This is a genomic window from Thermostichus sp. MS-CIW-36 (assembly GCF_054059035.1).
On sequence record NZ_JBSSBR010000023.1, the window covers coordinates 1 to 48,254 of the forward strand.

A 48,254-nucleotide genomic window follows, 5' to 3' on the forward strand; every position below is an offset into this window, starting at 1 on the left:
TCTGTTTCATGGGTTGTATTGTACACACATGAAAGCCGCCCTGTCGCGTCAGCGGGCCGTAGGCCTCAAGGGCGGGGCTTCAGACCCAGTTTTTTCGGTGACTGCGATTAGTGCGATTTGACATTCGAGTTGAGATTTGCCGGCTGGGATCCCGCAGCAGACGGCGCTTCATACGGCGCTTCATAAGGCCCAAGATCCGGCTAGCCTAGACTAGGGGATTATAAGGTTTACAAAGTTGAATATCAGCCAGCCAAATGTCGGGATCCCGGTACAGCCAAGAGGACGTGCAGCAGATCCTCCAGCGGGCCATTGCCCGCCAGCCACGCCTGGGCGAGTTCACCCGCTCCCAACTGCAGGAGATGGCTGCCGAACTGGGGATCTCCCCCCAAGAGCTGGACTTGGCCGAGCAGGAATGGAAGGCCTGGCAAGAGCTGAACAGCCAACACCGAGAATTTCAGCGCTACCGCCGTCGGCAGTTTTACCAACTGCTGGGCCGCTATGGAATTGTCAACAGCTTTTTGCTGGGCTTAGACTGGCTCTCCGGTGGAGGGCTATCTTGGTCGCTGTTTATCCTCATGGGGTGGGGCTTGACCGTTGCCCTCAAGGGCTGGAACGCCTACCAAACGGAGGGTGAACGCTACGAGAAAGAGTTTCGCCAATGGCAAAGGAAACGCCAGAAAGATCTCCAGAGCAAGTAAGCCCAGCCTACCGGAGAAGTCTGTCCCGCTGATGGAGATGGATTTTTCTCCAAACTCTGAGTGGGAAGGGGCACCGCCGAGAGATGCTACCATAGATATTCAGCATCGCTGAATGCCCGTGCGGGCGTAGTTTAATGGTAAAACCGCAGTCTTCCAAACTGCTGTTGTCGGTTCGATTCCGTCCGCCCGCTTCCTCCCACAAAATCCTAAGGGATCCCTTAAAGTGCCCTTCAGATTCTTCTTCACAGGTTGGGGCCGATCGTGGTGGTGCGGCGGATCGGTTGACCCTTTAGAGTCTTGCCTTCTACTGTTTTCACCCAGCCTTGTCCTGGCACAAATCGGTACTGCACATCGGTATCAGAGCCACCGAGCAGATCCCCTTGGGCATTGAAGACGCGAGTTTCCCGCTGCCAGTGTCCTGGCCCGGTCGGTGTGCTGCTCGACTCGGTGGTGTAGGTTTGGTCGCGGGCATTGCTGAATTGGCCGCTGCGCTGCCAGCCTTGCCCCGCTTGGCCCTCAGTAAGGCTTGAGCTGCTGCCTACCGTCTCGCCCTGGGCATTGTGCACCGTGGTGCTGCCCTGCCGTTGCCAGCCCTCATTCGTGCGGGTGGTGGTGTGCTGATGGTTCAGGTTCCAGGTCTGACCTTGTTGGGTAGTGACTTGGCCGGAATAGTCTCCTTCCACCCCCTGACCGGGAATGAATTGCCGGGATCCCTGGCCGGAATAGGTGCCACTACCCGATCTGCCACTTGGCCCGGTGCGAGTGTAGGTGCCGGAGTGAGTGAAGGTGCGCTCACCGCTCGGGGTCAGGGATCCAGCCGTTGGCGTGGTGGCTGTGCGAGTGCGTTGACGGGGGCGAGCCTGCGCAAAGGGAGCAAGCGCCATCAGGAGGGCAGTAACCAATAACAGGCAAAAGCTTGCGGTTTTCATTTTCATTCTCATTTTTCGAGACCCCTTGAGAAATTGCCAATCATGACCCAGGCTAGGTGCTCACCTCATCTGGCTCTGACTTCGGCCTGAGGGTTCACCTCCCGAGGGGATCCCGCCAGACATAACCTGCTCTTAATGTCGGTGCTGTAATCTCAGAGGTGCCTTTAGCGAATGCGACTGCATTTTTCTATGAATACCCGTCGTACTTTCCTGGCTGTTGCGGCTGGCCTGGTGGCTGCGTCTGCTGCTGCTCTTCTGGCTGCCGACAGCTTTGCTCAGTCTCCTGCCGAAGTCAAAGTTTGGATTGCCTTTACCGACAACCGCCTGGATTGGGCCCGCGAAAAAGCGGCAGAGTTCAACAAACAATTTCCTCAATACAAAGTTAAGGTCGAAGGCTACGGCAACTACGAAGAAATTCAGCAAGCCACCGACCTGGCCATTCAACAAAATGCTGCTCCTTCGGTGGTGCAGTGGTTTGAGGTGGGCACCCAGCGGGCACGGGATTTTGGTTACTTCAAGTCCATTGCCGATGCTCTGGGCAATCGCACCGAAGTGAACGGGATCCCGGTGAATTTCGACGATTTTATTGAGCCGGTGGTGAGCTACTACACCCTGGATGGCAAATTTACGTCCATGCCCTGGAACAGCTCCAGCCCCATTCTCTACTCCAACACGGCCATCTTGAAGAAGGCAGGGATCGAAAAGCCGCCGGCCACCTGGCAGGAGCTAGAGGCTGCCTGTCAGAAGATCATGGCGCTTCCCGATGCGCCGCAGGGCTGCGTCACTTGGCCCAACCACGGTTGGTTCTACGAGCAATGGATGGCCCAGCAAAATGCCCTCTTGGCCAACAACGACAATGGCCGTGCCGCCCGTGCCACCCAGGTCTTTTTGGACTCGGAGCCCTCAATTGCCATCGCCACCTGGTGGAAAGGGATGCATGACAAAGGCTACTACATCTACAGCGGCAAGCAGCGGGATTGGGCAGCCACAGAGCAGGCCATCCAGACCGGTACCGTCGCCATGGCCATCACCAGCAGCGCCGATGCCGCCAACATCACCAATGCCGCCAAGCAGAACAACATCGAGCTGGTCACCACCCGCATGCCCTACAACGCCGACAAGGGTTGGACAGGCAACTTGATCGGGGGAGCCAGCCTCTGGTTGGTGAAGGATCTGCCCAAAGAGGTGGAAGAGGGGGCGCTGACCTTCATGTTGTGGCTGAACAACACCGAAAATGCTGCCGAGTGGCACCAAGTGACCGGCTACTTGCCCATTCGGAAAAGCTCGGTAGCTTTACTGGAGTCGAAGGGCTGGTTCAAGGAAAACCCCAACTTCTTCACCGCCAGCGACCAAATTAATAATTCCAAAGTGACCCCTGCCACCCGTGGGGCGCTGCTGGGGGCCTTCCCTGAGATTCGCAACGTGGTAACCCAAACCATGGAGGATCTCATGGTGAAGGGCGGGGATCCAGCCCAGGCTATGGCCAAGGCCAACCAGGAGGCCAACCGCCTTCTAGCCGAGTACAACTCCCTCTACCAGTAACCTGGATGTCGATGGGCTGACGGTGTCATTGAGGGATGGGGGTGGGCGGCAGCCTGCCCCTTTTTGGGTTTTGACGAGGCTCTTGTGAAGAGCAAAGCCGAGGTGAGAGGCATGTTGGGATTCGTCCAAGTGTTGGTGCCGCTGTTGGCAGGGTTGCTGGGATCCCTCTGGATGGGGCTCCGTTTTCGACGCATCGAGTGGCCTGTGCCGGTGGGGGCAGTGCTGGGGGGCCTAGCAGGAGGGCTGGGATCCCTGATTTTTATGGCGCCCCTGGATTTTTGCACTTTTGAGCCGGAGCGCAAGGCCATCGACATGGCCTTTGGCGTGGGGCTGGTGCTGGCGGGCATGGCCATTCCCCTCTGGCCGCTGTTGGCGTGGACGCAGAAGGAGCAGGAGCGCCGCCTGGGGATCCCCGGCCCAGCTGTTCAGGAGAGGGGCATCTTTAAGCAGTGGTGGCTGGCGTGGCTGCTCTTGTTGCCCACCTTCACGATCTTGGTGGTGTTTCTCTACTACCCAGGGCTGGATACCTTCCGCCTTTCCACCCTGCTCACGTTTGTGGGGGCGCCGCGCAGCCGCTTCGTCTGTGTGGATAACTTTACCGCTTTGCTGACGGATTCCACCTATCTGCGCAGCCTGGGGATTACCTTTGCCATTTCGGCGGCCATTGTGGTGCTGGGGTTGAGCGGATCCCTGTTGATTGCCACGCTGGCCTATCAGCCGATTCGAGGGGCGGCGATTTATCGGGTGTTGCTGATCTGGCCCTACGCCATCTCTCCAGCGGTGGCCGGGATCATCTTCTTTATCATGTTCAACCCCTTGGGAGGGGTGGCCAACCATTTGCTGGGCCTGGTGGGGATCCCCCGTTTAAACTGGCTCAGCGATCCCAACTTGGCCCCCTGGGTGGTGATCTTTGCTAGCGTTTGGAAGCAGATGGGCTACAACATTTTGTTTTACCTTGCCGGCCTGCAAAACCTGCCCAAGGATTTGCTGGAAGCGGCTGCCATCGACGGGGCCGGGGCAGTGCGTCGCTTTTTTGCCATCACCCTACCGCTGCTTTCTCCCATCACCTTCTTTTTGGTGATTACCAACATGACCTATGCGTTTTTCGATATCTTTGGCACCATTGACTTGCTGACTGCTGGGGGCCCTTCCGGATCCACCTCGGTGTTGATCTACGAGATCTACAAAATCGGAGTGTCTTCAGGCAATTTGGGTAGGGCTGCCGCGCAATCCATCGTCCTGTTTCTCATTGTGGTGGGGCTGACGATCCTGCAATTTCGCACCACCGAGCGGAATGTAACCTACGGCGGATGAGGGCTGTCTCTGCTGCAACGCAATGATCCCAGTTCTCAGTGGGCAAGGGGAAAATCGGCTAATACAGGCTTACACCTAGCCTCACTCCACCACCTTCGCCATTCAAGGGCAGCACAATCCGTTAGTCCGCGAAAGATTCTTCCAATTCAAGGATAAACAGTTATGAATAAAGAGAAACTATGGCAGCGAAGCAAACAGCGAATCCGGTTTCGGAATGACGATATGGATTTCTATTTTGCCTGGATTCTTGCTCACCAAAACGAAGGTGGTTCGGCACTTGGCGAGTGCTTCTACACTGCTTCCCAAATTAAAGATGGTGATCCCGAAAGCTGGTACAAGGCCTGGTCAGAAATGGCCCGTCGCGTCGAATCGCAGGCGACACAGGCACTGGCAAACGGGCATCGGGTTAGTGCACGTGAAGCCTACCTGCGCGCCTTTACCTATCATCAGATGGCAGCCATCTTCGTTCGCCCGCAAGATCAACGACTGCGAGAGGGATGGCAAAAAGCACAATGGTGTTTTCGGCAAGCAGCCGCTCAATGCAAGCCGCCTATCGAACCGATCCAGATCCCGTTCGCGGGCAAAGTTCTGCCGGGTTACTTTCTGTGCGGGCATAATGAGAATCGGAAAGCACCAACGTTGATCATGATAGGCGGTGGCGAAACATGCGCAGAAGAACTCTACTTCTGGATAGGCCCGGCAGGAATACGCCGGAAGTATCACATCCTCCTGGTAGACTTGCCCGGTCAGGGAAGAACCCCCTTCGATGGTTTATTTTTCCGAACCAATACTGAAGTGCCGATCAAAACCGTCGTCGATTATACACTTACTCGACCAGAGGTCGACGCTGAACGGTTGGCTTTGTTTGGAATCAGTGGTGGGGGCTACATGGTATCACGCGCTCTTCCATTTGAGAAACGTATCAAAGCCTGCATAGCCAGTGCTCCCATCATAGATATTTACCAACTTGTCATGGCCGAAATTCCGTCGGTACTCCTCAAAACTCCCGGTTTTTTCAGGAACACCCTTACCAGGCTGGCAGGTCTTAGAAACCCCCTGCCCGGTATTGCATTAGAGAAGTTCTGCTGGCAAGCCGGAGTAAGCACAATTTCTGAAGCGTTAGAAATGGCGCGACAAGCACGAGTTGAAAGGATAGAAGAGATTACATGTCCGGTATTGTGTATGGTTGGCGAAGGAGAGTCAGAAGCACAAATGATGCAGGCTCGCGAGTTTTACAACGCTCTCCGATGCCCTAAAGCCTTTCGCGTCTTCGTTGCCGCCGACGGTGCAGATGCTCACTGCCAGATCAATAATCTGGGCCTGATGCAGCAAGTAGTCTTTGATTGGCTGGATGAGGTTTTTGGGTATCGGGCAGAGAATCTCTAAGAGCCTATCCGAAACATCCTGGTGTGGAAGATGAAGGTCAGCGAATCTCGTCTCTTCCCCGTGCGGTGATTGGAACGAAGCGATGCTGGGGGTAACGACGACCGAATAACCAACGTGGTGCCCATTGCCCCCAACGGTGATCACTGATCAAGACTATGCATGGGTGGCTTGACGACGCAACGCACCCATATCTGCCGATAGCGGAGGGGCGGTTCGCGCACTGCCCTCCCCGATGATACGACGAGCACGGGATGCATCGATGGACAATGGGGGTTGTTGATCATGCGCCCATCCCATTCACCACTCGTCGGGGTGCACCCGTCGGGGCACGACGGTGCCGTGCCTCGACTCCATCGGCTTGCATCCGGTGATGGATTTCATCCGTCGTGACGTGACGACGAGGTATTCGGATAGGCTCTCAGAAGGGCCAAGCTCACGGGAGCCATTGCCGCACGGGCGGTTTGGCAAGGAGCGCAGATTGCCGGCGCCGATTTCAGCGAAGCCTATGTGGATCGGGCGGCAAAGCGGCAGTTGTGTGAGCGAGCTGAGGGATCCCACCCGATAACCGGCGTAACCACCCGTGAGAGTTTGGGCTGCCCTTGAATCAGGGCCGGCAAAGGTGAAGAAAACAGGATCCCTGAGCCCCGTCGGTCAGATTGGCCTCTAGATTGGGTGAGGTGTCGATAGTGCCCCAACCATGAGCAAGCCCAGCTTTGCGGTGATTGGCCTAGCGGTGATGGGGGAAAACCTGGCCCTCAACGTCGAGCGCAATGGCTTCCCGGTTGCCGTCTACAACCGCACCAGCTCCAAAACCGACCAGTTCATGCGGGAGCGAGCCCAAGGCAAACGGATCACCCCCGCCTACAGCCTGCCGGAATTGGTGCAACTGATGGAGCGGCCCCGCAAATTCTTGATCATGGTCAAGGCGGGTGCGCCGGTAGACGCGGTGATTGACGAGCTTAAACCCCTGCTGGATCCGGGGGATATCATCATCGACGGCGGCAACTCCCTCTACACCGACACCGATCGCCGTGCCGAAGCCCTAGCTCCCACCGGGATCCACTTTGTCGGCATGGGGGTGAGCGGCGGGGAAGAGGGCGCCCTGAACGGCCCCAGCCTCATGCCCGGCTGTAGCCCAGAGGCCTACCAACAACTGGAGCCCATCTTGGCCAAAATTGCCGCTCAAGTGCCAGACGGCCCCTGTGTCACCTACCTGGGGCCCAAAGGGGGCGGGCACTACGTGAAGATGGTACACAACGGCATCGAATACGGCGATATGCAGCTGATCGCCGAGGTCTACGACCTAATGCGCAGGGCTTTGAAGCTGTCGGCCTCGCAGATGCAGGAGATTTTTCAGGCTTGGAATGAAACAGAGCTGGAATCTTTCCTAATTGAAATTACCGCCAAGATTTTCCAAACCCTGGATCCGGAAACCGGCAAGCCGTTGGTGGATCTCATTCTGGATAAGGCTGGGCAAAAAGGCACCGGTTTGTGGACAGTCAAGGACGCTCTAGATCTGGGGGTACCAGTGCCCACCATTGAAGCGGCGGTGCAAGCTCGCATCCTCTCGTCGATGAAAGAGGAACGGGTGGCTGCCTCTGCCCAGTTGAAGGGGCCCGACGCCACTTTTGCAGGGGATCCCGACTGCTTTATCCAAGATCTGCGCGCCGCCCTCTACTGCTCCAAAATCTGCTCCTATGCGCAGGGGATGGCCCTGCTCAAAAGAGCCACTGTTGCCCACGGCTACGTCTACACCTTCAGCGAGATTCCGCGGATTTGGAAAGGGGGCTGTATCATCCGCGCCCGCTTCCTCGGTGAGATCCAATCGGCCTACAAACGGGATCCAGAGCTGGTGAACCTGCTCTTGGATGAGGAGTTCGAGCAGGCCATTCAGGAACGGCAGGGATCCTGGCGGCGGGTGGTGGCCACAGCGGCGGCCTTGGGGATCCCGATCCCGGCCATCAGCGCTTCCTTGGCCTACTACGACAGCTACCGTACCGCCAACCTGCCCCAGAACCTCACCCAAGCCCAGCGGGACTTCTTCGGGGCCCACACCTTTGAGCGCATCGACAGGCCGGGCGTCTTTCACCATGAGTGGAGCACCTGTTCCCGTTAGCAACGGGTAGCATGAGGAGGTCTTGGGATCCCTCTCTGGCCGGGGATCCGGAGGCGGGAGAATCTGTTTGATTTGATATGGACATTAAATTGGCCGTGAATGGCACCCTGATGCGGGGGCTACCCCTCAATGAGAACCTACTGCAAATTGGGGGTCGCTTTGTGCGGGAAGCCCAAACAGCCGCTTGTTATCGGCTTTGGTCCATCGACGGTCTTTATCCAGGCATGGTACGGGTTTGCCAGGGCGGTTCTGCAATTGCTCTGGAGATTTGGGAAATCCCTGCCCATGGGTTGGGTCAACTCCTTTTGCAAGAGCCGCCAGGCTTGTCAGTGGGCCGCATTCTTTTGGCAGAAGGGGAGGAAGTGCTGGGGATCCTAGCCGAACCCTACCTGTGTGAGGGGCAATTGGACATCACCGCTTGGGGGGGGTGGCGAGCCTACATCGCTTCCAGAAATAGACAGGAATAATCGCATTTCACCAGCTTTTCCCAGTCGCAGCTTCGACATCAGTTGACCCGCTGGGGATCCCGCCACAGTACCTGGCCCTGCCGCATCGTCAGCACCACATCTGCCGGGGTAACCCGAGTGAGAATCGACGCAATTAGATGACGACTGGCCCGCAAATGAGGACGGGTGAAGTCCAGCACCACCAAATCGGCGGGCAGCCCCACATCCAAATAGCCGTACACATCGGATCCCAGTAGAGGCCGTAAATGTCGGATGTTGCTGGTCACCATCTTCAAAATCTCGACTGGATCAGGGCGCACCGCATCTCCAAACTGGCTTTTGGCCACTTTGTAGGTGAAATCCAGCTCTGCCAAAAGGTTCGGGCTATTCAAAAGTCCGTTGTCGGTGCCTAGCAAGAGATTGGCCTCACTCTCCAGCAGGCGGGCAATCGGCGGGAGAGGCAGTCCCAAGTTGGCATTGGCCCGTGGGTTCAAAACGACATTCACCCGATGCCGGGAGAGCAATTGAATTTCCGCTGCGTTGGCCACCGTTGCGTGAATCACCCAATGGGGACGGTAAAAATCAAGAGCACGCTCCAAATCTCCCCGTCCGGCGATGGCCAGACTGACCTCTCGATACCCCTCATTTTCCAGACAGTGGATGGCCCGCAGCTTGCCTATTTTCTCGGTCAGGTCGTGGATCTGCCGCCAGGCGGGTTCCGTCAAATCGTTCAGGGTGCTCTCGGAAAATCCATCTGCTACTGCCAGAATCTCTTGCAATTCTTGATAGGCTTGGGGGTTTAAGGGATCCCGATTTTGCCGCAATTGCTCCTCACTGAAAGGGAGGCTCTCAAACTGGCCCAAGATCACTGAGTGGATCCCGGTTTGGGCTGCAGCTTCCCGCAACAGTTGGCAGCCGTAGACCCCCTGCTCGCGAAAATCGATGTGTCGGATGGTGCCCGTTGCCGCCATGTAGCGCAGGTGAGCGGCGATGTGTTCCAGGTGCTGTTGCGGCGACTGTTTGGCTAACTCTCGATATTTGTAGCCGTCAGGTCGGAAGAACCCCTCTTCCAAAGTCAGGCCTGTCGCCCCATCCGGCAGACAGCTATCCCCCATGTGGGTGTGGCTGTTGGTGAAAGCCGGCAAAATCACCCAGGATCTCTGTTCCAACCCAACAATGGGATCCCCCAGTTCCATGCAGGTAACGGTGTCTTGTTCTACCCCGAAGCGGGAGCAGCGATGGGGAACCAGATCCGGGCCGGCCAGAACAACACCCTCTTGCCATTGAAAACCCATAAAACCCACTCGCAAAACTCATCAGACTTGAGAATGTTATCAGTGCCAAAAACGGGCTAACCGAACTTTGGGTGAGCGGGAAGGACTTTTGCCAGCATAAAGTGAAGCATCAAAACTTTGAATCGAGAAAACTGTAATTTAGACTACCAAAACTTCTCGATAGAGGCTATTAAATCCAGTAGTTGCTGCCAGGGGTTCAGCAGAGGTTCAGAACCTCACCGAGTCTGCTGGGTCTCGTCTTTCCAGAAAGCTTATTCACGAATAGGATTCTCAACATGAGCCGGCCATTGTTTCGTCATCTGTACACTCGTAGGCAGCTCCTTCGCTCTGGTGCTGCCGCCGCTGCCATCACCTTGACCTCACAGTTGTGGCGTGCCCAGGCCCAGAACAAGAAAGAGATCACTATCGGCTTTATTTACGTTGGCCCCAAAGATGACTTTGGCTGGAACCAGGCCCATGCAGAGGGAAAAGTTGGCTTGTCCAGCCTAACTTGGGTGAAAACCGTTGAAGAAGAAAATGTGCCGGAAACGGTGGCCGTGGAAGAAACCATGCGGGCCATGATCGAGCAAGATGGGGCAACGGTACTCTTTCCCACTTCTTTTGGCTACTACGATCCCCATATCTTGCGGGTAGCCAAGGAATATTCAGAGGTACAATTCTTTCACGCCGGTGGACTTTACATTGAGGGAGTGCATCCGAAAAACGTCGGTAGCTACTTCGGCTACTTGGATGAAGGCCACTACATCAACGGGGTGCTGGCCGGTTCCATGACCAAAAGCAACCGCCTTGGGTTTATCGCCGCCAAACCCATTCCCATTGTGTTGCGCAACATCAACAGCTTTACCTTAGGAGCCAAGAGTGTCAACCCCAACATCACTACTCAGGTGATCTTTACGGGAGATTGGGCTCTACCTGTCAAAGAGGCAGAAGCTGCCAACAGCATGGCCGACCAAGGCATCGATGTGCTCACCTGCCATGTGGACAGTCCCAAAATCGTTATCGAAACAGCAGAGCGGCGAGGTCTGATGAGCTGTGGTCACAACACCAGCCAAGCGGCGCTGGCTCCCAAGGGCTATTTGACGGGCGCTGAATACGACTGGACAAGCGTCTATACCCAGTTTGCCGAAGCCATCCAGGCGGGCAAAACCCTGATGAACGGTGGGATCCCCCACCTCATTCGGGGGGGTATCAAAGAGAAATTCATTAAAACTTCCCCCTGGGGATCGGCAGCCAGCGATGAGGCCAAAAAAGCTGGAGAAGCGGCCCTTGCCCAGTTGCAAGCTGGCTCGTTGGTCATTTACAAAGGCCCTCTCAAAGACAATACCGGCAAAGAGGTGATCCCTGCCGGAGTGGAATACGGCCAGCGGGCAATCGAGCTGGAATCCATGGACTACCTGGTGGAAGGCGTGATCGGGAGTATCTCTAGCTGATGGCTACCACCTCTTCTGCTGTTTCCCGCTCGGTTCCGCTGCGGTGGCGCTCCAGCCTTGAGCCGATCCTACTGCCCTTTGGGGCTTTGTTGGCCTCGCTGTTGATCTTCGGCTTGTTTTGTGCCATGGCCGGCGCAAATCCCTTCGCCGTCTATGGCTCCATCTACAGAGCTGCCTTCGGCAGTTGGTTCTCTTGGCAAAATACTCTGCAACGGGCGGCTCCCCTGATGCTCACCTCCCTGTGTACCATCCTGCCGGCCCGCATGGGGCTGGTGATCATCGGCAATGAAGGAGCTCTGGTGATGGGGGGGGTGGCAGCTGTGGCGATGGGGCTGTGGGCGGGATCCCTGGCTCCACCCGTGGTCGTTTTCCTGATGGCCTTGGCGGGCATGGTGGCCGGTGGCCTGTGGATCATGGTGGTGGGGGCACTGCGCCACTACCGGGGTGTGAATGAAACCATCAGCAGCCTGTTGATGAACTACATTGCCATTGCCCTGATGAACCATTGGGTGGGGGGGCCGCTGCGGGATCCCAGTTTCTTGAGCAAGCCCTCCAGCTTTGCCGTTGACGAGGCCAACATGTTGGGTCGGCTATGGGGCACCCGCATCCACTTCGGCTTGGTCTATGGCATCGTTGCCTGCCTGGTTGCCTATGTGTTGATTCAACGCACCACGTTGGGTTTTTCGGTGCGCATAATAGGGGGTAACCCAAAGGTGGCCCGAATGGTGGGGATTGCTGTCGGTAAACTCACACTGTTAATCACCTTTCTGGCCGGCTCCTGTGCCGGCTTGGCGGGCATGGTAGAAGTGGCTGCCGTACACGGGCGGGCCAATGAGTCCTTGACTGTGGGCTATGGCTACAGCGGCGTTCTGGTGGCCTTTGTCGCTCGACAAAACCCAGCCGCAGCAGTGGCGATGGCTATCCTCCTGGGAGGGATCCTGGCCAGCGGCAGCATTTTGCAGCGCTCCCACAATTTGCCGGATGCTACTGTGTTGGTGTTTCAGGGCATTGTCTTTTTGCTGATTCTCTACAGCGAATCCCTCTACGGGCGCTTCGACTTTTTTCGGGATCGAGAACCCTCAGAACCAGCCTAGATAACTGGCCCCCGAAGTAGCAATGATTTGGTCAAGTAACCAATTCAGTGGTCAGGAGAAAAACTCAGATGGAAACAGAAGCCCTAGGATGGTGGGGGATCCCCTTGGCGGTGATCGCCGGAACCTTGCGGGGAAGTGCGCCTTTTTTGTTCGTCAGCTTGGGGGAGTGTCTGACGGAAAAAAGCGGCAAAATCAACCTCGGCCTAGAGGGATCCCTGTTGATGGGGGCAATGAGCGCCTACGCCATCTCCTTCCTCACCCAAAACACGGCAGGCAGTGTGGTCGCGCCTTGGTTAGGGGTATTGGTGGCCGGGTTTGCCGGTTTAGCCTTGGGAGGGATCCACGCCTTTTTGGCCCAACAACCTCGGGTTAACGATGTTGCGGTGGGCATTGCTATGATCATCTTTGGCAGTGGAATGGCCTTTTACCTGGGCAAACCCTTCATTCAGCCCGCAGCCCCCCGGCTACCTGCCTTTGAGTTGGGAAATTGGAGCAGCAGTCCTGCCATTCAAGCTGCCCTAAAACTGAGCCCACTTCTGCTGTTGGGGATCCTCCTGGCCTTTGTCATGCACTGGTTCTTTCGCTCCACTCGTTGGGGCCTATTCGTGCGGGCTGTGGGCGACAACCCCGATGCAGCACGGGCCATGGGGATCTCGGTGCCCAAGGTAAGGGCTCTGTGCATCATGGCAGGCAGCTTCTTGGCAGCCGTGGGAGGAGCTTACCTGTCCCTATACTACCCCGGCAGTTGGACAGAACGCATTTCCAGCGGACAAGGCTTGATGGCCGTGGCCCTGGTGATCTTTGCCAAGTGGAACCCGTTGCAGTGTTTATTGGCTGCTTTTTTGTTCGGCGGAGCTCAGGCGATTGGGCCAGCCTTGCAGTCGGTGGGTGTGCAGTCCAACTACTACCTGTGGAATGCCGCTCCCTACGTGCTGACCTTGGGGATCATGATCCTGACCAGTTCTCCGCGGCGAACCCTGGCAGGCATGCCTGGGGCCTTGGGCACCGGGAAGTAGCCGACTGGCTATAGTCGAAGTGAACCCGATTTAGGGATCCCTGGTTATGACCGCTGTACAAACCCGACCTGCCAATACCCTGACTCTGAGAGAGGTTCACGAGCTCTTAGGGCTGTGTCGGGGAGATTCTTTAGAGTTCGAGGAAAAACTGGACTTACCCCCTTTGACTGAACGGGAGATTGAGGAGCTGACCCAACTCCAGGAATTGTATTTTAGCTATCTGGCCGATGACACTCTGAATGAAGGGCAAGTCAAATTTCTGTTTGTTTCTCCACTTCTCAAACTGGCAGGCTTTCTATCGAGCGACATCAAAATTAATCTAGAAGAAAATATTGCCGATATTATCGTTGAGGAGGAAGAAGGCCAAGTTGCCATCAAAGGTCGTGTAGACTTACTCGCCATTAGAAGAGGAGCAAGAGAGAGCTTTTGGATCCTCGTGATAGAAACCAAGGGAGGAACAGTAGCTACAAGCCTGGCCATCGCCCAATTATTGACCTATGCTTACAAAGGAATAAAAAATCAAGAATTTGTTTGGGGATTAGCTACAAATGGAGAAGACTACCAATTTATCTTGTTACAGCAAGGTTCACCCATTACCTACCATTATCTACCTAAGCTGGGATTGCTAGATAGCAAATCGATACATCGGCTTTTACAAGTTCTTAAATCCATTCGACTAACTCTCTAACCCATTCCATCTTCATCAGCAAAGGATTTGATCATGAGTGGACTCGGTGGCCTGAATAAAACTCCCAACGGTGTTGTATTGGGACTGGTGCAACTGCAGCTACCCAATGTGGTTACTCCCGATGATCTGGCGGCGCAAACCCAAAAGATAGTCACTATGGTGGGGAAGGCTCGCCCCAGCATGCCCAGCATGGATTTGGTGGTCTTTCCGGAGTACTCTCTGCACGGCCTGTCGATGGACACTAATCCGGAGATCATGTGCCGACTGGATGGACCAGAGGTAGCTGCCTTCAGTGCCGCCTGCCGAGAGAACGATATTTGGGGCTGCTTCTCAATCATGGAATACAACCCGCAGGGTAATCCCTATAACAGCGGCATTATTCTCGACAATCGAGGGAACCTACAACTGTACTATCGCAAGCTGCATCCTTGGGTTCCCGTCGAACCTTGGGAGCCGGGAAATTTAGGGATCCCTGTCTGTGATGGCCCGAATGGCTCAAAGATTGCCCTGATCATTTGTCATGATGGCATGTTTCCAGAAATGGCCCGCGAGTGTGCCTACAAAGGGGCCGAGATTATGTTGCGCACTGCCGGATATACTGCCCCCATTCGCCACAGTTGGCAAATTACCAATCAGGCCAATGCCTTTTGCAATTTGATGGTGACGGCCTCGGTGTGTATGTGTGGGTCGGATGGCACGTTTGATTCTATGGGGGAGGGCATGATCTGCAACTTTGATGGCACCCCCCTGGTCATGGGATCCCATCGCCCTGATGAAATCATTACTGGCGAAGTGCGCCCAGATTTGGTGCGGGAAGCTCGCATCCATTGGGGTGTGGAAAACAACATTTATCAATTCGGACACCGTGGCTATGTGGCCGTCAAAGGCGGAGCCCAAGATTGCCCCTACACCTACATGCAGGATTTGGTGAATGGGGCCTATCGCCTGCCCTGGGAAGAGAAAGTGATCCACAAAGATGGCAGCGCCTGTGGATTTCCTCCTGCCACCCGCCTTTACCAGGAATCCTCCCTCACCGAGGCAGCTTATACTGGCTCTACTTGAAGATTTCGTCGATACTAGAGACACTACACCCGCGTAGACTGGGCAGATGAGGAGTTTAAGCAGGCCCTCCAGGAACGGCAGGGATCCTGGCGGCGGGTGGTGTCCACAGCGGCTGCCTTGGGAATCCCGTTCGCGTCAGTGGTGCGGAGCACTTTCCCGGCCATCAGCGCTTCCTTGGCCTACTACGACAGCTACCGTACCGCCAACCTGCCCCAGAACCTCACCCAAGCCCAGCGGGACTTCTTCGGGGCCCACACCTTTGAGCGCATCGACAGGCCGGGCGTCTTTCACCATGAGTGGAATGCCAGTTCGCGTTAGCAATGCCTAGCATGAGGTGTTCTCCAATCGCCTTCCACTCAGGAGAAGAATGGATGGCGAGCAGCCCAGCTCCGGCCAAAACAAGCCTCTAGACCTGTAGGCGAAAGGACTCCGCTCCACTAGCGCATTTGCCGAAGCCTCATGTGGCGATATAGTTGTTTCAGTTTAGGCTGAGACAGACGGGCTACTGAGAAAAACCTTCTGGCCTTCTGTATTCAAGGTTCTGGTTGTGGGTTCAATGTCCTAGGTCGTGTTGATCTTATGTTGAGATAGAGAGAATAATTTATGGAGGAAAGAGGATGAAGTTGGTTTTTTAGATGAAAACAAATGGCAGAAGATATTGGCTTTTTTACAGACAGAAGAGAGAGTTAACATTGGGAAAGAAGCAAACTGCAAACAGTTTATTGAAGCAGTTCTTTGGATAGCCCGTTCCGGTGCTCCTTGGCGCTACCTCCCAGAAGGATATGGCAAATGGTACACCATCTATCAAAGATTCCACCGGTGGAGTCGTTTTGGAGTGTGGGAACGGATGTTCAAGTATTTTATTGACGACCCTGATTTAGAGCATCTCATTATTGATTCAACCATGGTTCGAGCGCACTCCTGTGCTGCCGGAAAAAAGGGGAGCAAGCTTTGGGGAGAAGCCGAGGCGGATACAGCACCAAGATTCATGTGAGTGTAGATGGGTTGGGAAATCCGCTGGAATTGAGGATAACTGGCGGAGAAAGGAACGATATTACTCAAGGGGAAGAATTGATAGAGGGCTGGCAGAGAGAGGATACCAAAGTAATTGGGGATAAAGGATATGATGCCGATAAGTTGATTGAGAAGATAGGGGAAGCTCAAGCGGTTATTCCGCCTAAAAGGAATAGAAAGACGCAGCGGTATTATGACAAGCATTTATATAAAGAAAGGCATTTAACCGAATGCTTTTTTTCATAAGTTGAAGCAGTACCGGCATCTATTTTCTCGTTTTGACAAGTTGGCAAGAAACTTCTTGAGTTTTCTCTATCTCGTCAGTGCTCTCTTTTGGCTCAAATAAAAGATCAACACAACCTAGTGGACGAGTGCCATCGCAAGGTAGCAGCGTTCCTGACCGATCACTACCGCTTGATATTTCTGCCCACCTTCGAGTCGGCCCAGATGGTTGCCAAGGCGGGAAGAAAGTTTGGTAGCAAGACGGCTAGGGCGATGCTGACCTGGGCGCACTATCGGTTCAAGCAGTTCCTGAAGTTCCAAGCCAGGAAGAAGAACGTGGTGGTGGATGTGTCAGAGGCGTACACCAGCAAGACCTGTACGAGGTGTGGGCATATCCACACCCAGTTAGGGGGTGCGAAGGTGTTTGTCTGTCCCGAATGCAACCACAAGCTACCACGGGATTGGCAAGGCGCTCTGGGGGTATTCCTCAGGGCTTTGCGGGATACCGCCATTCTGTTCAGTACTGAGCAGGATGCTATCGCTGCTTCTCTGGGCAGCAATGTGTGGCTACGCCACGCAAGCGAACAGGAAAGTTCAGCGTAAATGTATCAGTCCTGCTGCACTATAATGTTCTCGCTTCAAGGTCTCCGCTTTGAGGTTTGCCATTGGACTTGAGCCTTGAGCCACTTGGTTCTTCATTTTTCCCGATCTTTGCCCCCAACTCTATGACCCAACGTGCCCTAATTACCGGCATCACCGGACAGGATGGCTCTTACCTGGCCGAGCTGTTGTTGCAGAAAAACTACGAAGTTCACGGCATCATCCGCCGCGCCAGCACCTTCAACACCGACCGCATCGACCACATCTACGTGGATGCCCATGACCCCCAGGCTAGGCTATTCCTTCACTACGGGGATCTCACGGATGGCACCACCCTGCGCAGGATCCTGGAACAGGTGCAGCCGACGGAAGTGTACAACCTGGGGGCCCAATCCCACGTGCGGGTGAGCTTTGATGCGCCGGAATACACTGTTGATGCAGTGGCCATGGGTACCCTGCGTCTCCTAGAGGCCATCCGCGACTATCAGCAGCGCACCGGGATCCGGGTGAAGTTTTACCAGGCAGGCTCCTCGGAGATGTTCGGCCTGGTGCAGGAGATCCCGCAAAAGGAGACCACCCCCTTCTACCCGCGCAGCCCCTATGCCTGTGCCAAGGTGTACGGCTACTGGCAGACGGTCAACTACCGCGAAGCCTACAACCTCTTCGCCTGCAACGGTATCTTGTTTAACCACGAAAGCCCACGGCGAGGGGAAACCTTTGTAACCCGCAAGATCACCCGCGCCGTCAGCCGCATCGTTGCCGGCAAGCAAAGCAAGCTGTACCTGGGCAACCTGGATGCCAAGCGGGACTGGGGCTACGCCAAAGACTACGTCGAGGGGATGTGGATGATGCTCCAACAACCCCAGCCGGATGACTATGTGCTGGCTACTGGGGAAACCCACACCGTGCGTGAGTTTGTGGAACGGGCCTTCGCGCTGGTGGGCCTGCCGATTACCTGGAAAGGCTCCGGCCAAGCCGAACAGGGGCTGTACAAAGACCAAGTGTTGATCGAGATCGACCCCCGCTACTACCGCCCAACCGAGGTGGATCTGCTGTTGGGGGATGCTTCAAAAGCCAAGCGAGTCCTGGGGTGGGAACCCAAAGTAAGCTTCCCGCAATTGGTGGAGCTGATGGTGCTGGCCGACTTGGAAGCCATCGGCCTGGATCCGGATCCCATCTTGGGGGAACGGCGCACCCTCAACGGCCTGCTCAGCGAAGATCGCGCCTTCATCCGCACCCAAATGGGGGTTCACTACGACTGACAAGACAGTTAGAACGGTGGAGACGGGATCCCAAAAGACAGCCTTGCCCCCTTGCCCAAAGTAGGGATCAAACGCTTAATATAGTAGATCGCCGATTCTTTTGGTGGTTTGTACTCTTGCTCCCTAGCTGACCATCTCTTGCAGAGTTTGTTTGCTGATTTTGGAGAAATGCCCGCATGTCCCGCTACACAGGTCCCCGCCTAAAAATCATTCGTCGCTTCGGGGGACTTGATCTGCCCGGTTTGACGCGCAAGCGCCCCAAAAATACCAATCCACCCGGTATGCACGGGGCCGAGCGCAAGAAAAAATCCGAATATGCCATTCGCCTGGAAGAAAAGCAGAAGGTGCGCTTCAACTACGGGCTGAGCGAGCGGCAGATGATCCGCTACATGCGCAAGGCACGGCGCTCCAAGGGATCCACCGGTTTGGCCTTGCTGCAAATGCTGGAAATGCGGTTGGATTGCATCGTATTTCGTCTTGGCATGGCTCCAACCATTCCGGCAGCTCGGCAGCTCGTGAGCCACGGCCACATAGAGGTTAACGGCCAAAAGGTAACCATTCCCAGCTATGGCTGCAAAGTGGGGGATGTGATTACGGTAAAAAACAAGGAATCTTCCCGCAAGCTGGTGGCCGCCTACGCGGAGTATCCGGGATTGTTCTTGCCAGACTACCTGGAGTTTGACAAAGAAAAGCTGCGCGGACGCATCAAGGAATTGCCCCCCCGCGAGCAAATTTGCGCCCCGGTCAACGAGCTTTTGGTGGTCGAGTTCTATTCCCGCAAGCTCTAGGGATCCCCTTTTGTGGCCATTACAAATTGCAGGGGGGGCGGTTTGACGTTCTCCCCACACCCGAAGGCAGGGGATTTTTCACGGTTTGCTTTTTCATAGTCTTCACAGAGTTCCCCCTCTTTCTTGCTCGCGTTGGCAATGCGCAGCGCTGGGGTCATAGTCATTTCGATTCAAACCAGGACACTGCACCCACAACTAAAATGTCGGTCGCGTCAGCGTTGCGGAGCAATAATGCAGAGGGCCAGAAGGTTTCTCTCAATAGCCTGGCTGTCTCAGCCTAACCTGAAGCAACTATACTTCCAGCTTGGAATAGAACTGTTTCGTCGCGGTATCCATAGCACCCCTCTCCTTTTGGAAGAAGGGCTGGGAGTGAGGGAGAAAGGCTCAAGGTCAAAGGCTGCCAATGGCCCGTTTCAGTTGCACCAAGGCGCGATTGTAGGCGATTACAGCATTGGAAAGGTTGCCACGGGCAGTGGTGAGAGCAGCTTCAGCATTGATCACCTCGGTTTGGGTGCCCACCCCTGCTTGCAAACGCAGCCGGGCCAAGCGCAGGCTCTCTTCTGCCGAGGCAATTGCCACTTTGGCCGAGTCGATCTGTTCACGGCTGGAGCTGAGGGTCAGAAAGGCTTCTTCCACCCCCCGCTGGATTTCGTTGCGGGTGCCGACGAAATCGCTCACGGCCACCTGCCCGTCGATCTGAGCTTGGCGGGCTTGGGCAGCCGCTTCTCCCCCATCGAACCAAGTCAAGCTGAAATTGGCTCCGACCGAATAGCCAACATCAAAGCTATCGCGGCTGGCGTTGAAATCGTTAACGGCATCGAGGCTGGCGAATAAGCCAATTCGGGGGCCATTGCGGGCCTGTGCTAGGCGCACACGGCTTTGGGCCTGCTCCAATTCTCGGCGTCGGCGCTCCAATTCCTGTCGTTGGGCAAAGGCAGCAATGATGGTCTCTTCCAGGCTGAGATCCCACTCTCCCATCGGCTCGATGCGGTCGCTGGCCAACACGTCGGTGGGGCTGGGAAAATTCAGCAGTTCGGCCAGGCGGCGGCGATTCAGTTGCTGGGTGTTCTGGGCCACCAGCAAGGTTTGTCGATTGTTGGCCAATTCCGTCTCTGCCTGGAGAATCTCAAAGCGGGTACCCAGCCCGGCCCGTTCTCGAGCTTGAGCATCCCGCAGAGTAGCTTCAGAGCTTTCAACGGCAGCTTGGCTGATGGCGACCCTGGCGTCCGCGCTTTGCAGATCGTAGTAGGCGTTGGCCACAGCTTGTTTGACCGTCTGCAGCGTTTGCTCCAGTTGCAGTTGGGCGATGCGCAGAGCTTCCTGGGCCAGCTTCAGGTTTTGCTCCCTGAGGCCACTGTCAAAAGCGGTATACTCCACCCGCACCACACTGGCCGAGAGGGTGTGGGATTCGCGCCTTGGCCCACCACCAGGAGAGGGAGCCTCACTGTACTGGTAGTTGGCACGGCTGGAGAGGGTGGGAGCAAAGGCAGCTTGAGCCAGGGCTACCCCGGCCTCGGCCCGCTCGACGGCCAGTCTGGCCTGCTGCACAGCCGGGTTCTGGGCAACGGCGATCTCCAGAGCTTCTTCCAAAGACAGGCCCTCCCTGCGCTCAATGCGCACCTGCAAGGGGGATTGGGGCACCACCAATTCTTCAGCCTTGGAAGCCCCCTGCAAAGCCAGGTCAGCCGCAGGGGTAGGGTCAGCAGGGTTGGAGGGAATCGATAGGGTGGGGGGGGGTGGGGGGGTGAGGATTTCGCGGCTGTTGGGCAGAGCAAAGGCAGCAGAGCTGGGAGATTCCGGCTGAGCAAGAACAGGGACAACCCAGAGCAGGCTCAACAGTAGGCCACAGGGGGCAGAACAGGCAAGGTTCAACTGGGATCCCGCCGAGCCCGTCTGCTGTTGAGGAAGTTGAAGCGGATCCCTGGCTCCATTTTGCATCGCCATCGTGCTGTCATTCTCAACATCACCCCTAGCAGTATCGCAAAAGAAAGGACAAAGATAAGACGGTTTTCCGCAGGCTCGCTGGCTGCCCTGTTCGGGCCAGTGGAAGCGAGTCCTCGCATTTGCCCCTGCAACGATGAGGCCGACCTGCGTCTGCCAGGAGCTCCGAGCACGGGCGGGACTCCTCTACACTCAGCAGAGACGCTTGGATTGAGACCGAGTCGATTTAGATTTAGACTCAGTTTAGAATGGTGGGGCCATCTGTCCGTGATGGCGGGGGTGGGTGTTGTGGGCGATGAAAGGGGGCAAGGTGGCAGACTCTCAGAGCACGCCCAAGCAAGGGGAGACCTCTTCCGGTCGGGAGCGGGCCTCGCGGCCGAAAAAAAGTAAGCCAAGCCCTTCTGCCCAGTCCGGGGATTTGGGAACCTCAGAAGCAAGAGCGCGGCCAAAACAGGCCGATAGCACTCCGCGCCGTGCGGAGCAGCAGGAGATTTTACAAGATCACCCTTCTGGCTTGAACCCGCCCAAAAATCTCTCTATACTGCAGGGAACTTTATCATTTGCTCCCGCTTCTTCATCTCTCCTTCAATCTATGCGTGCTCCCTCTTCAGGTGACTCGGATCCCATCCTTCCAGAGGCCCAAGCGGGCTGGTCAGCCAAGGACTCTGTCCCACTTGCGCGAACGGAACCGGATCCCAGCACGGAGCGCCATTTGGCCCTGAGGCAGCAACAGCCCTTGGAGAGCCGTCTGCTCAAAGCCGAAGCCGAGCTCCAAGAGCGGCGAGTTCTTCAGGAACAACTGCAGGCTTTGCACCAGAAGGTGGCCGAACAAGAGAAGGCGCTGCAGGAGCGGGAGCATCTCTTGCAACAGTTGCAGCAGACTTTGGCGGCTCAGAAAGTGCAGATCTCGGAGCAGGAAGCTCAACTGGCGGCTCGGCAACGCCTAAATGAACGGCAGCGGCAAGATATCGAGGCCCTGCAGGAGCAGATTGAGCAGCTACGCTTGGCCCACGCTCAGGAGCGCCGTCAATGGGAACAGCGCCAGCAGGAGCTGCAGGCCTCTCTACTGGAAGCCCAGGATGTGGCGGAAAAGCGGGTGGAAATGCTGCAACGCTTTAAGGCAGAGCTTTCTCTGGCCCGCACTCAAATTGCCGAAACTCAAGCGGAGCTGAGCAGCCTGCGGGCTTTGTACAGCGACCAACAGGCAGCCTGGCAGGAGCAACGGGAACACCTCGAGGCCCGTTTGGCAGGCTATGCCGAGACAGAAGCCGAGGCCGAGCAGCGCTGGCGGGAACAGCGGCAGGAGTTGGAAGCAGCCCTGGCCGAAGCCCAAGCTCAATTGGCGGCTTTGCAAGCTCAGCAGGAGCATCTGCGCCAGGGATCCCGGGAGCAGCAGCAGCTTCAACAGCAGTGGCAAGCCCAGGCCGAAGCGCTGCAAGTGGCCCTCTCCCAAGCCCAAGCAGAAGTTGCCCGTTGGCAGCAAGAGCACCGCCATCTCCAGGAACAGTATGCCCAAGCCCAGCAGCATCTCTCCGCCATGGAGCGGCAGTTGCAGGCTGCCTTGGAGCAGTTGGCCGCCCAACCCGACTGGCAGCCACAGTTGCGCTCTGCGCAGGCAACCATTCTCCATCTGCAAGAAGAAATTGCAACCTTGTCCACGCAACTGGAGAAGCAAGCAGAGCAGATCAAAGCCCTGCAAGGGGAGCGTGCTGCTCTGTGGGAAGAAAACCGCTCTCTCCGAGAAAAATACGAGCAGCAGCAGATGCATGTGCTGAGCTTGAAGGCGGCTTTGGAACGCAAAGGCTTGGATGTCCCACCTCGGGCCGATACCTCCAGCGCCCTCACGCGAACAGAGTCCCTTGGCCAGGCTCTGTCTCCAACCCCTGCTGCCAAGCCTACAATTCAGCCCCTGGCCCAACCTCTACCGTCTCGGGCAAGCAAGCGGGCGGTCGATCTGCCGAGGTTTCTGCCCCGTCCGTGAGGGATCCCGTGTTGCAGCCTGTTCCTCCCCGCTGGCTGGAAGTGTGGGTGGATCATCCCCATTTGGGGGGTTGCTTTACCTATCGTGTGCCAGAGGGATCCGCGCCAGAAGCGGGCGACCTGCTCAGCGTACCCTTTGGTCAGCAAATGGCGGGGGCAGTGGCCTTGGGTTGGCGCTCCGAGCTGCCGGCAGGGGTGGATCCGCAGTCGGTGCGGGAGATCGAGGCGGTGGTGGCCAAAGGGATCCTGCCCAAAGAATTCTGGCCCCTGCTGCAGCGGGTGGCCGACTATTACCTCACCCCTCTGGCCCAGGTGGTGCGCACGGTATTGCCCCCCGGCTTGCTCAGCCGTTCTCAGCGGCGTGTCCGCTTGCTCAGGCTCCCTGCCGAAGGGGAGGAATGTTCGCCGGCTGCCCAAACCCTGCTGCAGCTGCTTCAGGCCAAAGGGGGAGAGCTGTCTTGGCGCTATGTGCAACAGCAGGTGCCCACTGCCGCCCTCGCCCTGCGGGAACTGCAGCGACGGGGTTGGGTGGAGAGCTTTTGGCAGGAGCAACAGGGGGGCAGGGTGAAAACCCAGCTGGCCGCCAGTCTGGCCGACGACTCCCCAGAGGGGCTGAGCCTCCCTCAGCAGAAGGCGCTGCAGATCCTCAAGCAGAAGGGGGGAGAGCTGCTGCTCGCCGAGTGGGAGCGCCTGGCAGGAGTGAGCCGAGCGGTTCTGCAGGGGTTGGCCCGCAAAGGCCGTGTCCACCTCTACGAGCGCCCACTGCTGCGGCTGGGAGATGCCAGCCTGCCGGGGTGGCGGGATCCGCCCAAGCCCTTGACCGCAGCCCAGGCCCAGGCGGTAGAGGCGATCCGGCAAGCTTTGGGCCGGTTCCAGCGGTTTTTGCTGCACGGGGTCACCGGTTCTGGGAAAACAGAGGTGTACCTGCAGGTAATCGCCCAGGTGCTGCAGCAAGGGCAGTCGGCGCTGGTGCTGGTGCCCGAGATCGGCCTTACCCCGCAACTGATGGATCGGTTTCGGGCGCGGCTGGGATCCCAGGTGTGGGCCTACCACAGCGGCCTCTCGGAAGGCGAGCGCTACGACACCTGGCGGCAGATGCTGTCCTCCACCCCCCAAGTGGTGATCGGCACCCGCTCGGCGGTGTTTGCCCCCTTGTCCAAGCTGGGCCTGATCGTCTTGGACGAAGAGCACGACGACAGCTTCAAGCAGGATCAGCCCCAGCCCTGCTACCACGCCCGTCAGGTGGCCGAGTGGCGGGCCGAGCTGGCCGGTTGTCCCCTGGTCCTGGGCAGTGCAACCCCAGCGGTGGAAACCTATGCCGCCCATCTGCAGGATCCGCAGCGGTGGATCCGGCTGGCCCTGCCGCAGCGCATCCCCCAAGCTGGGATCCCGGCCACCCTGCCCCAACTGGAGCTGGTGGACATGCGCCAGGAGCTCCAAGCCGGCAACCGCAGCATCCTCAGCCGCCGTCTACACCAGGCCCTGCAGCAGACGCTGGACAGAGGGGAACAGGCCATTCTCTTTGTCCCCCGCCGCGGCCACAGCACCTTCGTCTTGTGCCGGAGCTGCGGGTTCGTCCTCACCTGCGAGCACTGTGATGTTTCTCTCACCTTTCACCTGGCCCATCTTGGCGGACAAGAACTGCGCTGCCACTACTGCGGCGCCCGCCAACCCCATCCGCAGCGCTGCCCCGCCTGTGGATCCCCCTACCTGAAGCACTTCGGCACCGGCACCCAAAAAGTGGTGGAAGTGCTGCACCAGCATTGGCCCCAGCTCTCGATTTTGCGCTACGACAGCGACGCCACCCGCCGCAAGGGATCCCATCGCGATTTGCTGGAGCAGTTTCGCAGCGGCAAGGCCCAGGTGCTGGTGGGCACGCAAATGCTCACCAAAGGGCTGGACATACCCCAGGTGACCTTGGTGGGCGTGATGGCCGCCGATGGGCTGTTGCACCAAGCCGACTATCGCGCCGGCGAGCGCAGCTTTCAACTGCTCACCCAGGTGGCAGGGCGCTCGGGCCGGGGATCCCTGCCAGGACAGGCGATTATCCAGACCTATCTGCCGGAGCACCCGATTTTGAGGGCGGTGCTGGCCCAAAATTACGAGGGCTTCTTGCAGGCAGAACTGCAACAACGGCGAGAGGGGGGCTATCCTCCCCATCGAGCCTTGATTTTGATCCGCTTGAGCAGCACCCGCCTGGAAGCCCTGGAGCGCTACTGCCATCGGGTGGCCGAACGCCTACAGGGGATCCCAGCAGAGGTGTTGGGGCCGGGGCCAGCTCAGGTGGAGCGGGTTGCCGGACGCTACCGCTGGCAGATCCTGCTGAAGCAACTGCCCGACCAAGATTGGGATCGCCCGAAGCTGGCTGCCCAGATCCAGGCCGCAATTGGCCATCCCCCCCAAGGGATCCGCGTCAGCCTGGATGTGGATCCCCTGCGGATTCTCTAGGGGCGGTCGGCGAAAGCAGAGAGCCCAGAGATCTAGAGAGATCTTGAGGTAGTCTAGTTTCGGGGCCACCCGTATCCAACTCAACTCTGGCAAAGCATGGCTGAAAACCGGACTGGTGCGTTTATCGGTGGGCTGTTGCTGGGAACTGCTGTGGGCACCGCCATTGGCCTGCTCTTGGCTCCCCGCAGCGGACGGGAAACGCGGCGACTGCTGAAGAAATCGGCAGAGGCCCTGCCAGAGGTAGCAGAAGATGTGACCAGCAGTCTGCAATATCAATCGGAAAAGTTGTTCGACGCTGCCCAACGCAGTTTGGATGAGGCTCTGCTGCGGCTGCAGCAGGCAGTGGCGGTGGGCAAAGAAGCCATGTTGCAGAAGCGAAGGGAGCTGCTCCAAGCCCAGAACTCGCGTCCCTTTGGCGGGGAAGAAGCTGACCTAGAAGCTCGGGATGGGGAGGAGGCGGCGGGATGAACGACCCGGTCTTTTGGCTCGGCCTCTCGGTAGGCCTGGTAGCAGTGGGCATTTTGGCAGTGATCCTGACCCTACTACCTGCCGTCATTCAACTGGGTCGAGCTGCCCAGAGCGTGGAGCGCTTTTTCGACACGCTGCTGCGGGAATTGCCGCCCACGCTGGAGGCCCTGCGCCTGACCAGCCTGGAAGTGAGCGAGATTGCCGACAGCCTCGACGAAGGGGTGAAAGGGGCTGGGCAAGTGGTGAAGCAGGTCAACCGCTCCATCGAAGGAGCACGCACCCAAGCCCAGGGCGCCCAAGTCAATATCCGCAGCCTTTGGGCAGGGGTACGGGCAGCCTGGCAGACGCTGTCCGGCGAAGTGCCCCCCACCACTGGCACGATTCACAACCCGCGGCTGCGCCCATCCGACCCATCCAACCGTTCTTTCTCCGCTGCTTCATCAACACTTCCCCTGGGAGGTGACCGCCCTTTTGCCGGCGGAGCCACACCAGAGGGATCCCAAGCCGCTGCCCAATCTTCCCGACCGGATCCTGCCAATTCTTAGGCGCTCCTCAGGATTCTCTGAAAGACGGGCGTGGGGGGCTGGGGTTCTTGCCCAGGGGGAAGCTGACCCCAAGTCGCATCGGGATCCCAGCGCAGTTGCGTGATGTCGGTGAGGGAGAACCCCAGTTGCTGCAGGATCTTGAGGCTGAGAGCGGGAATGAGGGGCGAGAGCAGCACTGCCACCCAGCGCACGCTTTCCAGAACGGCATAGAGGATCTGGGCCACCCGTTCCCCCTGCCCTTGTTTGTGCAGCGTCCAAGGAGCCTGCTCATCAAGGTATTTGTTGCTGGCCTGGGCCAAGCTGAGGGCTTTGCGGGCAGCAGAGCTGGGATCCATCCCCTCGTAGGCCGCGGCCACCAGAGGGGCAAGGGTCTCGGCCAAGGTTTTGAGGGGGTGATCTGCAGGGATCCCAACTGCGGGAATGCGGTAGTCCGGTTGATATTTCTTGAGCATGGTGAGGGTGCGGTTGAGCAGATTGCCCAGATCGTTGGCCAGATCGGCGTTGAGCACGTCAACGAAGCGGCCCTCGCTGAAATCGCCATCCTTGCCCAGCTCGATTTCCGTCAGAAAGTAGTAGCGCACGGCATCGGCGCCGTACTGGCGCACCAGCTCAAAGGGATCCACCGTGTTCCCCAGGCTTTTGCTCATCTTGAGGCCATCCTTGGTGAGAAAGCCGTGGCCAAACACCTGCTTGGGCAGGGGCAGACCTGCGGACATGAGCATGGCCGGCCAGTAAATGGCGTGGAAGCGGACAATATCCTTGCCCACCAGGTGGACATCCGCAGGCCAGTAGCGGCGTAGGGCATTTGCCAAGGTGGGCTCGTCGTCAGGATCCAAAGCAGCACTGATGTAGTTGATGAGGGCATCAAACCAAACATAAAGGGTTTGGCCGGGATCTGCCGGGAAGGGGATCCCCCAGGAGACGCTGGGGCGAGAGATGGAAAAGTCCCGCAGGCCCTGCTTGACAAAGTTAATCACCTCATTGCGGCGGCTTTCTGGTTGGATAAACTCCGGCTGCTCGGCATAGAGGGCTTCCAGCTTTTCCTGGTAGCGGGAGAGGCGAAAAAAGTAGTTTTCTTCATCTTTCCACTCCACTTTCTTGGTGGGGTGCAGAGGGCAAAACCCACCTTCTAGCAGCTCCGCCTCATCTTTAAACTCTTCGCAGGCAACGCAGTACCACCCCTGCTGCCGCCCAACGAAAATATCCCCCTGATCCCAAACCCGCTGAAAAAACTCCCGCACAATGGCTTTGTGGCGAGGGTTGGTGGTGCGGATAAAGCGGTCGTAGCGGATGTCTAGCAACTGCCAAAGCTGGGCAAACTGAGCCGCAATCTCGTCACAGTGCTGCTGAGGGGGAATGCCGCGCTCTTCGGCGGTGCGCTGGATCTTCTGGCCGTGCTCGTCAGTTCCCGTCACCATCAGCACATCCTTGCCCCGCAGGCGATGGTAACGGGCAATGGCATCCGCCACCAGGGTGGTGTAGGCGCTGCCGATGTGGGGAGCGGCGTTGACGTAGTAGATGGGGGTGGTGATGACAAAGGTGGAATCCGGCATGAGCATCCCCAAGGCTTTCTCCCATGATAGAGGTTGCGGGAAAGTCCAAAAGGCCAAGCTGTAGCGTGGGTGTGGAGAGGTCATTCGATGAAACTTCAGGTCAACCTTCTGGGGTGGAGCGGTGTGGCGTTGGGAGTAGGGATCCTCGGGGCGGGAGCGGGCCTGGCCCAACCCTCGACGGCGCCCCTGCCGGAAACCCGGATCCCCTGTGAGATTTTCATCGCGGGGGGTGGGCTGGGGGGGGTGGCAGCGGCCTATGACGCGCTGCAACTGGGCCGGCAGGTGTGCATGACGGAGATCAGCGATTGGATCGGGGGGCAGGTGAGCGCCCAGGGGGTCTCGGCTTTGGACGAGCGACCCCTGCAGCGAGAAAACGACATCTTCCCTAGGGGCTACAGCGAGTTTCGCCGGCGGGTACGGGAAAAATACGGCGGGGATCCCAATCCGGGCAAATGCTGGGTGAGCGTGCTCTGCTTTTCCCCTCAGGTGGGCCACCAGGTGATTCGGGAGATGTTGGATCCCTATCTGCAGTCGGGGCAGTTGCGGCTATTTACGGAGACGGTGGTCAAAGACTTGGAGATTGCGGATTACCAAATCCGCAGCGTGCAGGCCATCCGCAACATCCCCAAACACGCCGGCGTCCAGCCAGAGAATCGAGGGGATCTCTCCAGCTACTTTCTCGATTTTTATCGTCTAGAACCCACCGACGACTGGGACAAGGAGATCCTGCGCTTTGAGCCGCCGCCAGAACGCCAGGGGAAAACCCTGCCCTGGGTGGTGATCGACGCTACTGAAACCGGCGAGCTGCTGCCCTTGGCGCGGGTGCCCTACCGCCTGGGAACTGATGGCCAAAGCCGCTGGGAACCCAGCTCCAAGCCCTATGTGGATCCCTACTGTACCCAGGGCTTCACCTACACCTTTGTCATGGAGCGCTTCCCCGTGCCGCAGGTGCCGGTCAAGCCGGAGTTCTACAACGATCCCCTGCACGGCCCCTACTACAGTTACGAACACCCTCGCTTCAACTTTGCGCTGATCTTCACCTACCGCCGCATCCGGGGGCAGGTGTTCGGCTTTGGGGAAGAGGCCATTCGGGTGGGGGATCAGTCAATGCAAAACTGGACTTGGGGCAACGACTGGCGCATCACCGGCCCGGAGATGAACCTCATCCTTACCCACGAGCAACTGCAGGCCTCAGGCCAACTGCAGCCGGGCGGCTGGATGGGGGGCCTGCGGGTGGAAGCCCTGCGGCGAGCTGAGCAGCATGCTAAGGGCTTTTTCTACTGGCTGGTGGCGGGAAGGACGGATTTTCTCCTGCAACAGGAGGATCCCAACTTTCAAAAAGACTTCTACTTGCGCTATGCCTACCTACGGGGGCCCAATACCCCCATGGGAACTGCCAGCGGCCTCTCCAAGTACCCTTATATCCGCGAGTCGCGGCGCATCATTGGTCGGCCCAGCCTCTCCTACCCAGAAGGATTTACCATCTACGAGTCGGACATCACCACACGGGAATCGGAGCTAAACCGCGGGCGGCCCTTCATCTTCTACGACTCGGTGGGGGTGGGCCAGTACCCCATCGACTTTCACGATTGCCTGCTGCCGGGTTTTTCCCTGCCCCCCAGCAACAACAAAGACGCGCAGGCCCCCAGCTACCCTTACCAGATCCCCCTGCGGGCTCTGATCCCCCAGCGCATTGACAATCTGCTAGCCGGCAACAAAAATATCGCCACCAGCCGCATTGCCAGTGCCTCCTACCGGGTGCATCCGGTGGAATGGGCCATTGGCACCGCCGCCGGCCACACGGCCCACTTTGCCCTAGAACGGGATCTGATCCCGGCGGAGATCGTGGAGGAGCCGCTTTTGGATTTGCGGCTGTTGCCGGCTCTCCAGGCCCAAATCCAGAGCTTGGGCAACCCCATTCAATTTCCTGGCACCACCATTACCGCCACCGATTGGGCCCAATCCCGCTAGCCTAGAAAGGCAGGGTTGGGAGTTGACCGGTGAATCCCGTTGGGGTTGGACTTGTGGGCTGGGAGATGCTTCGCCCCTCTTTATGGGCCGCCACGGCTCTGTGGGGCTTAGGGCTAATGTGGGGGTTTTCGCCGCTGCATCAAAAGCTGCAGGAGAGCTGGGAAAAGCAATTGCTATGGGATCCCAGTGGAGCTTTGGCTTCCTTGCTGAGCACCCTTCCCTTTTTGCTGGCAGCAGGCTTGGTGGTAGCCCTGACGGAGATCTCCTTGGGCAAAAGCTGGGCCGTCTCCTGCGGCCTGATCGCCTGCGTCGGCGGAGGCCTCTATGAACTGGGCCGGCGGGACAATGCCAGGTAACTCAAGCGCTCCGTGTTGTTAACGCAACTACCCCCAGTCTCCTCCCCTAGGGAGCGGATAAGCAACGCCAAGTTAGAGCGGCTTCAAGCGATGACCCCCCTCCAAGAAGCAGCAGAAGCAGCGGCCAAGCTGCTGGTATTCCGGGACATCTGCACCCACCCCCTAGCCCTAGCCTGGCAGGAGCTAATCCAGCAGTTGATGAGTGGGGATCCCTTGCCTTGCTGGGCGGCCTACGGGCGCTGGTTTGAGCTTTTGGCCCGGCAGGGCCTGAGCTGGCGGGAGTGGCTGATCCGGGAGATTGGCTGGGCAGATAACCCCTTTTCCCGCGCGGCGCTGCGATCCCAAGGGATCCCAGAGCCTCTTATGCAGGCGGCCCGCCACGACCTGCGCTGTCTGCAAACCCTAGCGGACAGTCAGGAGACCATTGCCGAGCAGATGCAGGCGTTGGGGTTGGGGATCCCCTGGCCCGATGGGGAAACCGATAGCGCTGGCTGGGATCCCCGCCCTTTTGCCGATTGGGGCCTGAGCCTGGAGGACTTGATTGCCCACTATCGCCGAGAAGGGGTGGGAATCTGTGCTCGCTACTGGGCCTTTCGCTGGGGGCCAGCAGGGCTAGAAGGGATCCCTGCTCCCGATCTGTCTGACTGGGAGGAGATCTACGGCTACGAACGGCAGAAACAGCAGTTGGCGGCCAACACCGAAGCCCTGCTGCGGGGGGATCCGGCTTTGCATGTGTTGCTCTACGGGGCGCGGGGTACGGGCAAGTCTTCCCTGGTGAAGGCCTTGTTGCGCCGCTACGGCCCGCAGGGGTTGCGCCTATTGGAGCTGCGACGAACTGACTTGGTTCAGTTGCCGGAGATTTTGGCAGAGCTGCGGGCGCAGGTGTTGCCTTTCATCTTGTTTGTGGACGATCTCTCCTTTGAGGCAGAGGAAACCGAGTTCAAGCAGCTCAAGGTGCTCCTGGAGGGGGATCTCGTTGCGCCGCCCCCCAACGTGCGCCTTTATGCCACCAGCAACCGCCGCCATCTCATCCGCGAGTTTTTTGGCGACCGTCCCAATCCCCAAGATCAAGAAGTCCACGCCTGGGATACGGTCCAGGAAAAGCTGTCGCTGCGGGATCGCTTCGGCCTCACCCTCACCTTCACCCCCTTCACCCAGGGAGATTACCTGGCAACCGTAGAACACTTGGCCCAGCGGCTGGGTTTCACCCAATCTTTGGATGTCCTGCGCCGCCAGGCCCTGATCTGGGCCCAACAGCAAAACGGCTTTTCCGGTCGCACTGCCCGCCAGTTCTTGGATGCCGTTCGGGCAGGGCTGGTGAAAGGCAACGATGGACTTCCGAGCTAGAGGTGGTGACTATTCCAAACTCCAAAAAAGACAGAAGTTGCTGAGCTACACTCGCTACACGAAGGGGCGCCGGTCAGCCTGTCTCTGCCGTTACAAAAGCCAGGCGTCATAGCCATAGTCCGACCAAGGGCTGGCCCCAGAAGAAGGCAAAAGAAATGCACGATGGAAGCCATGGTCGCATCAGCGTTGGGTAGCAACCTCGATCCGGCCAATCTGGATCAGACGGAAGCAAGCCGCAGCTTGGCCCGCCTGGGGATCGATGTGGGGGGCACCTTTACTGATCTGGTGCTCTTGCAGGATGGCCAGATGCAGACGGCGAAGGTGCTGTCTACCCCCAGCCCTGAGGAGGGAGTCTTTGCGGCGCTGGACAAGCTGGGGGCGCTCCAAGGAGAGCTCCGGGTTGACCTGTTCTGCCATGGCATGACGGTGGCCACCAACGCGCTGCTGGAGCGCAAGGGATCCCCCACCCTGTTTTTGACCACGGCGGGCTTTCGGGATGTGCTGGCCATTGCCCGTCAAAACCGCCCCTCTCTGTATGACCTGACACAGCCCAAGCCGGAGCCGGTGGTGCCCCGCCACCATTGCCTGGAGGTGAAGGAGCGCTGCAGCGTGGGTGGAGTGTTGGATCCGCTCACCGATGCCGAAATCCGGCGGGTGGTGCAGGAGGTGGGGGAACGAGTGCAGCGGGATGGGATCCGCGCTATTGGGGTGGGGTTTTTGTTTTCTTTTCTCTACCCGGAGCACGAACAGCGGCTGGGGACGGCCTTGCGGCAGGCTTTTCCCGATCTGCACCTTTCCCTGTCTTGCGAGGTGGCGCCGGAGTTCCGCGAATACGAGCGCTTCAGCACCACCGCCATCGATGCCTACCTCAGCCCGGCACTGGCGGGCTACCTGCACCGCTTGGCCCAAGGATGTCGGGAGCGAGGGATCCCCCAGCCCTTGATCATGCAGTCTTCCGGCGGGGTGACCTCCATCCCTCAGGCGGCGGCCCATGCTTCGGTGGCTTTGCTCTCAGGGCCGGCAGGCGGAGTTTACGGGGCGGCCTATCTGGGTCGGCTGAGTGGATACCCCCACTTGCTCAGCTTCGATATGGGGGGAACCAGCACAGATGTGGCCTTGATCCAAGATGGGATCCCCCAGGTTACTCCCGCAGCGGTGGTGTGCGGCTTGCCCGTGCAACAGCCCCAAATTGACATCCACACCGTCAGTGCCGGCGGCGGATCCCTGGCCTATTTGCTGCCCGGCGGTGGGCTCCAGGTGGGGCCAGAGAGTGCCGGATCCGACCCTGGGCCGGCCTGCTACGGTCGGGGGGGAAGGGCTCCGACGGTTACCGATGCCAACCTCTGGCTGGGGTACCTGCCGGATGGCGGGCGGCTGGGCGACTCGGTGCAGCTACGGCGAGAGCTGGCGGAACAGGCTATTGCCACGCTGGCGGATCCCTTGGGTTTGAGCTTGCAGGAAACTGCCGTTGGCATTCGCACCTTGGCCAACGTCGCCATGTCGCGGGCCTTGCGGGTGATCAGCGTGGAGCGGGGTTTGGATCCCGCCGATTTTGCCCTGCTGGCCTTCGGCGGAGCCGGGCCCATGCATGCCTGTGCTTTGGCAGAAGAGCTGGGCATCCGCACGATCTTGATCCCGGCTGCCTGTGGGGTGCTCTCGGCGCTGGGAATGGCTTTGGCAGATCTGCGGCGAGACTATCGGCGGGCCATCCTCCAATCTCTGCGGCAGCTTGCGTCCGATTCAGGGGGATCCCTGCTGGCCCAATGGGCAGAACCCCTGATCCGCCAGGCCCAAGCCGATCTGCAGGAGCCGGCGCTGCACTTCAGCTTGGACTTGCGCTATCGCGGCCAGTCTTTTGAGTTGGGGATCCCAGTGCGGTTGTCGGATCCGATTGCTCATCTGGAACAGCAGTTTCACCAGGCCCACCGACAACGCTATGGATGGCAAGATTCAGCCCAGCCGGTGGAGGCAATTCAGTTGCGTCTACAGGCAGTGCAGGCCCTACCCACCGTGCCTTTGACTGCACCCCACCCTTTGCCAGGGGATCCCCTCAAGGGTCGGCGAGAGGCATGGTTTGGGGGCAGGATGCGCCTGGTGCCGGTTTACGATCGGCAGCGCATGGATGTGGGGTTTCAACTGCGCGGGCCGGCAATTGTCGAGATGCCGGAGGCAACTGCGGTGATCGAAGCCGGTTGGACAGGTGTCATTGACGAAGTGGGAACCCTAATCTTGAGCTGTGTTCACAATGGCGGGACGGAGTTTTAGTGAGTTCACCCGTAAGGCAGTTTCGATGCAAACCAGGACACTGCACCCACACCCAAGACATTGAATGCATGGGGCCAGAAGGCTTTTCAAGGACTCCGTCCCGCTGGCGCGATCAGTAGCCCAGGTGTCTCACCCTAACCTGAAAGACCACAGCAGAGCTTGTTTTGAGAGGGAGAGGCAGGTGCTCCAGATCACCTTGACGAATACCTTCACGATTTTTGCGTCCAGATAGGGTGTTGTCTGTTTTCGTTTGTCAGGGTCTAGATAGATGGACTGGCCTCTGCAGCCCTTGCCCTGACTGGATTTTCGCGATTTCCCTCAAGGGCGGACGATGGGACTCGAACCCACGAATGGAGGATCCACAATCCTCTGCCTTAACCGCTTGGCTACGCCCGCCGCGATTCCGGCTATCTAGCTTAGCATGGGAAAAACGGGACTGAACTACAAAGGTCGAAGCGCCTCAAAATGCTACCCAGAGCCGATTTGTTGCGAGGGGCAGAGCATCGAGAAACCTTGGCACGGGTCTTGGATTTGGGAGAGCAAGCCCTCAAGACCTGGCAAGTGGTCTGGAGCGGCTTCCTTTCCCCACCGGAAATAGCGGAGGTGCAAGCTCGGCTGCGCAACTTGACCGAACTACAAGTGGGGGCCTGGGGAGGGTACCCCCAAGCAGAGCGCCAACGCATAGCCCTGGCCCGCTCTGAGGTGGGTCTGGATGTCCGGGATCCCAAGCCCGACCCAGAAGGGATCCCATTGGCCGCCATTCAGATTCAAGGCAACTTTCTCTTCGACCCGGCCACCCACCGCGATTTTCTGGGAGCCCTGTTGGCGTCCGGCATCGCCCGTGAGAAAGTGGGAGACATCCTCCTGCTGGGGGACTCAGGCGCCCAGGCCATCGTTGTGCCCGAAATGGTGGATTACCTCACCCTAAACCTGACACAGGTGCGCACAGTGCCTGTCAAAGTGAGCCGGATCCCCCTGAGCCAGTTGAACATTCAACCCCCCCGCGTCAAATCCATCACCAGCGTGGAAGCCTCTTTGCGCCTGGATGCGGTAGCCTCAGCTGGGTTTGGCATCTCCCGCAGCAAGATGGTGGAAGAAATCCAACGGGGGGAAGTGCGGGTCAACTGGAAGCCCATTACCCAAGCCAGCTACACCGTTGGCCCTCAGGATTGGATTGCCATTCGCGGTCGTGGTCGGCTGCAAATCGAAGAGGTAGCCGAAACAAAAAAAGGCCGCTTTCGGGTGCAAATGAGGCGGTATCTCTAGATTTTTTCCTGTCTGAGTTTGGGGAGATCGTTACCTCCAGGAAAATGCTCTAGAAAAAAGAGAAAAAGGCCCAAGGGTAAAGCAAATACTCCAAGTAAAACAACTTCCAGATCAGTTGATAATAGCCAACAATCGCCTCCCGACGGCTGAGATCCAGATGGACACCATAGCCCAAGAGGATCCCCAGCCCCAACACATGGCTCACCAACAGCCAGAGGCCGTTGCCCGCAAGGAGAAAAGAGATCCCCACCCCGATAAATCCCAGATAGCACAAGGCCAAAATGCCGATACAAAACCTTGAGATCCGCTCTGGCCCAAAGCGCAGCGAGAAGGTGGCAATGGCAAACTGGCGATCCCCTTCCATGTCGGGAATATCTTTGAAAAGGGCGATCACCAGCCCAAAAATCGACATAAACCCCGTCAGCCAAACAATCGGGGCTGAAAGCTCGACCCTTTCCTGCATCACCTGCTGAAAATGGCTGTAAAGGCCCAAATTGACGATCAAACCCCGCACGCTGTAGATGCAAGCCGAGGCCGCCAGCGGAAAACGCTTCAACCGCAAGGGGGGCAGCGAATAGGCCGTGCCGATCCCATTGCTCAAAAGCACCGTCAGCAGCAGGTAGGGGATCCCGGCCATGGCCAGCAGGACGGACGCCACCCCACAACCCACGACGATCCCCACCCCCTGTCGCCAACTCAGGGATCCAGCAGCTAAGGGCAAATGGGGTTTGTTGATGCGGTCGATTTCAACATCCGTCAGTTGATTCAAGCCGACGATGTAGACATTGGCCGCCAAACAGGCCGCCCAAGCCCAGACCAACTGGGGCAGCGCCGAGAGAACCGGTTGCAGGGATCCGGCAGCCACAAACCCCGCCAACAGGTAGAGGCCCACCACGCTGGCGCTGGTGCCGTAGACGGTGTGGGGTCGAGCAAAACGCCAGAGAACTTGTGGGCGCAACATCAAAAAAGCTAGGGAGAGTCTTCCAGGAGAGAAGCTAGGGCTGCCCAGCGGGGATCCGCCGTTGGTGCTGTAGCTTCCACCGCAATGCCCGGACAATCGGGACGGCAGGGCAACTGGCGGGGCATCTCCAAATGCAGGTGCTGGTACATCCAGTCTTCGACATCCAGCTCACCATTGGGGGGCAGGCTCTCCAGCAGATCTTCTTCGTCTTGCAATTCCAGCTCCAAGGGGAGAGGTTCGGGATCCCGAATCAAAATGATCTCCTCAACTTCCAGGTGCAGCCGGTGGTTGAACTGCTGTAGGCAGCGGTGGCAGGTGAGGGTGACAATGGTACGAGCTTCAGCACTCACTTCGAGAAAATGGCCCCGATGGCTGACTTCCAGGGATCCCTCCACAGGGGTCAAACTCTCAAAGCCCGAAAAAAACTGCCTAAACTGCAATTCTTGGGTTTGACCGGGCATCTGCCGCAGATCCGATAGACGAATTGGCCTCAGCATGGCACCCCCCTTCACGCGTTTTGGGTAGCAGGGATCCCTGTCGTCACCGTAGCAAGAGGGCCAACTTGTTCCCAGCCCTCTGCCCACTCTCAAGATGGGGAAGCTGCCCGACGGATAACCAAGCGCCGGTCAGGCTCTTTGCCACGGCTGAAAGTTTCCAGATCGGCATAGGCAGGGTCATTCAAGAGAGTATGAATTTGCCGACGCTCGGCAGCCGAGAGATCGGGAAACTCGTATTCCCGGCCAGTGGCCCTCACCTTTTCCACAGCAGCGGCAACCAAAACCTTCAGCTCCTGCAAACGCCGCTGCCGATAGCCGTCCAAATCCAAAATGTAGGGCTGCTGCTGGTCTTCCGGCCGGTTCAGGTTGAGAAGGGTGTTGGCCAGGTACTGCAACGCATCCAGCACCACGGGGGAGCGATCCTCCTCTTGAGGGGAATCTCTGGAAGATGGAGAGGGCAAGGGGGGGGCTTTCGCCAACAGCAGCCGCTTCTGAGCTGGGGTCAAAGAGTCTGCCTCAATTTCCAGCACCTCCCCCACCACCCGCACCACCGCCGGGATCCCCATAGCCGCCAGCACCTGCTGTAACCACTGCCTGGCTCGCTCTTGATTGGCCGCAAAGGTGGACTTGTTTGGCGAAGGGGCAACGGTTCCCTCAGATTTCCTAGCAGCAGATCCCGTAGAAGACTTAGGACGGCTCATCCTGGGCAGCTTCCAACTTTGAAGAGCATGACTCTAGTCAATAATAAGCTCAACTATACTGAAAATAATGTATAATATGTTCAGTACGGATTACTACCAGTTGATCTTTCTGTTTACTTTCGAGTCTGCCAACATGGTAGCCAAAGCAAAGCAGAAAATTGGTAGTAAGACGACACGGAAACTGCGCTTTGGGTATTCTACTCAAAGCTTTGCGGGATACCGCCATTCTGTTTGGACTCCGTCCCGCTAACGCGAATGGAAACAAACAGAATGCTATCGCTGCATAGTTGAACAGTGATGTTCAGCAGTGTTCAGCGTAAATGTATCAGGTATCAACACTCCACCACAAGTCCACCCCAACAGCGAGGATCCCCTAGGGCTCAAAGGGCAAGGATTCCCGTCCCTCCTTGGCTGCTCTGGGCTTGGTCGATTTTTCCACTTCCTTGGCCTCCACAGTGATCGCCTGGGCGGCCCGACGGCGCTCCTCTTCCACCAACTGCTGTAAGTTCTCCGGCAACGGCTCCCGCGAGAGCAGGAAAGTCTGCACCGTTTGGAAGATATTAGAGACAAGGATGTAGAGCAAAACCCCTGCCGGCAGAGGGAAGAACAGGAACATCGCCGAGAACAGCACAGGGGTGATCCGAGCCATGGAACTTTGGCTGGGATCCTCTTTGCCCGTATCCTGTCCGGCATTGGTTAGGTACTGGTTCAGGTAAATGGACACCCCAAAGATGACGATCATGGCGATGATATCCCAGTGGATGGTGCCATCCTCGTCGAAGGCCCCCACACGGCCCAACTTGTCGATGAACAGAAAGCCGGTGTCAGAGGCCAAACCGGGAATGGACACCTGCACGGTCACATCCCCCGGCTGCAGAGCCAGCAAGGTGCCATCCGGCTTTATCTGGGCACGATCTTCCCCTTTGGTGATCTTCCAGGTGGGCTGTAACAGATTGGGATCCCCACCCGCTTCGGCCACCAATTGCTCAAAAGGCTTGCCCCCCGGCCCTTGAAGCAGAAATTGCACCTCCTCCCCAACGGCAACCTTGGTGCCTTTGGGTTCCACCAGCACCACCGGCTTGTGAAGAGAGTCGGTGACAAAAATGTTCTTGCTGGGGCTGACGTAGGGGGCGGGCACCACTTCAGCCGCCATTTCCGCCGGCAGGATCTGCAAGTTGACATCGTAGGTTACTGCCGCAAAAGGGGATCCCCGCAGGGTGGCAAACAGGGCAAACAGCACTGGCATTTGAATGAGCAGTGGCAGGCAGCCCCCCAAGGGATTGGCCCCCAGCTCGCTGTAAAGCTTGGCCTGGGCTTCCCGAAGCTTTTGCGGGTCGTCTCGGTATTTCTCCTGGAGTTCTCGCATCCGCCGCTGCATCACCGGGCTGATCACCTTCATGCGCCGCATGTTGCGGATGGATCCCACATTGAGCGGGTAGAGGGCAAAGCGGATCACCAACGTCAGGAAGATAATGGCCAGTCCATAGCTGGGCACGATCCCATAGAAAAAATCCAGGATCGGCAGCATGACGTTGTTGGAGAGAAATCCGACTCCGAAGTCCATGAGGGGCGCTGGCAAATGTCCGTAACCATTGTAATGGCTTCCGTTCGGTTGACGAGGGCGTTTTCAGGGTTTGTCCCCTGGATCCGTCAGATAGACCTGAGAAAGGCGAGCAATTGAGCAAAATCAAGCCCGCTCCACTGAACAGGGATCCCAAGGCCAAACCAGAACCCCTCATCGGCAGTTGCCTAGCAGTCCTTTTTTCCCCTATGATGAGAAACGCTTGATCCTCGGTAGCTCAGCGGTAGAGCGGTCGGCTGTTAACCGATTGGTCGCAAGTTCGAATCTTGCCCGGGGAGTATGTCTGAGCCAATCAAGGAAGCCGGATCCGGAACCCTATCCTTCCAGGCGGCTCTGGGCCTGCTGAGGGAAAGGTGGAGAGAAAACCCAGTCTCCCATCTCGTCGAGGAAGATGCGACGCTAAGCCAGACGTGGAGAAAATAATGTGAAGCAATGTGAAGGCGGCTAAGGGTTTCGTCCCGCCTGTTCCCGGCAAGTGTCAAGAGTCTCTGTCCTTTGGGGCAAGGAGTATGTCAGAATACCCTCTGGCTGTCTATTCCCAATCCGAGGGTGCTTGCTGTGATCGACCTGTCGCGGATCCCTGCCCAACCCAAGCCCGGCCTGCTCAACATCTTGATTGAGATTCCCGGCGGCAGCAAAAACAAGTATGAGTTCGACAAAGACATGGCAGCGATGGCGCTGGATCGGGTGCTCTATTCCTCGGTGCAGTACCCTTACGACTACGGCTTTGTGCCCAATACGCTGGCCGGGGATGGGGATCCCTTGGATGGCTTGGTGATCATGGATCAGCCCACTTTCCCAGGGTGTGTGGTCACGGTGCGACCCTTGGGCATGTTGCAGATGATCGATGGCGGGGATCCCGATGAGAAGCTGCTGTGTGTGCCTGCTAAGGATCCCCGCTATGCTTCGGTGACCAAGCTGGAAGACATCGCCCAGCACCGCCTGGATGAGATCGCGGAGTTTTTCGCCACCTACAAGCGCCTGGAAAAGAAAGAAACCCAGATCTTGGGCTGGAAAGGCTTGGCCGAAACCGAGGCGATTATTGCCAGCAGCATCGCAGCTTGCAAACAACCCAAATAGGTATTTTCAAGAGATACGAACAGAAAGAGCTTCCTGGCGATGTTGCAACAGTCGCTCCAGGGTGAGGGGCCCTTCGATGTGTTGCCAAGGCAAGGGATCCGCTGGATCCCAGTGGCTGTGCACGTAGTAGTCTAGGGGCGGCAGTTGCCCTTTAAGCTCTTTGAAAGCCCGCCGGTAGCTCCCCAAAGATTCGCCAAAGTCCCGCGCCAACTGCAAGACTTTTCCCACCCGCCGATCCCCTCGCGAGATGAGGGCTTGGATCACCGACCAGCTATAGCTTTCCGGGCGCAACTCCACCCCCAAGGGACGCAGGTGTTTCTGGAAAAACTGCAGTTTTTTCTCGGCTTTGGGATCCACCCCGTGCCACTGAAAAGGAGTGTGGGCTTTGGGCACAAAGGTGCTGCAACCCAGCGTTAGGCGCAGGCCGGGAGCCGCTTTTTTGAGCTCTTGGAAAAGGGCTACTGTGGCCTCCAGATCTGCCTGGGTTTCCGCCGGGATCCCTACCATGCCGTAGAACTTGATGCCCTTCAGACCTCCAGCCTGGGCGTGGGCTGCTGCTGCCAAGATTTCCGGGTTGCTTAACTTCTTGTTGATGATCTGGCGCAGTTGTTCTGAGCCACTTTCGATGGCCACCGTAATGGACTGGCTGCCCCGGCGGGAGAGTACCTGCGCCAGACGTGGGGTTACGGTAGCGGTGCGCACCGAGGCCAAACTGAGACGCACCTGCTCGAAGCGATCCTGGGCCAAGTGCTCCAGCAACTGCTCGAATTGCGGGTGTTGGGTTACCGAAGCCCCCAGCAACCCAATCCGCTGGGTAACCTGCAGCCCCCGCTCTACCGCCGGGATCAAATGCCCCTCCACATCCGCCACCCGGAAAGGCAACGTTAGGTAGCTGGCCAGGCAAAACCGACACATCTCCGGGCAGCTGCGCACCACCTCCACCATGTAGATGCTCTCCCAGGCCGCTTTGGGGGTGACTACTGTGGAAACCGAGAGGGTGTTGCCGCGGAAGGTGTGTTTGCGAATGGAGCTAGGGATCCCGGCCACTTTGGGGAGCACCTTCTCCACCGGGCCGTCGGGCTCCCGGTATTGGGGTTCGTACAAGCCGGGCACATAGATCCCTGGCACCTGCGCTAGCGCCTGCAATTTCTCAGCCCGGGATCCCTGGCGCACCTCCCGATAGACCTCGATCATCTTCTCCAGAAGACCTTCCCCATCCCCCAACAAGATCAGGTCAAAAAACTCGGCAAAGGGCTCAGGGTTGGCTGTCAGTACCGGGCCGCCGCCAAAGACCAAGGGGTGGGCTTCTTCCCGCTCCTCAGATCTGGGAGGGATCCCGTGCCGTTCCAGCAGAGCCAGGATATGGACATAATCCAGCTCCCAGGATAGGGAAAAGCCGAACAGCTCCGGCTCCCGGGGCAGGGGTTCAGCCAGATCCGTAAAGAGGCGGGAGACGGCCACATCTCGGCGGCTGGCCAGCAGACTCCAGATGACTTGATAGCCCAGGCTGGTGATCCCCACTGCGTAGGTGTTGGGGAAGGCGTAGATTACCCGCACTGCGTCGGGGTCAGGCGTGGCCGGGGCAAAGAGCAACTGCTCCAGGGCAAACTCTGAACTAGCCAAGGGATCCCGCTGTGTTGGATTGAGGTTTGGGTTCTGGCTCGGAAGAGTTTTGATTTGCCTGCCGAACTTTTTTGGCTCCTGCATGCTAACAAAAGCTAGCATCTTTCACCAATGCAGATTGCCGGAACAGGGCAGTTCTGCCCAAGCAGGCAGGAAAACCCCACATGCGCCATTGCGGTCTCGGTGCAACCGCGATCCCCTGCAGCAAAACTCATTCCAAAGCCCAGACTTCCGGCAGAAGCCGCCCTCTACGAGCAAAGTGTACGGGCAAAGTGAGGGTAGAGCGTATATCATTACCCCTTCGGCTGGGCAATGTCGAACTCGGCGTCGTAGTCGAAGTCCTCCTCTTCGTCAGCCCAGTCTTCTTCCAGCCTCTCGTCTCCCGCCAGCTCCTCTTCCTCCAGGCGGCGCTTTTCTTCGTATTCCTCATCCTCTAGGCCCAAAGCAGCCCGCTCTGCCCGCCGCTGGAAGCGCTCCAGTGCCGCCGGAGTGATGAAGGGATAGGGCAGCCCTTGGGCTTGGGCTTCCTCCAGCGCTGCGCGGTAGCTCTCCACTTCCTTGATGTCAATTTTCCAACCGGTGAGGCGGGCTGCCAGGCGCACATTTTGCCCCTCTTTGCCAATGGCCAAACTGAGCTGGTCGCTGTTGACCAACACATGAGCTTGCTGGATTTCCGGATCCACTAGCCGCACCTCCACCACCTTGGCCGGGCTGAGGGCGTTGGCAATGTAGGTGGCAGGATCCGGCGACCAGCGGATGACATCGATTTTCTCGTTGCGCAGCTCCGCTACCACCGCCTGAATCCGGGATCCCCTCGCGCCAATACAGGCCCCCACTGGATCCACGTCCCGCTCCACCGTATCGACCGCAATCTTGGTACGTGGCCCCACATTTCGGGAAGGGGGGTTGGCCTCCCGCGCCACTGCCACAATCCGCACGATATCCTCTTCAATTTCTGGCACCTCGTTGGCAAACAGGTTCACCACCAAGCCAGCATCGGCCCGGGAAACCAAAAGCTGTGGCCCCCGCCGGGATCCCTCATAGACTTTCTTGAGATAGACCTTCATCACCGCGTTGGGAGTGTAGCGATCGCTGGCCAGCTGTTCCTTCTTGGGCAGTTCTGCTTCCACCTCAGGTTGTCCGAAACCGCTGGATACCGACATGATCACCGTCTGCCGCTCGGTGCGCAGCACCCGTGCCTGCAGTACGGTTTTTTCCAGATCGCGGAACTCTTCCTGAATCAGACGGCGCTGCTGATCCCGTAACTTTTGCGCCAGCACCTGCTTGGTTTGGATGGCCGCCATGCGGCCAAATTCCGCCTGTTGTGGGGTGACATCATCTGTGACTTCCCAGCCTACTTCGGCTTCTGGGTAATCCTGCTGCACGTCGTACAGAGAGATCTCGTGATCCGGATCCTGTACCTGCTCAACGATGGCTTTGGTGGCCAAAACGCGAAAGCCTCCTGCCTCCACATCCAACTCCACATCGAAATTGCGGAAGTGGTCTTCTGCAAAGACCACATCTCGCTGGATGGTTTTGCGGTAGCGTTCGTAGCCCTTGAGCAGCGCCTCTCGCAGGGCATCGGTGACCACATGGCGGGGCAAGTTGCGCTCCCGCGAGATCATCTCCACCATTTCCGCCAAACCCGGCAGAGGCACCATCGCCATAACCACTGTCCTCCTGCACAAACTTCGTGAAACTTGCTGTTGCTATTGCTCCACAGCGGGAACTGAACCCGCATCTCTGATGCGAAGGGAGGGCCGCACCACCTGCGGTCAAACGCTCTCTCTATCTCCGGTCTCCTAGTCAGTTTCCGATGAGAGGGCAACCCGCTGCACCGAAGCGCGGGGCAACTGGACTCGCCGCCCCTTGAGAGATAAGGCAACCCTCTCCTCATCCCGACCCAGCAGGTGTCCTGACCAGACGGCTTTGCCCTTGTAGGGCGGATCCAAGGTCACCTCCACCGCGAATCCCTTGAAAACCACAAAGTCGCGATCGCTGGTGAGAAGGTTGCTAATGCCAGGGCTGGACACCTCCAACACGTACTGGCCGGGGATCAGATCCACCCGATCCAGCTCGACTTCTAAGGCTTGGCTCATGGCTTCGCAATCGGCATGGCTGGTTTCTCGGTCGGGATCCAGTGGACGAATATCCACCCGCAGAACTGGCGGATGCTGGTTGGTGTGGAAAACCATCTGCACCAACTGGTATCCCAGTTGAGCGGCCAAGGGACGGGCCAAGCTCTCCAACTGTGGAATAAGAGGGTGAACCATAACCTACTCGTCACCAACCGGGTGTTGCCGCCAGATCCAAACCCCTTTGAGCCGGAGCTGGCAAAGGGGACAGTAAGCCCCCTCAAAAAGCAAAGAAGTGGGTACCACCCACTCCCCGTTGCTATCGCGGAGCTCCTTGAGGCTCGCCCAGAATCAGTACAGACTTCGAGCGCATCCCCCCTACCTCCTAATTTAGAAGATCTCCTCCGGTTTTGTCATGGGGATCCCCAAAAGGCAACATCTATAATGTGGACAACTGCGGATTTGCCCAGATATCCAGCCGCGTTTTGTGGGGTTTCCTATGACTGTTGCCTTTTCCTACCCGATCTTCGGCCCCAGCATTCAGTGCCCCCACTGTCGGCAAACGATTGCGGCCCTCACCCTGACCGATACCTACCTCTGCCCTCGCCATGGTGCATTTGAGGCGGATGCTGAACAAGAGGAGCTGGTACACCTGCAATCCGGACGGCGCTGGCGCTTTTGGGAAGGTCGCTGGTTTCGTCAGCACACCCACGCCGATGGGATCCGTTTTGAGATTCATGAAGAATTGGATCGGCTGCGCATGCAAGGAATGCGAGCCACTCAGGTGATCGTGGCCGAGCGCTACCGCCAGCTGCTCACCCCTTATCTGGAGCAGGGATCCCACCGTCGTCCTGGCCCACCTCGCCTCTATGGCTTGCCCGTCAGCTTCAGCTCCCAAATCCCAGAGGATAGGGGTGGATCCCCTCAGCGCTGGCGGGTGATCAACTTTGAGCTGACCTACGAGATCGACCCGGCCATGCGGCAGCCGCAATCCCGTCTGCAACTGTGTGATTAGACTGTGTGATTAGAAAGGCGAACAGGTAGAGAGCTGTTGGAAAATTGGTGGCTGCTCAAGTCTTCTAGAACTGGAAGTTTCCTTCCGCGGCGGGAAGCGCTATGCCTTGATAGGTGTAGCCAATGAATCTCGGCTGGTCAGGCATATAAAACCGCTCCAGTTGCTCAAACCGAAACCCCGCTCCCTGGATCAACCGGGCCATATCTCGGTTGAGGTTGCAGCCATCTGCGATTACCTTTTGTATAGGGTTGAGACGATTTTGCCATCTTTGCACCTGGGGATCCTCGCTGAGGCCGTGTTCGAGAAAAAACAGCTTTCCCCCTGCTCGCAACACCCGCCGGATTTCCCCTAAAGCCTTGGCCACATTGGGAATGCTGCACAATGTCCAGGTGCTGACCACGCTATCAAAACTCTGGCTTGGAAAAGGCAGTTTCTGGGCATCCGCCACCTGCCAATCAACGGCGATGGGAGAAGAGGCAATGCGCCGACGAGCCAGGGATCCCATGCCGGGATTGGGATCTACCCCTGTGATCTTGCGAATGTGCTCTGGGTAGCAGGGTAGGTTGAGGCCGGTGCCAAAACCAATCTCCAGAACGGATCCCTGCACATGGGCCAGAAGCTGCCGCCGATAGCGCTCCATCCCTTCCCCCGAGAGAGCTAAATCCAACAGCCGCGGGAAGATTATTCGGCGATAGAGCATGCCTCTAACCCCCAAAACCCTGAACTTTGCTGAATTTACTGAGCTTTAGGCGGTTTGGCAAAAGTCATTGAGAGGGATATAGTAGACCAAGTTTCCCCCTGATCCTTGAGTCCACCGCAACGGTTGCCGGGAAGTGAAGGGGGAAAGCGCTCGGGGGGTATTCCTCAGGGCTTTGCGGGATACCGCCTTCCTGCTCAGAGATAGGCAGGATGCGATCGCTTCTTTCCTGAACCATGTTCAGGAGAGTTCAGCGTGAATGTATCAGGTTCATGCAACCATTTCCAGATATTCAGGCATTCATCTTTGAGCAGCTTAAACCGTCTGGACAGGTTGCGGTTGAGCGGTCACCTTCAGGGGGTGGAGGGCATAGCAGGCCAGCAACCAATTGAGCAGGCGGGCCACCACACGAGCGGTTTGCCGCGTTGCGGATCCCACCGCCACCCCTCCCAGTGAAAGGCCAACCACAGGACGAGCAGCAAAGATGGCCTCACAGGTCTGCAACAGTTGGAACCAACTCACCCCCCCTGGCTCTGGGTTATGCACGGCGGGCGCTAAGGAAGGATCCAACACACTGCAGTCCACCACCAAAAACACCGGTTGATCCGGCAAAGAGGCCACCACCTGCTCGGGATCCCAGCCATCTTGGGCCCAGAATATTGGGCTGTGGTGGGCTTTCAGCCATGCGTAGGCGCGCGCACTGCCGCTGCGCAACCCCACATGGATCACCGGCAGCTTGTGCTGATAGAGCAACTCCACCCAGGCAGCACTGCCATAGCTCGTATCTTGATCCGGCTGGCTCATCTCCGGCGGCGGCATCAGATTGGCATGAGCGCTGCAATGCACCACGCTCAGGGTTGGGTGGTGTTTCCAAAGGGCACGAATGGCCCCCCAACTGGCGGCCAAGACTGAGGGCAACAGCACCGGCCATTGTTGTCGTCTCCAAGCTTGAGTCACCGCCGCCTCACACATGCCGTAGGGAGGCTCATCCACCAGCCCCGGCAACTGCGCCACCGCCAGCTTATCCACATCGATCCCCAACCTCGGCTCGAAGGCACACAGCTCCGAACCGGCATTGAGAATGGCCATCGGAGCCTGAGTATCGTGGCCAAAGGCGGTGGGAATGAGAATGACCCTGGCATTGGATTGCGAGCTGGGATGGAGGGACCACTGGGCCATGGGCGCTGTTCCTTTTCCAGAAAGCTGTGGGTCTCCGGCTTGTTCTATGGTGGCCTACAGGGCGCCCAGGGATCCGTCTGAGGGCCAGCCAGTCTGCTACGAAAGATTACAGTTCCCAGGCGGAACTGGGGCCAAAAATCGAGTCAGTGGTAGATTCAAAGTGCTTCGCGCCGCAAACCGCGGTTTGGACAAGGCAAACCACCGCAAACCACAACGAGTTGAGAAAGGTAGACTATGGCTGTGATGGAAGGCGATCCTCGTCAGGGAGCAAAGCTGCCTCTATTTGGGGGATCCACCGGGGGGCTGTTGAGCGCAGCCGAAACCGAAGAAAAATACGTCATCACCTGGACGGGCAAGCCGGGGCAGGTGTTTGAAATGCCCACCGGCGGCGCTGCCGAAATGGTGGAAGGCAAAAACTTTCTCACCTTTGCCCGCAAAGAGCAGTGTTTGGCGCTGGGTGCCCAGTTGAGATCCGACTACAAGATCAACGACTACCAGATCTTCCGCATTCCCGCGGGGGGGGAGCCTGTGTTGGTGCATCCCAAAGACGGCGTCTTTCCCGAGAAGGTCAACGAAGGCCGTGAGCCCGTCGGCAAAGTGGATCGCAACATCGGCAAAAACAAGGAGCCGATTACCTACAAGTTCACCGGCGGGAAACCCTGGGACTAAGTCCAGCGGCCCTTGTCTTGTCGGATCCCCTGGTCAATTCAGGGGATCTTTATTTGTTCGCGGGCACCTGGTTCTGGAGCGGTTGCCGACGGCCCTCACCCCCAGCCCCTCTGCTGTTGCTTGTCCCTTTTGGGAAGAGTCGGGCTGCCCCTGGCGAAGAAAAGCCCCAGCCCACCCGGGGCTGGAGCCATACCCGAAAAAGCCCGGGATCCCTGAGGCAGGATCTGGGCCAACCTACTTGGCAATCGCCGCGAAGAACTCCTTGGATTTCACTGGGTCGGGGTGCATGGTTTTCTGGCCGGGCTGCCAGTTGGCCGGGCAAACTTCATCGGGGTGAGATTGCACGTATTGGATAGCTTGCAGGGTGCGCAAGGTTTCATCCACACTGCGGCCAAAGGCCAGGTTGTTAATGGTGGCGTGCTGGATGATCCCTTCTTTGTCGATGATGAACAGGCCGCGCAGCGCCACACCCGCTTCCGGATCCAGGACATTGTAGGCAGCGCTGATCTCCTTTTTCAGGTCAGAGACCAGAGGATACCTCAGCTCACCCACCCCTCCAGCCTTGCGGTCGGTTTGAATCCAGGCCAAGTGAGAGTATTCGCTGTCCACCGAGACGCCCAGGATCTCGGTATCCAGCTTGGCAAAGTCGTCATAGCGGTCGCTGAAGGCCGTGATCTCCGTTGGGCAGACAAAGGTGAAGTCCAAGGGGTAGAAAAACAACACCACATACTTCTTACCCCTGTAGTCGGAGAGCTTCACCGTCTTGAATTCCATGTCATAGACGGCGGTGGCGGAAAAATCGGGAGCGGGCTGCCCCACTCGCAGGCATCCTTCCTGAGACATCAATCAACGCTCCTTGCGGTAAAGTGCAAATGTAAACCAAACCTAACATACCATACTCATAATGACTCTGCCTTAACTCGATAGATAGCGACGGATCCCAACTGCCGGGATCCGGATAATGCCCATTTTTCCATGCTGATCGGCTCAGCTCTGCAAGGGATCCCATGAGAGTGGCGCTGGAGTTCCTGATACATCTACGCTGAACACTGCTGAGCATTACTGCTCAGCGGTGAAGCGATAGCATTCTGTCCGTTTCCGTTGTCACTACGCGACGCTGACGCGACCGCGTT

At 57.9% G+C, this 48,254-nt stretch carries 40 protein-coding genes, 3 tRNA genes and 4 pseudogenes; 31 read left to right on the forward strand and 16 right to left on the reverse strand.

The genetic code is table 11. From position 1 onward, the window contains the following. Window positions 1-254 precede the first annotated feature (254 nt). Together ACVWVQ_RS10255 and ACVWVQ_RS10260 are read left to right on the forward strand one after the other, a co-directional pair. A complete protein-coding gene (locus tag ACVWVQ_RS10255; protein WP_011434035.1) occupies window positions 255-698 on the forward strand; it encodes a 2TM domain-containing protein in 444 nt (147 codons plus the stop codon). Window positions 699-818: 120 nt separating this feature from the next. Further along, window positions 819-889, forward strand: a tRNA-Gly gene (locus ACVWVQ_RS10260). A gap of 51 nt (window positions 890-940) precedes the next feature. Here the strand turns inward: ACVWVQ_RS10260 and ACVWVQ_RS10265 are convergent. Beyond that, complete coding sequence (locus ACVWVQ_RS10265; protein ID WP_457508311.1) at window positions 941-1,582, reverse strand: hypothetical protein; 642 nt, start codon at window positions 1,580-1,582, stop codon at window positions 941-943. A gap of 234 nt (window positions 1,583-1,816) precedes the next feature. On the opposite strand from ACVWVQ_RS10265, the gene ACVWVQ_RS10270 reads away from it, so the two are divergent. The 6 genes and pseudogenes from ACVWVQ_RS10270 to ACVWVQ_RS10295 all read left to right on the forward strand — a co-directional run bounded on the left by ACVWVQ_RS10270 (window position 1,817) and on the right by ACVWVQ_RS10295 (window position 8,452). Next, window positions 1,817-3,169: an ABC transporter substrate-binding protein gene (locus tag ACVWVQ_RS10270; protein WP_457508313.1), complete on the forward strand. Its 1,353-nt coding sequence runs from the start codon at window positions 1,817-1,819 to the stop codon at window positions 3,167-3,169. A gap of 111 nt (window positions 3,170-3,280) precedes the next feature. Further along, window positions 3,281-4,483 carry a carbohydrate ABC transporter permease gene (locus ACVWVQ_RS10275; protein WP_414329418.1) on the forward strand — a complete coding sequence of 401 codons (1,203 nt, stop codon included), beginning with the start codon at window positions 3,281-3,283 and terminating at the stop codon, window positions 4,481-4,483. Between the two features lie 162 nt (window positions 4,484-4,645). Further along, window positions 4,646-5,869: an alpha/beta hydrolase family protein gene (locus ACVWVQ_RS10280; RefSeq protein ID WP_457508314.1), complete on the forward strand. Its 1,224-nt coding sequence runs from the start codon at window positions 4,646-4,648 to the stop codon at window positions 5,867-5,869. Between the two features lie 429 nt (window positions 5,870-6,298). Next, window positions 6,299-6,472 (forward strand): annotated as a pseudogene (locus ACVWVQ_RS10285) (pentapeptide repeat-containing protein); the annotation flags it as partial. A gap of 94 nt (window positions 6,473-6,566) precedes the next feature. Continuing rightward, window positions 6,567-7,985 carry an NADP-dependent phosphogluconate dehydrogenase gene (gndA, locus tag ACVWVQ_RS10290; protein ID WP_457508316.1) on the forward strand — a complete coding sequence of 473 codons (1,419 nt, stop codon included), beginning with the start codon at window positions 6,567-6,569 and terminating at the stop codon, window positions 7,983-7,985. 77 nt (window positions 7,986-8,062) lie between these two features. After that, the gene (locus ACVWVQ_RS10295; RefSeq protein WP_099812288.1) at window positions 8,063-8,452 is read left to right on the forward strand and encodes an allophanate hydrolase-related protein; all 390 of its coding nucleotides are present in this window, start codon (window positions 8,063-8,065) and stop codon (window positions 8,450-8,452) included. A gap of 38 nt (window positions 8,453-8,490) precedes the next feature. Here ACVWVQ_RS10295 and ACVWVQ_RS10300 read toward each other — a convergent pair whose 3' ends face one another. Beyond that, window positions 8,491-9,726 carry an amidohydrolase family protein gene (locus ACVWVQ_RS10300; protein WP_414357560.1) on the reverse strand — a complete coding sequence of 412 codons (1,236 nt, stop codon included), beginning with the start codon at window positions 9,724-9,726 and terminating at the stop codon, window positions 8,491-8,493. Window positions 9,727-10,001: 275 nt separating this feature from the next. On the opposite strand from ACVWVQ_RS10300, the gene ACVWVQ_RS10305 reads away from it, so the two are divergent. From ACVWVQ_RS10305 to rpsD, 10 genes and pseudogenes are all read left to right on the forward strand, one after another. After that, on the forward strand, window positions 10,002-11,156 hold the full coding sequence (locus ACVWVQ_RS10305) for a BMP family ABC transporter substrate-binding protein (protein ID WP_414357561.1): 1,155 nt from the start codon (window positions 10,002-10,004) through the stop codon (window positions 11,154-11,156). Next, window positions 11,156-12,250: an ABC transporter permease gene (locus tag ACVWVQ_RS10310; protein WP_414406450.1), complete on the forward strand. Its 1,095-nt coding sequence runs from the start codon at window positions 11,156-11,158 to the stop codon at window positions 12,248-12,250. The genes ACVWVQ_RS10305 and ACVWVQ_RS10310 overlap by 1 nt, the downstream gene beginning before the upstream one ends. 68 nt (window positions 12,251-12,318) lie before the next feature. Then, window positions 12,319-13,266 (forward strand): ABC transporter permease, encoded by a 948-nt coding sequence (locus ACVWVQ_RS10315; protein ID WP_099812292.1) that lies wholly within the window; start codon window positions 12,319-12,321, stop codon window positions 13,264-13,266. Window positions 13,267-13,312: 46 nt separating this feature from the next. Next, entirely contained in the window at window positions 13,313-13,954 is a 642-nt protein-coding gene (locus ACVWVQ_RS10320; RefSeq protein ID WP_414357564.1) for a restriction endonuclease subunit R, read from the forward strand. Window positions 13,955-13,987: 33 nt separating this feature from the next. After that, on the forward strand, window positions 13,988-15,016 hold the full coding sequence (locus tag ACVWVQ_RS10325) for a formamidase (protein ID WP_457508319.1): 1,029 nt from the start codon (window positions 13,988-13,990) through the stop codon (window positions 15,014-15,016). A 51-nt stretch (window positions 15,017-15,067) separates the two neighbouring features. After that, window positions 15,068-15,334: pseudogene (locus ACVWVQ_RS10330) on the forward strand (NADP-dependent phosphogluconate dehydrogenase); the annotation flags it as partial. Window positions 15,335-15,644: 310 nt separating this feature from the next. Then, window positions 15,645-16,376 (forward strand): annotated as a pseudogene (locus ACVWVQ_RS10335) (IS5 family transposase); the annotation flags it as partial. Window positions 16,377-16,387: 11 nt separating this feature from the next. Beyond that, window positions 16,388-16,855, forward strand: a pseudogene (locus tag ACVWVQ_RS10340) (zinc ribbon domain-containing protein); the annotation flags it as partial. 122 nt (window positions 16,856-16,977) lie between these two features. Continuing rightward, a complete protein-coding gene (gene gmd / locus ACVWVQ_RS10345) occupies window positions 16,978-18,114 on the forward strand; it encodes a GDP-mannose 4,6-dehydratase (protein ID WP_414357356.1) in 1,137 nt (378 codons plus the stop codon). A 176-nt stretch (window positions 18,115-18,290) separates the two neighbouring features. Continuing rightward, window positions 18,291-18,902 (forward strand): 30S ribosomal protein S4, encoded by a 612-nt coding sequence (rpsD, locus tag ACVWVQ_RS10350; RefSeq protein WP_011432724.1) that lies wholly within the window; start codon window positions 18,291-18,293, stop codon window positions 18,900-18,902. Here rpsD and ACVWVQ_RS10355 read toward each other — a convergent pair. Then, on the reverse strand, window positions 18,899-19,066 hold the full coding sequence (locus ACVWVQ_RS10355) for a hypothetical protein (protein WP_414357357.1): 168 nt from the start codon (window positions 19,064-19,066) through the stop codon (window positions 18,899-18,901). The genes rpsD and ACVWVQ_RS10355 overlap by 4 nt on opposite strands. A 226-nt stretch (window positions 19,067-19,292) precedes the next feature. Then, window positions 19,293-20,846: a TolC family protein gene (locus tag ACVWVQ_RS10360; protein WP_457508321.1), complete on the reverse strand. Its 1,554-nt coding sequence runs from the start codon at window positions 20,844-20,846 to the stop codon at window positions 19,293-19,295. A 589-nt stretch (window positions 20,847-21,435) separates the two neighbouring features. On the opposite strand from ACVWVQ_RS10360, the gene ACVWVQ_RS10365 reads away from it, so the two are divergent. The 4 genes from ACVWVQ_RS10365 to ACVWVQ_RS10380 all read left to right on the forward strand — a co-directional run bounded on the left by ACVWVQ_RS10365 (window position 21,436) and on the right by ACVWVQ_RS10380 (window position 26,284). After that, a complete protein-coding gene (locus ACVWVQ_RS10365; protein ID WP_457508323.1) occupies window positions 21,436-22,824 on the forward strand; it encodes a hypothetical protein in 1,389 nt (462 codons plus the stop codon). Window positions 22,825-22,832: 8 nt separating this feature from the next. Next, entirely contained in the window at window positions 22,833-25,271 is a 2,439-nt protein-coding gene (priA, locus tag ACVWVQ_RS10370; RefSeq protein ID WP_457508324.1) for a primosomal protein N', read from the forward strand. A 96-nt stretch (window positions 25,272-25,367) separates the two neighbouring features. After that, complete coding sequence (locus ACVWVQ_RS10375; protein ID WP_011433806.1) at window positions 25,368-25,739, forward strand: YtxH domain-containing protein; 372 nt, start codon at window positions 25,368-25,370, stop codon at window positions 25,737-25,739. After that, complete coding sequence (locus ACVWVQ_RS10380; RefSeq protein ID WP_457508326.1) at window positions 25,736-26,284, forward strand: hypothetical protein; 549 nt, start codon at window positions 25,736-25,738, stop codon at window positions 26,282-26,284. The genes ACVWVQ_RS10375 and ACVWVQ_RS10380 overlap by 4 nt, the downstream gene beginning before the upstream one ends. Here ACVWVQ_RS10380 and metG read toward each other — a convergent pair. Next, the gene (gene metG / locus ACVWVQ_RS10385; RefSeq protein WP_457508347.1) at window positions 26,281-27,837 is read right to left on the reverse strand and encodes a methionine--tRNA ligase; all 1,557 of its coding nucleotides are present in this window, start codon (window positions 27,835-27,837) and stop codon (window positions 26,281-26,283) included. The two genes, ACVWVQ_RS10380 and metG, sit on opposite strands and share 4 nt — an antisense overlap. A gap of 87 nt (window positions 27,838-27,924) precedes the next feature. On the opposite strand from metG, the gene ACVWVQ_RS10390 reads away from it, so the two are divergent. The 4 genes from ACVWVQ_RS10390 (at window position 27,925) to ACVWVQ_RS10405 (ending at window position 33,776) form a co-directional block, all read left to right on the forward strand. Beyond that, window positions 27,925-29,808, forward strand: coding sequence for an FAD-dependent oxidoreductase (locus tag ACVWVQ_RS10390; protein WP_457508328.1), 1,884 nt, complete (start codon window positions 27,925-27,927; stop codon window positions 29,806-29,808). 65 nt (window positions 29,809-29,873) lie between these two features. Further along, window positions 29,874-30,164, forward strand: coding sequence for a hypothetical protein (locus ACVWVQ_RS10395; protein ID WP_011433810.1), 291 nt, complete (start codon window positions 29,874-29,876; stop codon window positions 30,162-30,164). Window positions 30,165-30,254: 90 nt separating this feature from the next. Next, window positions 30,255-31,511: an ATP-binding protein gene (locus ACVWVQ_RS10400; protein WP_457508330.1), complete on the forward strand. Its 1,257-nt coding sequence runs from the start codon at window positions 30,255-30,257 to the stop codon at window positions 31,509-31,511. Window positions 31,512-31,673: 162 nt separating this feature from the next. After that, window positions 31,674-33,776, forward strand: coding sequence for a hydantoinase/oxoprolinase family protein (locus tag ACVWVQ_RS10405; protein ID WP_457508332.1), 2,103 nt, complete (start codon window positions 31,674-31,676; stop codon window positions 33,774-33,776). 323 nt (window positions 33,777-34,099) lie between these two features. Here the strand turns inward: ACVWVQ_RS10405 and ACVWVQ_RS10410 are convergent. After that, window positions 34,100-34,172, reverse strand: a tRNA-His gene (locus ACVWVQ_RS10410). A 69-nt stretch (window positions 34,173-34,241) separates the two neighbouring features. On the opposite strand from ACVWVQ_RS10410, the gene ACVWVQ_RS10415 reads away from it, so the two are divergent. Next, window positions 34,242-35,042, forward strand: a complete 801-nt coding sequence (locus ACVWVQ_RS10415; protein WP_457508334.1) for a photosystem II S4 domain protein — start codon at window positions 34,242-34,244, stop codon at window positions 35,040-35,042. 49 nt (window positions 35,043-35,091) lie between these two features. Here ACVWVQ_RS10415 and ACVWVQ_RS10420 read toward each other — a convergent pair whose 3' ends face one another. From ACVWVQ_RS10420 to yidC, 4 genes are all read right to left on the reverse strand, one after another. Next, window positions 35,092-36,003, reverse strand: a complete 912-nt coding sequence (locus ACVWVQ_RS10420) for a homogentisate phytyltransferase (protein WP_457508336.1) — start codon at window positions 36,001-36,003, stop codon at window positions 35,092-35,094. Between the two features lie 8 nt (window positions 36,004-36,011). Then, window positions 36,012-36,500: a YceD family protein gene (locus ACVWVQ_RS10425; RefSeq protein ID WP_414381600.1), complete on the reverse strand. Its 489-nt coding sequence runs from the start codon at window positions 36,498-36,500 to the stop codon at window positions 36,012-36,014. Window positions 36,501-36,589: 89 nt separating this feature from the next. After that, window positions 36,590-37,201: a Jag family protein gene (locus ACVWVQ_RS10430; RefSeq protein WP_457508338.1), complete on the reverse strand. Its 612-nt coding sequence runs from the start codon at window positions 37,199-37,201 to the stop codon at window positions 36,590-36,592. Between the two features lie 373 nt (window positions 37,202-37,574). Beyond that, complete coding sequence (gene yidC / locus ACVWVQ_RS10435; protein ID WP_414350552.1) at window positions 37,575-38,765, reverse strand: membrane protein insertase YidC; 1,191 nt, start codon at window positions 38,763-38,765, stop codon at window positions 37,575-37,577. 224 nt (window positions 38,766-38,989) lie between these two features. Here yidC and ACVWVQ_RS10440 point away from each other — a divergent pair. Then, a tRNA-Asn gene (locus ACVWVQ_RS10440) sits at window positions 38,990-39,061 on the forward strand. Between the two features lie 283 nt (window positions 39,062-39,344). After that, a complete protein-coding gene (locus tag ACVWVQ_RS10445) occupies window positions 39,345-39,863 on the forward strand; it encodes an inorganic diphosphatase (protein ID WP_414357478.1) in 519 nt (172 codons plus the stop codon). A 6-nt stretch (window positions 39,864-39,869) separates the two neighbouring features. Here ACVWVQ_RS10445 and ACVWVQ_RS10450 read toward each other — a convergent pair whose 3' ends face one another. The 3 genes from ACVWVQ_RS10450 to rimP all read right to left on the reverse strand — a co-directional run bounded on the left by ACVWVQ_RS10450 (window position 39,870) and on the right by rimP (window position 43,759). After that, window positions 39,870-41,486, reverse strand: coding sequence for a B12-binding domain-containing radical SAM protein (locus ACVWVQ_RS10450; RefSeq protein WP_457508341.1), 1,617 nt, complete (start codon window positions 41,484-41,486; stop codon window positions 39,870-39,872). A gap of 293 nt (window positions 41,487-41,779) precedes the next feature. Beyond that, window positions 41,780-43,153, reverse strand: coding sequence for a transcription termination factor NusA (nusA, locus tag ACVWVQ_RS10455; protein ID WP_414523088.1), 1,374 nt, complete (start codon window positions 43,151-43,153; stop codon window positions 41,780-41,782). Between the two features lie 135 nt (window positions 43,154-43,288). Beyond that, on the reverse strand, window positions 43,289-43,759 hold the full coding sequence (gene rimP, locus ACVWVQ_RS10460; RefSeq protein ID WP_011433822.1) for a ribosome maturation factor RimP: 471 nt from the start codon (window positions 43,757-43,759) through the stop codon (window positions 43,289-43,291). Between the two features lie 301 nt (window positions 43,760-44,060). Between rimP and ACVWVQ_RS10465 the strand changes: the two genes are divergently transcribed. Continuing rightward, window positions 44,061-44,576, forward strand: a complete 516-nt coding sequence (locus tag ACVWVQ_RS10465) for a TIGR02652 family protein (protein WP_011433824.1) — start codon at window positions 44,061-44,063, stop codon at window positions 44,574-44,576. 64 nt (window positions 44,577-44,640) lie between these two features. Here the strand turns inward: ACVWVQ_RS10465 and ACVWVQ_RS10470 are convergent, their stop codons facing one another. Next, on the reverse strand, window positions 44,641-45,276 hold the full coding sequence (locus ACVWVQ_RS10470; RefSeq protein WP_457508343.1) for a class I SAM-dependent methyltransferase: 636 nt from the start codon (window positions 45,274-45,276) through the stop codon (window positions 44,641-44,643). Window positions 45,277-45,588: 312 nt separating this feature from the next. Next, window positions 45,589-46,452 carry an arginase family protein gene (locus tag ACVWVQ_RS10475; protein ID WP_457508345.1) on the reverse strand — a complete coding sequence of 288 codons (864 nt, stop codon included), beginning with the start codon at window positions 46,450-46,452 and terminating at the stop codon, window positions 45,589-45,591. 243 nt (window positions 46,453-46,695) lie between these two features. Here ACVWVQ_RS10475 and ACVWVQ_RS10480 point away from each other — a divergent pair, with 243 nt between their 5' ends. Continuing rightward, a complete protein-coding gene (locus tag ACVWVQ_RS10480) occupies window positions 46,696-47,121 on the forward strand; it encodes a photosystem I reaction center subunit II PsaD (RefSeq protein ID WP_011433827.1) in 426 nt (141 codons plus the stop codon). 234 nt (window positions 47,122-47,355) lie between these two features. On the opposite strand, the gene ACVWVQ_RS10485 is transcribed toward ACVWVQ_RS10480, so the two are convergent. Next, a complete protein-coding gene (locus tag ACVWVQ_RS10485) occupies window positions 47,356-47,964 on the reverse strand; it encodes a peroxiredoxin (RefSeq protein ID WP_011433828.1) in 609 nt (202 codons plus the stop codon). Window positions 47,965-48,254 lie beyond the last annotated feature (290 nt).

Bases quoted from the DNA above. Each gene is read 5' to 3' on its own strand.
- ACVWVQ_RS10255 (WP_011434035.1), top strand. From the start codon at position 255: ATGTCGGGATCCCGGTACAGCCAAGAGGACGTGCAGCAGATCCTCCAG.
- ACVWVQ_RS10265 (WP_457508311.1), bottom strand. From the start codon at position 1,582: ATGGCGCTTGCTCCCTTTGCGCAGGCTCGCCCCCGTCAACGCACTCGC.
- ACVWVQ_RS10270 (WP_457508313.1), top strand. From the start codon at position 1,817: ATGAATACCCGTCGTACTTTCCTGGCTGTTGCGGCTGGCCTGGTGGCT.
- ACVWVQ_RS10275 (WP_414329418.1), top strand. From the start codon at position 3,281: ATGTTGGGATTCGTCCAAGTGTTGGTGCCGCTGTTGGCAGGGTTGCTG.
- ACVWVQ_RS10280 (WP_457508314.1), top strand. From the start codon at position 4,646: ATGAATAAAGAGAAACTATGGCAGCGAAGCAAACAGCGAATCCGGTTT.
- gndA (WP_457508316.1), top strand. From the start codon at position 6,567: ATGAGCAAGCCCAGCTTTGCGGTGATTGGCCTAGCGGTGATGGGGGAA.
- ACVWVQ_RS10295 (WP_099812288.1), top strand. From the start codon at position 8,063: ATGGACATTAAATTGGCCGTGAATGGCACCCTGATGCGGGGGCTACCC.
- ACVWVQ_RS10300 (WP_414357560.1), bottom strand. From the start codon at position 9,726: ATGGGTTTTCAATGGCAAGAGGGTGTTGTTCTGGCCGGCCCGGATCTG.
- ACVWVQ_RS10305 (WP_414357561.1), top strand. From the start codon at position 10,002: ATGAGCCGGCCATTGTTTCGTCATCTGTACACTCGTAGGCAGCTCCTT.
- ACVWVQ_RS10310 (WP_414406450.1), top strand. From the start codon at position 11,156: ATGGCTACCACCTCTTCTGCTGTTTCCCGCTCGGTTCCGCTGCGGTGG.
- ACVWVQ_RS10315 (WP_099812292.1), top strand. From the start codon at position 12,319: ATGGAAACAGAAGCCCTAGGATGGTGGGGGATCCCCTTGGCGGTGATC.
- ACVWVQ_RS10320 (WP_414357564.1), top strand. From the start codon at position 13,313: ATGACCGCTGTACAAACCCGACCTGCCAATACCCTGACTCTGAGAGAG.
- ACVWVQ_RS10325 (WP_457508319.1), top strand. From the start codon at position 13,988: ATGAGTGGACTCGGTGGCCTGAATAAAACTCCCAACGGTGTTGTATTG.
- gmd (WP_414357356.1), top strand. From the start codon at position 16,978: ATGACCCAACGTGCCCTAATTACCGGCATCACCGGACAGGATGGCTCT.
- rpsD (WP_011432724.1), top strand. From the start codon at position 18,291: ATGTCCCGCTACACAGGTCCCCGCCTAAAAATCATTCGTCGCTTCGGG.
- ACVWVQ_RS10355 (WP_414357357.1), bottom strand. From the start codon at position 19,066: ATGACTATGACCCCAGCGCTGCGCATTGCCAACGCGAGCAAGAAAGAG.
- ACVWVQ_RS10360 (WP_457508321.1), bottom strand. From the start codon at position 20,846: ATGGCGATGCAAAATGGAGCCAGGGATCCGCTTCAACTTCCTCAACAG.
- ACVWVQ_RS10365 (WP_457508323.1), top strand. From the start codon at position 21,436: ATGCGTGCTCCCTCTTCAGGTGACTCGGATCCCATCCTTCCAGAGGCC.
- ACVWVQ_RS10375 (WP_011433806.1), top strand. From the start codon at position 25,368: ATGGCTGAAAACCGGACTGGTGCGTTTATCGGTGGGCTGTTGCTGGGA.
- ACVWVQ_RS10380 (WP_457508326.1), top strand. From the start codon at position 25,736: ATGAACGACCCGGTCTTTTGGCTCGGCCTCTCGGTAGGCCTGGTAGCA.
- metG (WP_457508347.1), bottom strand. From the start codon at position 27,837: ATGCCGGATTCCACCTTTGTCATCACCACCCCCATCTACTACGTCAAC.
- ACVWVQ_RS10390 (WP_457508328.1), top strand. From the start codon at position 27,925: ATGAAACTTCAGGTCAACCTTCTGGGGTGGAGCGGTGTGGCGTTGGGA.
- ACVWVQ_RS10395 (WP_011433810.1), top strand. From the start codon at position 29,874: ATGCTTCGCCCCTCTTTATGGGCCGCCACGGCTCTGTGGGGCTTAGGG.
- ACVWVQ_RS10400 (WP_457508330.1), top strand. From the start codon at position 30,255: ATGACCCCCCTCCAAGAAGCAGCAGAAGCAGCGGCCAAGCTGCTGGTA.
- ACVWVQ_RS10405 (WP_457508332.1), top strand. From the start codon at position 31,674: ATGGAAGCCATGGTCGCATCAGCGTTGGGTAGCAACCTCGATCCGGCC.
- ACVWVQ_RS10415 (WP_457508334.1), top strand. From the start codon at position 34,242: ATGCTACCCAGAGCCGATTTGTTGCGAGGGGCAGAGCATCGAGAAACC.
- ACVWVQ_RS10420 (WP_457508336.1), bottom strand. From the start codon at position 36,003: ATGTTGCGCCCACAAGTTCTCTGGCGTTTTGCTCGACCCCACACCGTC.
- ACVWVQ_RS10425 (WP_414381600.1), bottom strand. From the start codon at position 36,500: ATGCTGAGGCCAATTCGTCTATCGGATCTGCGGCAGATGCCCGGTCAA.
- ACVWVQ_RS10430 (WP_457508338.1), bottom strand. From the start codon at position 37,201: ATGAGCCGTCCTAAGTCTTCTACGGGATCTGCTGCTAGGAAATCTGAG.
- yidC (WP_414350552.1), bottom strand. From the start codon at position 38,765: ATGGACTTCGGAGTCGGATTTCTCTCCAACAACGTCATGCTGCCGATC.
- nusA (WP_414523088.1), bottom strand. From the start codon at position 43,153: ATGGCGATGGTGCCTCTGCCGGGTTTGGCGGAAATGGTGGAGATGATC.
- rimP (WP_011433822.1), bottom strand. From the start codon at position 43,759: ATGGTTCACCCTCTTATTCCACAGTTGGAGAGCTTGGCCCGTCCCTTG.
- ACVWVQ_RS10465 (WP_011433824.1), top strand. From the start codon at position 44,061: ATGACTGTTGCCTTTTCCTACCCGATCTTCGGCCCCAGCATTCAGTGC.
- ACVWVQ_RS10470 (WP_457508343.1), bottom strand. From the start codon at position 45,276: ATGCTCTATCGCCGAATAATCTTCCCGCGGCTGTTGGATTTAGCTCTC.
- ACVWVQ_RS10475 (WP_457508345.1), bottom strand. From the start codon at position 46,452: ATGGCCCAGTGGTCCCTCCATCCCAGCTCGCAATCCAATGCCAGGGTC.
- ACVWVQ_RS10480 (WP_011433827.1), top strand. From the start codon at position 46,696: ATGGAAGGCGATCCTCGTCAGGGAGCAAAGCTGCCTCTATTTGGGGGA.
- ACVWVQ_RS10485 (WP_011433828.1), bottom strand. From the start codon at position 47,964: ATGTCTCAGGAAGGATGCCTGCGAGTGGGGCAGCCCGCTCCCGATTTT.